Origin of the sequence: Pseudomonas sp. SD17-1, assembly GCF_029201585.1 — a bacterium.
GTDB classification, from domain to species: Bacteria; Pseudomonadota; Gammaproteobacteria; order Pseudomonadales; family Pseudomonadaceae; genus Aquipseudomonas; species Aquipseudomonas palmensis.
Window position 1 is genome coordinate 1,685,001 of sequence record NZ_CP104044.1, and the last position, 57,671, is coordinate 1,742,671.

Sequence of the window (57,671 nt, forward strand, 5' to 3'; positions counted from 1 at the left end):
GAGAAGCTTGCTGGAGGTATCAGAAGTGCGAATGCTGACATGAGTAACGACAATGGGAGTGAAAAACTCCCACGCCGAAAGACCAAGGTTTCCTGCGCAACGTTAATCGACGCAGGGTTAGTCGGTCCCTAAGGCGAGGCTGAAAAGCGTAGTCGATGGAAAACAGGTTAATATTCCTGTACTTCTGGTTATTGCGATGGAGGGACGGAGAAGGCTAGGCCAGCTTGGCGTTGGTTGTCCAAGTTTAAGGTGGTAGGCTGAGATCTTAGGTAAATCCGGGATCTTAAGGCCGAGAGCTGATGACGAGTTGCCATTAGGCGACGAAGTGGTTGATGCCATGCTTCCAAGAAAAGCTTCTAAGCTTCAGGTAACCAGGAACCGTACCCCAAACCGACACAGGTGGTTGGGTAGAGAATACCAAGGCGCTTGAGAGAACTCGGGTGAAGGAACTAGGCAAAATGGCACCGTAACTTCGGGAGAAGGTGCGCCGGTGAGGGTGAAGGACTTGCTCCGTAAGCTCATGCCGGTCGAAGATACCAGGCCGCTGCGACTGTTTATTAAAAACACAGCACTCTGCAAACACGAAAGTGGACGTATAGGGTGTGACGCCTGCCCGGTGCCGGAAGGTTAATTGATGGGGTTAGCTAACGCGAAGCTCTTGATCGAAGCCCCGGTAAACGGCGGCCGTAACTATAACGGTCCTAAGGTAGCGAAATTCCTTGTCGGGTAAGTTCCGACCTGCACGAATGGCGTAACGATGGCGGCGCTGTCTCCACCCGAGACTCAGTGAAATTGAAATCGCTGTGAAGATGCAGTGTATCCGCGGCTAGACGGAAAGACCCCGTGAACCTTTACTATAGCTTTGCACTGGACTTTGAATTTGCTTGTGTAGGATAGGTGGGAGGCTTTGAAGCGTGGACGCCAGTCTGCGTGGAGCCATCCTTGAAATACCACCCTGGCAACTTTGAGGTTCTAACTCAGGTCCGTTATCCGGATCGAGGACAGTGTATGGTGGGTAGTTTGACTGGGGCGGTCTCCTCCTAAAGAGTAACGGAGGAGTACGAAGGTGCGCTCAGACCGGTCGGAAATCGGTCGTAGAGTATAAAGGCAAAAGCGCGCTTGACTGCGAGACAGACACGTCGAGCAGGTACGAAAGTAGGTCTTAGTGATCCGGTGGTTCTGTATGGAAGGGCCATCGCTCAACGGATAAAAGGTACTCCGGGGATAACAGGCTGATACCGCCCAAGAGTTCATATCGACGGCGGTGTTTGGCACCTCGATGTCGGCTCATCACATCCTGGGGCTGAAGCCGGTCCCAAGGGTATGGCTGTTCGCCATTTAAAGTGGTACGCGAGCTGGGTTTAGAACGTCGTGAGACAGTTCGGTCCCTATCTGCCGTGGACGTTTGAGATTTGAGAGGGGCTGCTCCTAGTACGAGAGGACCGGAGTGGACGAACCTCTGGTGTTCCGGTTGTCACGCCAGTGGCATTGCCGGGTAGCTATGTTCGGAAGAGATAACCGCTGAAAGCATCTAAGCGGGAAACTTGCCTCAAGATGAGATCTCACTGGAGCCTTGAGCTCCCTGAAGGGCCGTCGAAGACTACGACGTTGATAGGTTGGGTGTGTAAGCGCTGTGAGGCGTTGAGCTAACCAATACTAATTGCCCGTGAGGCTTGACCATATAACACCCAAGCAATTTGCGTCGAACGACCAGATTGCGGTGTTGTGAAGACACAGTAAGCCGAAGATTTGTAACTCACAAACATCACATACCCGATTCGCTGGAGTGTCTGAACAAGACCTTCTGGCAACAGAATTTCTTGACGACCATAGAGCATTGGAACCACCTGATCCCATCCCGAACTCAGTAGTGAAACGATGCATCGCCGATGGTAGTGTGGGGTTTCCCCATGTGAGAGTAGGTCATCGTCAAGATTAAATTCCGAAACCCCTATCTGCATCTGCAGGTAGGGGTTTTGTCTTTGTGGGCTGAAAGTTTCCTGCAAGGCGGGCATAAAAAAACCACCTTGGGAGGTGGTTTTTTTACGTAATACGATTCAGGCCAGCGGGTCCGTCCTGTCCTTCTCGTCGGTGCCTTCTGCCGACAGTGTCTGTGAACCTGCCAGTGCATTGACCGCATCCATCTGTTGAGGCGGTTGCAGCTTGGCCATGGTTTTTATCTCCATTTCTTCCTTGATGCGTTGAGCGATCTGCTTGTCGATCAGTTCTTTCTTCTCAGGGGGTAACTCTTCGTATTCTTCAAGGCTCAGCCCAAGTTCGCGCAGCATCTTTTCGCGAATTTTCTGCTCGGGAGACAGTGCCATGTAGTCGCGAAACTCTTGCAAGGCAGTGCTCTCTGGTTCTTTCGTGTCGAAGATCTCTTCCAGGTTCTGCAGACTGACCTTGAACTTTGCGAACGCTTCTTGCTGGTTGTCGTGAAAGCGCTGCTCGGAGTGACTGGCACTCCCGCGCGTGTCGGACGTCGACTGAATGGCAACTGAAACAGGTACATACGGCACAGCATCGCTGTCTGTAGAAACACTGCTACGTTGCTGAGTGGTAGCGGCTACCTGCCAACCATAATCATTGATGATGCTCACCTGAAGGTCTCCCGATACTGTGCAGAGCAAGGGAAGAGCAAGGGCTGTGCCAGTTACCTCACGCTCTGAACCCTCTGTATTACAAGGGGGCAGCAATGCTCGGCCGTTTACTCTGGCACGCTGTTGCCCCAAAGAGGAGGATGATTGCCGCAGGCGGCAACAGCCAAGGCCTGCAGTTGGACGTGCGGTCGGTTCCGCCTGCCGCTTCCATTCTTTCGCGAGTATATTGTTCGAAATTTCGCGCAGGCTTTGGCGCATAACAATCGGCAGCACCATCATTGAGCTGGGGCGTAGTTGCTGGACAGGGGAGAGTGTCCATGAGTGAGAATACCGCTTGCGTGATGGCGCCATTGAGCGACCTGGGGCAAGAGCAACTGCAAACCCTTCTGGACCTGGTCAGTGATGGCATCTGGGACTGGAACGCCAACACAGGCCATGTCTATCGCAACCCGGGTTGGTATCGCATGCTGGGCTACCCCAGCCACTCGCTGGACAATACGGTGTTCACCTGGGAAAACGTCATTCACCCCGAGGACTACCCGCGGGTGATGGCCTGCTTCGAGGACTACCTGAGCCAGCGCGCGCCAAGCTACCAGGTGGAGTACCGTTGCCGTTGCAAGGATGGCAGCTACCTGTGGATCGAGGACAGCGGGCATGTGGTTGCGCGCAACCCTGATGGCTCGGTGGCCAGGATGTTCGGTGCACACCGTAACATCGACGACCGCAAGCGCCTGGTTGCCCATCTGGAGCAGCGCAACAGCTCGCTGGAGTCACTGATTGCCGAACGGACCCGGGAACTGTGCTGGGTGAACGAGCAACTGAAACGTCAGCTCGATGAGAACCGTGACCTGGCCGAGCGCGACTCGTTGACCCTGGCGGCCAATCGTTATCGCCTGGAAAAGGCCCTGCTTCAGGAATGCGAACGTGCCGGCCGCTTTCGTTTGCCCTTGAGCCTGATCCTGATGGATTTCGACGATTTCAAGCCGATCAATGATCGTTACGGCCACGCCCGTGGCGATACCGCTCTGGTAGAGGTGGTCGAACAGATCCGTAAGTGTGTCGGCGCCGAGCACCTGCTTGCCCGATGGGGGGGTGACGAGTTCATGGTGTTGATGCCAGGGAGTGACCTGCAGGCAGCAATGGCGGTAGCCGATGCCATCCGCCAGCAGGTGTTGAGGTTGCCCCCAATTGGCGAGCACCGCGTCACATTGAGTTTTGGCATCGCCCAGTGGCGTGGCGGCGAGCGCCCGGAGCAACTGGTCGCCCGTGCCGACCAGGCGCTCTATCGCGCCAAGGCCGGCGGCAAGAACCAGATCGCCTGATGCCTGGGCGTCGATGATCGACGCCCAGTGGGTTCTGGCTACAGGTGCAACGCGTGCCCCAAGGCACGCAATGCAGCCTCCTGCACAGCCTCCCCGAGGGTAGGGTGGGCATGGATGGTTCCGGCCACATCCTCGAGCCGGGCGCCCATCTCCAGTGATTGTGCAAACGCGGTAGACAGTTCCGAAACCCCCACGCCGACAGCCTGCCAGCCCAGGATCAGGTGATTGTCGCGACGCGCCACTACGCGTACGAAGCCGCTTTTGGATTCCAGCGTCATGGCCCTGCCATTGGCCGCGAACGGGAACTGCGCAACGATGCAATCCAGGCCTTGCTGTTGTGCGGCCTCCGGTGTCTTGCCTGCCACCACCACCTCGGGGTCGGTAAAGCACACTGCCGCGATGGCCACCGGATCGAAAACCCGCTGCTTGCCGGCGATGAGTTCGGCCACCATCTCGCCCTGGGCCATGGCGCGGTGGGCCAGCATCGGCTCGCCGCTCAGATCGCCGATTGCCCACACATTGCGCATGCTGGTCTGGCAACGCTCATCGATGGCAATGGCTGAGCCATTCATCTTGAGCTCCAGGGTTTCCAGGTTGAACCCTTGTGTGCGTGGCCGACGTCCTACGGCAACCAGCACCTGATCGGTTTCCAGCGTCAACTGTTCGCCATGCGGGTCCCTGATCTGCAGGCACTGGGTGGCGTTATCGAAGCCTTCGACGCTGTGCTTGAGGTACAGCGTCACGCCCAGTTTCTTCAGCGACTCGGCTACCGGCTGAGTGAGCTCGCTGTCATACGTAGGCAGGATACGCTCGCGCGCTTCCACCACGCTTACCTCGACCCCCAGCTTGCGGTAGGCAATACCCAGCTCCAGGCCGATATAGCCTGCACCCACCACCGTCAGGCGCCTTGGCAGGCGTTGCGGGGCCAGGGCTTCGGTGGACGAGATGATCGGGCCGCCCAGTGGGAGCATGGGCAGCTCCACACTGCTGGAGCCCGTGGCGAGCAGCAGGTGCTCGCACTGAATGCGCTGGCCTTCGACGTCGACGGTTTTGCCGTCGACGATCCTTGCCCAGCCATGAATCACCGTCACGCCGTGTTTCTTCAGCAAGGCGGCAACGCCGCTGGTCAGGCGGTCGACGATGCCGTCCTTCCAGGCCACGCTCTGGGTAATGTCCAGGCTGGGAGCCTGTACCTTGATGCCCAGGCTGGAGTGCTGGCTGTGCTGACAAGTCTGGTGGAACTGCTCCGCTACATGGATCAGTGCCTTGGATGGAATACAGCCGATGTTCAGGCAGGTGCCGCCCAGTGCCTGGCCTTCGACCAGTACAGTGGGGATGCCCAGTTGACCGGCACGAATCGCCGCGACATAACCGCCGGGGCCGCCCCCAATGATCAGCAGGGTGGTATTGAGAGTCTGCATGGTCACTCCACAAACAGGCTGGCAGGTTGTTCGAGCAGGCCGCGGATGGCCTGGATGAAGAGCGCGGCGTCCATGCCGTCGACCACACGATGGTCGAACGAACTGGACAGGTTCATCATCTTGCGCACCACGATCTGGCCGTTGACCACCATTGGCCGCTCGACGATGCGGTTGACCCCGACAATGGCCACCTCCGGCGTGTTCACCACCGGTGTGCTGACGATGCCGCCCAGTGCGCCGAGGCTGGTGAGCGTAATGGTCGAGCCGGACAGCTCTTCACGGCTGGCCTTGTTGTTGCGGGCGGCGTTGGCTACCCGGGCGATCTCGCTGGCATTGCTCCACAGGCTGCCGGCCTCGGCATGGCGCAGCACCGGTACCATCAGCCCGTTGTCGCCCTGGGTGGCGATACCCACATGCACTGCACCATGGCGGGTAATGAGCTGGGCTTCGTCGTCATAGGTGGCGTTGATCTGCGGGAATTCGCGCGCGGCGATCACCATTGCCCGTACCAGGAAGGGCAGCAGGGTCAGCTTGCCGCGGCTGTCACCATGCTTCTTGTTCAGGTGCACGCGCAGTTCTTCCAGCGCGGTCACGTCGATTTCCTCGACATAGCTGAAGTGCGCGACGCGGCGCTTGGCATCCTGCATGCGCTGCGCGATCTTGCGGCGCAGGCCGATCACAGGCACCTGCTCGCTGTCGTCACGCCTTGCATAGCCACCGGGGCCCGATGCACTGCTGGTAATCGGTTGAACGAGAAAAGCGTCCAGGTCTTCGTGCAGGATGCGCCCGGCAGGGCCACTACCATGCACATAGCGCAGCTCTATGCCCGCATCCAGCGCGCGCTTGCGCACCGCCGGGGAGGCCAGCGGACGCTCGTTAGCCTCACGTGGCACGATCGTCGGTGAACGCTGTGCGTTGCCTGAAGGTGCCGCTGCCGGGGTAGACACGACGGCGGGCTGGGGTTGGGCTTCGGGTACGCTGGCCTTCGGTGCGGCAGCTACCGCAGGCGGCGTGGCTGCTGCCGGCTTGCCGGCGCCTTCCTGATAGTTGCCGGCCCCTTCGACCTCGATGCGAATCAGCTCGCTGCCTACGGCCATGACCTCACCGGGCTGGCCGCCCAGGGCCAGCACCTTGCCGGTGACCGGCGAAGGAATTTCCACGGTGGCCTTGTCGGTCATGACGTCGGCGACCACCTGATCTTCGGTGACGGTATCGCCGACCTTTACGAACCATTCCACCAGCTCAACCTGTGCGATGCCTTCGCCGATGTCCGGCATCTTGATGACGTGCGTGCCCATTCAGACCTCCATGACCCGTTTCAATGCCGCACCCACTCGCGATGGGCCGGGGAAGTACGCCCATTCCTGCGCGTGCGGGTAGGGGGTGTCCCAACCGGTGACACGTTCGATCGGGGCTTCGAGGTGATGGAAGCAGTGCTCCTGTACCAGCGCCACCAGCTCGGCGCCAAAGCCGCAGGTGCGGGTGGCTTCGTGCACGACCACACAGCGGCCGGTCTTCTTCACCGACTCGACGATGGTCTCCAGGTCCAGCGGCCACAGGCTGCGCAGGTCGATGACCTCGGCGTCGATGCCGGTCTCTTCGGCAGCCACCTGGGATACATACACCGTGGTGCCGTAGGTCAGTACCGTCACCGCATTGCCTGGGCGGGTGATGGCAGCCTTGTCCAGTGGCACGGTGTAGTAGCCATCCGGTACCGCGCTGGCGGGGTGTTTGGACCAGGGCGTTACCGGCCGGTCGTGGTGCCCGTCGAAAGGGCCGTTGTACAGGCGCTTGGGCTCCAGGAAGATCACCGGGTCGTCGTTTTCGATCGAGGCGATCAACAGGCCCTTGGCGTCGTAGGGGTTCGAAGGCATCACGGTACGCAGGCCGCAGACCTGGGTGAACATCGCCTCCGGGCTCTGGCTGTGGGTCTGGCCGCCGTAGATGCCGCCACCGCACGGCATGCGCAGGGTCAGCGGGGCCACGAACTCGCCGGCAGAGCGGTAGCGCAGGCGGGCCATCTCCGAGACGATCTGGTCCGAGGCAGGGTAGAAGTAGTCGGCAAACTGGATTTCCACCACAGGGCGCAGGCCATAGGCACCCATGCCCACGGCGGTGCCGACGATACCGCTTTCGGAGATCGGTGCGTCGAACACCCGCGACTTGCCGTACTTGTTCTGCAGCCCTTCGGTGCAGCGGAACACGCCGCCGAAGTAACCGACGTCCTGGCCATAGACGACAACATTGTCATCGCGCTCAAGCATGATATCCATGGCCGAGCGCAGGGCCTGGATCATGGTCATGGTGGTAGTCGCCATGGCGGTTTCCAACTGGATAGTGGTGTTGTGATCGTTCATGTCAGATCCCCAGTTCCTGGCGCTGGCGCCGCAGGTGTTCCGGCATTTCCTTGTACACATCCTCGAAAATGCTCGCCGGGCTGGGCATCTGCCCGCCGGCCAGGGTGCCGTACTGCTCGGCTTCCTTCTGCGCACTGATGATTTCGGCTTCCAGCTCAGCAGTCACCGCCTGATGCTCTTGCTCCGACCAGTGCCCGATGGCCACCAGGTGCTGCTTGAGGCGGGCGATCGGGTCGCCGAGGGGGAAGTGGCTCCAGTCGTCGGCCGGACGGTACTTGGACGGGTCGTCCGACGTGGAGTGCGGCCCGGCGCGGTAAGTCACCCATTCGATCAGGGTCGGGCCCAGGCCGCGGCGGGCACGTTCGGCGGCCCAGCGCGAGGCCGCGTACACCGCGATGAAGTCGTTGCCGTCGACCCGCAGCGAAGCGATGCCACAGCCAACGCCGCGGCCGGCGAAGGTGGTGGATTCACCACCGGCGATGGCCTGGAAGGTGGAGATGGCCCACTGGTTGTTGACCACGTTGAGAATCACCGGGGCCTGGTACACGTGTGCGAAGGTCAGCGCGGTGTGGAAGTCCGACTCGGCCGTAGCACCATCGCCGATCCAGGCCGAAGCGATCTTGGTATCGCCCTTGATGGCCGAGGCCATGGCCCAGCCGACCGCCTGCACGAACTGGGTCGCCAGGTTACCGCTGATGGTGAAGAAGCCGGCTTCGCGCACCGAGTACATGATGGGCAACTGGCGACCCTTGAGCGGGTCGCGCTCGTTGGACAGCAGCTGGCAGATCATCTCCACCAGCGACACGTCGCGGGCCATCAGGATGCTCTGCTGGCGGTAGGTGGGGAAGCACATGTCGCTGCGGTTCAAGGCCAGTGCCTGGCCGCTGCCGATGGCTTCCTCGCCCAGGCTCTGCATGTAGAAGGACATCTTCTTCTGGCGCTGCGCCACGACCATGCGGCTGTCGAACAGCCGGGTCTTGAGCATCGCGCGCATGCCTTGGCGCAGCACTTCGGGGCCGATGTCCTCGGCCCAGGGGCCAAGCGCACGGCCCTGTTCGTCGAGCACGCGGATCAGCCCGTAGGCAAGGTCGGCGGTACCGGCGGGTTCGGCATCGATGGCGGGTTTGCGGACCTGACCGGCGTCATTCAGACGCAGGTAGGAGAAATCGGTCTGGCAGCCTGGCCGGCCTGTAGGCTCGGGCACATGCAGACGCAGGGGGGCGTACTCGTTCATGCTTTTTTACGCTCGCTCTGTCTTGTGTTTTTGTTGAGCTTTGAAGCGGTCGCTACTGAACCCGGCTTGTGACCGGAGAGTCAGTCTTGCCTACATCATATTCCGCTGGCGGAAGAATATTTTTCTCAAGTTCATTGCCTTTGGGCTGGCTTGCGGATAAACATTCTTCAAAAGAACAAGAAGCAGGTGAATTTGTCTCATGCGCAAACTGGATCGTACTGACATCGGCATTCTCAACAGCCTTCAGGACAATGCCCGCATCACCAACGCCGAGCTGGCCCGTTCGGTAAATCTGTCGCCCACCCCCTGTTTCAACCGGGTCAAGGCGCTGGAGGAGCTTGGCGTGATTCGCCAGCAGGTGACCTTGCTGTCGCCCGAAGTGCTGGGGCTGGACGTCAACGTGTTCATCCACGTCAGCCTGGAAAAACAGGTGGAGCAATCGCTGCACCGCTTCGAAGAGGAAATCGCCGAGCGCCCGGAAGTGATGGAGTGCTACCTGATGACCGGCGACCCGGATTACCTGCTGCGTGTACTGCTGCCGAGCATCCAGGCCCTGGAGCGGTTTCTGGACTACCTCACCCGCTTGCCCGGGGTGGCCAATATTCGCTCCAGCTTCGCCCTCAAGCAGGTGCGCTACAAGACTGCGCTGCCGCTGCCGGCCAACGGTATTACGCTGCCAGGCACAGTGTAGACAGCTTCTACGGGTTGGCTGGCGGCGTTCGTCCAGCGATCGGGACTATATGGTGCTTGATATTTTTAACACCCCCGGACTATGTTGTTCGGGTCGCCGTTCGCGGCTTGTTAAAAATAACAAGGATCAAGTCATGACGACCAATGGCCAACGTTCTCTCGCCGAGCGATTGACGGGCATTGATGAAATCGAATGCGTCACCCCCGACCTCAATGGCGTGCCTCGCGGCAAGGTGATGACCGCCGAGGGGTTCCTGGAAGGGCGGCGCCTGCAGATGGCACGCGGCGTGCTGCTGCAGTGCATCATGGGCGGATACCCTGCGGCACGCTTCTATGGCAGCGACGACGGCGACCTTGCCCTGGCGGCCGACCCCCTGCATATCTACCGCCTGCCCTGGAGCGACGAACCAAGGGCACTGGCGATCTGCGATGCCAATGAGCTCGATGGACAGAGTTCGGGCTTGTCCACCCGCGGCCAGCTCAAGGCGGTGATCGAGCGGTATCGCACGCACGGCCTGGCGCCAGTGGTGGCCACCGAGCTCGAGTTCTTCGTGTTCGCTCCCAATCCCGACCCGAGCCAGCCGTTCCTGCCGCCCACCGGGCTGGACGGTCGGCGCGAGGACGGCCATTCGGCGTTCAGCGTCAGTTCCAACAATGGCCTGCGCCCGTTCTTCAGCGAGGTCTACCGTTGCATGGAGGCCCTGGGCCTGCCGCGCGACACCTTCATGCACGAGATGGGCGTCAGCCAGTTCGAGATCAACCTGCTGCACGGTGACCCGCTGCTGCTTGCCGACCAGACCTTCCTGTTCAAGCACCTGCTCAAGGAGGTTGCGCTCAAGCATGGCCTGAATGTGGTGTGCATGGCCAAGCCGCTGGCCAGAACCCCAGGCAGTTCGATGCACATTCACCAGAGCGTGGTCGAGATCGACAACGGCCGTAACGTGTTCAGCGATGCGCAGGGGCAGCCAACTCCTGCCTTCTATCACTTCATCGGTGGCCAGCAGGCATGCATGGCCGACTTCACCGCGTTGTTCGCACCCAACGTCAACTCCTACCAGCGCCTGTGCCACCCTTATGCATCGCCCAACAATGCCTGCTGGTCGCAGGACAACCGCGCTGCGGGCCTGCGTATCCCTGCCAGCGCACCGGTAGCGCGCAGGGTCGAGAACCGCCTGCCCGGGGCCGATACCAACCCCTACCTGGCCATCGCCGCCAGCCTGGCGGCCGGCTTGTACGGCATCGAACAGCAACTGGAGCCGGCGCCAGCGATCCAGGGCGAATTCGAGGTGCCCGACAACCTGTCACTGCCCTGCACGCTGCACGCGGCACTGGAGCGTCTCAAGCGCAGCCAGTTGGCGAGGGAACTGTTCGGGACTGAGTTCATCGAAGGTTACATCGCGTCCAAGACCCTGGAACTGACCAGCTTCTTCGACGAGATCACCCCGTGGGAGCGGCGCGTGCTGGCGGCACAGGCGTAACTGCGGGGCGGCAATGCCGCCTGGCGCCAGGGTAAGCTGAGGCAGGTGGCAGCCATGATCGAGATCATGGTTTGTCACCTGTTTTTTTATGCTCGGCCCGCCGCGTCGGTGTTTTTTTCACTTATGCTTTCAAGCAGTTTTTTCACCTGCTCAAGGGGCCCTCAGGGACGTCGATGCGAAGTATCTGGAAGTCTTTTCGCGCGCTGTATTTCGCCGCATTGATGATGTTGATCGGTTCCGGCCTGTTGAGCACCTACCTGGCCCTGCGCCTGGCGGCCGATCAGGTCGACAGCCTGTGGGTCGGTGCGCTGATGGCGGCCAACTATTTCGGCCTGGCGCTGGGGGGCAAGATCGGGCACCGGCTGATCGCCAGAGTGGGGCATATCCGCGCCTACGCTACGTGTGCCGGCATCGTCGGCGCAGCGGTGCTTGGTCATGGTCTGGTCAGCTGGTTGCCGGCCTGGCTGCTGCTGCGGGTGATCGTCGGCCTGGGCATGATGTGCCAGTACATGGTGATCGAGAGCTGGCTCAACGAACAGGCCGACGCCAAGCAGCGTGGGGCGGTGTTCAGCGGTTACATGATCGCCTCCTATTTGGGCCTGGTACTGGGCCAGCTGATTCTGGTGGTTCACCCGCAGCTGGGCCTGGAGCTGCTGATGCTGGTGGCCATGTGCTTTGCGCTATGCCTGGTTCCGGTGGCCCTGACCCGGCGCATCCACCCCGCACCGCTGCGTCCGGCCCCCATGGAGCCGCGGTTCTTCATCAAGCGCGTCCCCCAGTCGCTGAGTACGGTACTCGGGGCGGGGCTGATCGTGGGGTCGTTCTATGGTCTGGCGCCTCTGTACGCCTCCAAGCAGGGGCTCAGTACAGAACAGGTCGGTGTGTTCATGGGCTGCTGCATCTTTGCCGGCCTGCTGGTGCAGTGGCCATTGGGCTGGTTGTCGGACCGTTACGACCGGGCCGTGCTGATTCGCAGTGTGGCGGTGGGGCTGGCCGTCACCTCCCTGCCATTGGCGCTGCTGCCGAGCGTGCCGCTCGAGGTGCTGTTCATCACCGGTTTTGCGGTCTCGCTGCTGCAGTTCTGCCTCTACCCGCTGGCGGTGGCGTTTTCCAACGACCACGTTGAAAGCGAGCGACGGGTCTCGCTCACCGCGATGCTGCTGGTGACCTATGGCGTGGGGGCGAGCATCGGGCCGCTGGTGGCCGGTGTGCTGATGAAGACCCTGGGCGACCAGATGCTTTACGCGTTCTTCTGTTTCTTCGCGCTGGTGCTGGTGTGGCGCATCCGTCCCAAAGCGGTTACCAACCTGCATCAGGTCGAGGATGCGCCATTGCTTCACGTAGCGATGCCGGCGGCAGGTTCACCGCTGTCTGCGGCGCTCGACCCGCGGGTTGATGAGCAGGTGGTGCAGGATCAGATGCAGGCACCGGTAGGTGCCGAAGATACCGAGGAGGAGGGCTCGCCCGGGGAGGCTGAGGGCGTCGAACCTGTCAAGCCTGCGCCAGAAGTGTGAGTGGCGTGGGGGCAGATAGTGGCGAAGGGCTGCGTCTGAGTTCCGCTGGCAGGCGGGGCGCCAGGCGCCCCTTTGCGGATGAATCCGTTGCCGCTGAATGGGTAGCTACCCTTGGAAATGTGAAGCGTGATGTCTATCAGTAATCGTCTTTGTCGAAGCGTCGCGCTTCACGTTGCAGCTGGTACACAAAACTTTCGATCTTGCGCGCCATCTGTCCTGTCACGTTATGAAAGCGAATGCCGGCGAAGGTGGCGTTCAGGCGCTCTTCATAGTGCAGGTGGCGCAGCTCGACCATTACCTGAGAAAGCCCCAGCGGCAGGCCGGTAGCAAACTTCTCGTAGACCTGGCCCAACTGCAACCGCTCCTCGATATCGCCCTCGAAGCGAAGCTTGCAGCCAGTAGCCGAAATATCCAGCAGCTTGCCCTTGAGCGGGTGCTCGCCACGCAGTTTCTCGCCGTCGAAAATCACGTCAACCAGTTGCGACAGCTTCAGTGCCGCGCGAAACGCATTGCGACGCTGGTGATAGGTAACTTCTGTGGGCAGGCTGCCGCGGTAGCAGCGTGAGCCGTCAGAGGTGCTGATGCTCAGCGGGGTAGTGCAGTCCCAGGCAATGCGCACGCCGTCATGGAAGCCTTCGATACGGAATGGTTCGCCATTTTCGAGGAAGCGTTCGCCATCGCGCGGGATCATTTCGTCCAGGGCCATGCTGTTGCTGTCCCGGTCTACCTCCACCACATAACTCTGGAAGCGCTGGCTGCGTTCGGGGAACGTGATGATCAGTGGGTCATGGCTCTCTAGCAACATCCGCAAATGAGCGGCAATTTCCAAAGGCGTAGTCAGCACCTTCGGAGGCTGAGGAGCTTCTTCGTCATTGAACACGGTTGATGAATCTCCAGGCAAAAACGACACAGGCAATTGCTGGCATTCTGCCAGCATGAATCGTGCCTTGATAGAGGGGGTCACGCCTGGCTGAGTGCACGAGGCTTTGAAAGCGGCGATGTAGTGCCACGGGCATCGTAGAGCGACGGTGATTCGCCACCCATGAGGATCTTGATCTGGTTTTCGGTGGTGTACTGCTGAAGCTGGATCGCCTGGCCGTTGCGTGCGTTGACCGCCTGGCAATCATTCATCAGCGCAGCCAGCACATCGAGCTGCTCGATGAGCAGGGAGCCCAGGTCCGATTGCTCGGCCATGGCCACTACACCTTCGCGGCTTTGCGGCAGGCCCAGGTTCGCAAGCAGCGCACTACGTCGTTGTCCGCCTTGATCGAGCAGCACCACCAGCGATTGCTTGCGGGCCAGAATATTTTCCAGCAAGGGCATGTCGCGGCCATGCAGGGCCACGGCTTCAGCCTGCAACAACTCGAGCAGTTGTTGCGCTGGAGCAATATCATCTTCGATCAGTTGCAGCAGAGTAGTGTCGTGCATTGGCTGGCTCTTGGTTCTAGCGTCCTGAAGTCAGCGCGCCAGAGGGCTAGCGCTGGGCTTCGAAATTAAGCAGTTTGCTGGCGACGCGCTGGGCGTCCACCTGGTAGCTGCCGTCGGCGATGGCCTGTTTCAACTCGGCCACGCGGGCGCTGTTGACAACCGGTTGATCGCGCAGCTTGTCGCTGACCTGTTGCAACTGCTGGGCCTCGTGGCTCAGGTGTACGGCTTCTCCGCTCTGGCCAGCCTCGGTAGCGCTGGTGGCGGTGCGAGCAGTGGCCGTGCTTTCCTGGCTGTTGCCAGTGCGCACGGCGCCCGTCACGGACGGGGAATTATTCAAACGACTGAAGTCGATGACCATGATCAGAAAACCTCTGGGTGTTTGGACGCTTGCCTTGTTTTCGGCCAACCCGAAAGAAACTTTAGACGCAAATGCAGTGCAGCTTGCGCGGCCAGCCCATCAACCCGGTTCGACACAGTTTAGGAAAAGCGGTTCCTGACCGCCAGCCTTGTTTGTTCTGGCGTCGTGACCCGCTTCACATCGCGACTTCCACCTGCCCTGGTCCAGTGACCCGTGCCTTCACCACCCGTTTGGAGTTCAGATTGCGTACCCGTATCTGTTCACTGATGCCGCCCTTGCTCAAGGCTTCTCCCGGCATGCGCACGCTCAGCGTGCCGCTGCGGGCGATGATGACCACATGATCGCCCTTGCGGACCACTTCGGCCTGCTCCAGATGCAGCGGCGTGAGCACCTGATCGATGACCGTCGGTCGGATGACCTTCAGGCCCACGGCCTGCTCCAGGCTGGTCAGGTAGCCCTGGTTGAGCATGCCCACGTCCCGCTCGCGCAGGCTCACGTCCTGTTCGCCGACCACGCTGTCGCGCTTGAGCGGACGCGCCACGGTCACCACATTGCGAAACAGCCGCACCTGGGCCGGCACGAACACCGTCCACGGGGAGCTGCCATCGCAGCGTACGCGCACGGTCACCCTGCCCAGCGGTTGCGCCGGGCTTTCCAGGGTGGCGCCCAGTTGCTGGTCGCACAGTGGCATGCGCAGGCGCGGGTCGAGGCTGTTGACCTGGATCTCGAAGCGCCCTTCGGTCTGGCTGGTCGCCAGGTAATCCTCGACCGTGAATTCAAGAAACCCCTGAGTGACACCGATAAGCTGTTCAGGCAAGGTGAAAGCGTCAGCCAGAGTTCGAACGCCGGGGGCCAGCAGGCACAGCGCAGCAAGGATGCCGGGCAAGGGGCGGGTCAGGCGTCGGAAAAATGTCGTTTTCGTGTTCATACAGTTAAAAAAGCAAGGCGCGTGCCGACTGCGGTACGACGCTCGAGCATTTGGTCGAGGAGTCTGGCATGGCTGGTGTAATGGATTCGGTTAACCAGCGCACACAACTGGTAGGGCAGAACCGTCTCGAACTGCTGTTGTTCCGCCTCAATGGCGAGCAGCTGTACGGGATCAACGTGTTCAAGGTGCGGGAGGTGCTGCAATGCCCGAACCTGACCGTGATGCCCAAGTCCAACCCGGTGGTGCGCGGTGTGGCGAATATTCGTGGGGCAACCATCCCGATCCTGGATCTGGCGATGGCGACCGGCATGCCCGGTCTGAGTGAAGATGTCAGCAAGAGCTTCGTGATCATCACCGAGTACAACACCAAGACCCAGGGGTTTCTGGTGCACTCGGTCGAACGCATCGTCAACATGAACTGGGAGGAGATCCATCCGCCACCCAAGGGCACCGGTCGTGACCATTACCTGACGGCCGTGACCCGGGTGGACGGCAAGATGGTCGAGATCATCGACGTGGAGAAGATCCTCGCCGAGGTCTCGCCGACCTCCGAGGCGATCTCCCTGGGTGTGGTCGACGAAGAAGTGCAGGTCAAGGCCGTGTCGCTGCGCGTGCTCACCGTGGATGACTCCTCGGTGGCACGCAAGCAGGTCAGCCGTTGCCTGCAGACGGTGGGGGTCGAGGTGGTGGCGCTCAACGACGGCCGGCAGGCGCTGGATTACCTGCGCAAGATGGTCGATGAGGGCAAGCATCCGGAAGAGGAATTCCTGATGATGATTTCCGACATCGAGATGCCGGAAATGGACGGCTATACCCTGACTGCAGAAATCCGCAACGACCCGCGCATGCAAAAGTTGCACATCATCCTGCATACTTCGCTTTCCGGCGTCTTCAACCAGGCCATGGTCAAGAAGGTGGGCGCGGATGATTTTCTCGCCAAGTTCCGGCCGGATGACCTGGCGCAACGCGTGGTCGACCGGATCAAGGCCACCCACTAACGGCCAGGGCTCGTCCCTGGCGTTACACATGATTTAAGAGGCGGCATCATTGTCTACGGGTAATTTGGATTTCGAACAATTCCGGGTCTTCCTGGAAAAAGCCTGTGGCATCCTGCTGGGCGAAAACAAGCAGTATCTGGTCTCCAGCCGTCTCAACAAGCTGATGGAACAGCAGGGCATCAAATCGTTGAGCGAGCTGGTGCAGCGGATCCAGACCCAGCCGCGCAGCGGCTTGCGCGAGCAGGTGGTCGATGCGATGACCACCAACGAAACCCTGTGGTTTCGCGACAACTATCCGTTCGAGGTGCTCAAGAACAAGGTCTTGCCCGAGCAGATCAAGGCCAACCCTGGCCAGCGCCTGCGCATCTGGTCGGCGGCCTGTTCGTCGGGGCAGGAGCCGTACTCGATCTCCATGGCCATCGATGAGTTCGAGCGCAGCAACATCGGGCAATTGAAGATGGGCGCGCAGATCGTCGCCACCGACCTGTCCGGCTCGATGCTGGCCAACTGCAAGACCGGTGAGTACGACAGCCTGGCCATTGCCCGTGGCTTGTCCCAGGAGCGCCTGCAACGCTATTTCGACCCCAAGGGGCCGGGGCGCTGGGCAGTCAAGGCCCCGATCCGCAGCCGCGTCGAGTTTCGTTCGTTCAACCTGCTCGACAGCTACGCGAGCCTGGGCAAGTTCGACATCGTGTTCTGCCGCAACGTGCTGATCTACTTCTCCGCCCAGGTGAAGAAGGACATCCTGCTGCGCATTCACGGCACGCTCAAGCCCGGCGGTTACCTGTTCCTGGGGGCGTCCGAGGCGCTCAACGGGCTGCCCGACCATTACCAGATGGTGCAGTGCAGCCCGGGGATCATCTACCAGGCCAAGTGAAACGAAAAAGGCCGGTGTCGCGAGACACCGGCCTTTTTCATGCAGCTGCTGTCATCGATCAGAAGTCGTAACGCACCTTGGCCGAGAACACATCGGCGTCAAAGCCCGATTTGCCGATGTAGTCGTAGTTCACGCCCAGGGTCACCGCGCCCAGCTTGTAGTCGGCGCCTACGCCGGCTTCGTAGCTGTTGCGCACGGCCTTGGCGCCGCTGGTGACGAACGGGGTGCTACCCAGCAGGAAGGTCGAGGTGCTCTTGGCTTCGTCCGCCGCGAAGTCATGGTATGCCATCAGGCGAGCCTGTGGCTGCAGGGTGCCGGCGCCCAGCGGATACTCGCCGGCAACGCGCAGGCCTGCGCCCAGCTCGATGGCCTCGTAGCGCTGGTCTTCGACCTTCAGTGCAGCCGACGAACCCTTCTCGCGGTAACCGTCGATGTTCACCAGGCTGTAGCGCGCGGCAATGCGCGGCTCGACCAGCATCTGCGGGTTGATGTGATAGGTGTAGCCACCCACCACGTTCAGGCCCAGCAGGTCGCTGTCGTAATCGGCCTTGGCCGAGGTGCCGGCAATCTTGCGTTTGCTGTCGTTGTCGTTCAAGCCATAGCTCAGGCTGGCATCGACGAAGTAGTTGCCCTGCTCGAAGCCGCCGTACAGCGTGAAGGCGTGGCTGTCCACCTTGGTCTGGTTGCCGCTTTTGCCGTTGACGTCGGTGTTGATGAAGCTGTACGCCAGGCCCAGGGTCAGGTTGTCGTTGAGCTTGCCGTCGGCACCCACCGCGATGCCGCGGCTGTAGGCGTTGTAGCCGGCCACGCCGTCGCGCAGGTCCTGGCTGGCATCGCTGTAGAGGGTCTGCACCCACACGCCGGTGTCCTTGAACGCTTCGCCCGAGGAGGCGCCACGCAGGCTGCTGGTACGGCTGCCGGTGACATTGCTCACCAGGTTCTGGCTGGTGGTGGCTGCCTGGGTGGCGCCGCCGTTGACTTCAGGTGTCAGTTGCTCGGCCAGCTTGGCTAGCTGGGCCTCCTCGGCATTGGCGAAAGCTTGCAGCAGCGGGTCGTTGGCGCTCAGTTTGCTCAGGATGCTGTCGCGGTTCAGGCTGCCCAGGGCCAGTTGGCTGTTGGCCGAGGCACCCTGGCCGACCAGGATCTGGTTGACTTCGTCAGCACCTTTGCCGGTGACGGTCGCGACCAGTTTGTTGCCCTGGACTTTGTAGCTGTCGACCTTGAGCAGGGCCGAGCTGCTGACCAGGTTGATGTTGCCGTCGATCTTGCCGGCTTCGATCAGGCGATAGGTATTGCCCTTGGCGTTGAAGTCACTGCCCTTGGCGGCCAGCTTGACTTGCGAGCCTTTCTCGAATTCGGCAGTGCCAGTTACCTTCAGCACCGCTGCATTCGGGTTGGTGGCCGTGCTCAGGTTCAGCCCCAGCGAGGAGTTGCCTGCTACGGTCATGCTGCCGTCCAGCACGGTATGGGGTTTTACCAGGTTCAGGTGAGCGCTTCCGGTTTCTCCGCCCACGCTCATCCAGCCACCCTGACGCAGGCGGATGTTGGCGCCGTCGTTGCCCTGGGTGCCGCTGAAGTCGACGTTGCCATAGACGTCGATGGACGTCAGATCGATCAGGTTGCCCGTCACCTTGCTGCCGTTTTGCAGGCTCAGGTAGACGGTCTTGTTGGTTTCGGATGCATCGACCGCTTCATCTTCGGAGATCAGCGTGCCGCTGTTGACGACCCACAAAGCGTCACGGTTGGCCACGTCGATGTCGAAGTTGCCGATCACGATGGCCGCATCGGTCGCCTTGATGGTGCCGGTGTTGACGATCTGGCGCTCGGCGGTGGTGAAGCTGGCGCCGTCCACACGGATGCCTTCGGCGTCATCGCCGGTGGCGATGATGGTGCCGTTGTTGACGATGCCGGCCAGGTCGACCATGTCCACATTCTGCCCGTTGAAGCTGGTAGTGGCGTCGATGGCGGTAGCGCCGTTGCCGGTAACCTGGATCAGGCCGTTGTTGATCAGCTTGCCGTCGATACGGCCGCCTTCCAGGTTGATGCCCTTGGCGCTGGTGCCCTTGGCGATGATGCGGCCAGTGGTGTCATTGAGCAGGTCGCCCTTGATCGTGCCGGTGAAGTCCAGTGCACGGGCCACGTCCATTTCGCTGCCGTCGAGCAGCGGTTCGCCGGTGGCGCTGAGCAGGCCCTGGTTGATGACGCTGCCATTGATGGTGGCCGGGTCGATCATCAGGGCATTGGAGCCGCCGCCCACGGCGCTGATGCTGCCCTTGTTGATCAGGTTGCCGTCGATCTGGTTGCTGGCCCAGCTGCTGCCGTCTTCCCATGCGTCCAGGTCGATGCCGCCGGCAAAGTTGCCGCTGCTGTTGATCGTGGTGTTGAGAATCAGGTCGCCCTTGACGTGGTTGCCGTTGAATTCGATCGCGTCCTCGGCGGCACTGCCGGTGTAGGCGCCAGTGAATTCGAGGTTGCCTTCGTAGGTCTTGTGCTCGCTGATGAAGCCGGCATCGGTCAACTTGATGGTCTGGGCGCCGACAGGCAGGGCGGTGGCAGTGATTGCCAGGGCGAGCAGGGTCTTGCGAAACATCACAGGAGTCACGGTTTATTCCTTAAACACAGCGTATTGAATTCGGCGCTTGCCTGCGTGGCATGACGGCTGTGCGGTGATAGCCAGATGCCACGTAGCGGAGCGGGACGGATCTTAGATGAGAGATAGCGAATTGACATTAAAATTTGACGCCAAAAGGGCGCAGGGTGGGGTTGCCGCTGCCAGGCAATTGCCGCTTTGCCGGTGTCTGGCGGAAATCCGTTGCCGCTTTTCTGGCATTGCCATGGCTGGCAAGCGCGGTAAAGCCCCGGCTTTGCTGGGTTTTGTGTTTTGGCACGGGACTTGCTCTATCACCGGCAACGAACCCTACGGTCAACCTTCAAAGGTTTCCCCGACATGAGCATCAGTTTCGACAAAGCGCTTGGCATTCACGAAAAGGCACTGGGCTTTCGCGCCCAGCGTGCCGAAGTGCTGGCCAACAACATCGCCAACGCCGACACCCCCAACTACAAGGCGCGCGACATGGACTTCTCGTCCGTGCTGGCGGCCGAGACCGACAAGGTCAAGAACGGCCATTTCTCCCTCGAGCGCACCAACACCCGGCACATCGAGGCCCAAGGCCTGGCGATGGGTGACGAAACCCTGCAGTACCGCACGCCCATGCAGCCCTCGATCGACCAGAACACCGTTGACGCGCAGCTCGAGCAATCCAGCTATGCCGAGAATGCCGTGGGTTTCCAGGCCAGCTTCACGCTGCTCAACAGTAAATTCAAAGGGCTGGTGTCAGCCCTGCGCGGAGAGTAAGTCATGTCCCTTGCCAGCGTTTTCAACATTGCCGGTAGCGGCATGAGCGCGCAGACCACGCGCCTGAACACCGTTGCCTCCAACATCGCCAACGCCGAGACCGTTTCCTCGAGCATCGACCAGACCTATCGTGCCCGCCACCCGGTGTTCGCCACCACGTTCCAGCAGGCCCAGAATGGCGTCAGCCAGTCGCTGTTCCAGGACCAGGGCGAAGCCGGGCAGGGCGTTCAGGTACTGGGTGTGGTCGAAGACCAGAGCAACCTCGAGGCGCGCTATCAGCCCAACCATCCGGCGGCGAACAAGGACGGCTACGTCTACTACCCGAACGTCAACGTGGTCGAGGAAATGGCTGACATGATCTCCGCCAGCCGCTCGTTCCAGACCAACGCCGAGCTGATGAACACGGCCAAAACCATGATGCAGAAGGTCCTGACCCTGGGTCAGTGATAAGGGGCGTTTTTTATGGCTGATGTAAACCTGAACGACGTCATTTCCAATTCCGGCGTCAAGAACTCCAGCAATACGAACGCGGCAAGCGGCCTGGGCGGCAAGACCGCCAACGGCCAGACCCTGGGCAAGGACGCGTTCCTTCAGCTGCTGGTTACCCAGATGCAGCACCAGAACCCGCTCGACCCGCAGGACAACAGCGAGTTCGTGGCCCAGCTGGCGCAGTTCTCCAGCCTCGAAGGCATCACCTCGCTGAACGATTCGGTCAACGCCATCACGGGGGCCATGGGTTCCTCGCAGGCGCTGCAGGCCTCCGGGCTGGTCGGTCGCTCGGTGATCACCCAGGCCGACAAGGCCGTGGTCGACACCACCAAGAGCTTCACTGGCCAGGTGGTGGTCCCGCAGTCGATCACTTCGGGCACCGTCACTGTCACCGACAAGGATGGCAAGACCATCAAGACCATCGACCTGGGCGAGCAGAAGGCCGGCAATGCCGACTTCATCTGGGACGGTACCAACGAGAAGGGCGAAAAGGTCGACCCGGGTACCTACACCTTCACGGCCAAGACCACCGTCGATGGCAAGTCGGCCGAGATGTACACCCTGCTGCCGGCCACCGTCAGCAGCGTCACCATCAGTCAGACCGGCGGCGAGCTGATGCTCAACCTCGCTGGCCTGGGCAGCGTTGCGCTGTCCAAAGTCCAAACTATCGGTATATAGAGCCGGCTAACGCGGCACAAGGAGTGGAAAGATGTCTTTCAATATCGGCCTTAGCGGTCTCTATGCAGCCAACAAGCAACTGGCTGTCACCGGCAACAACATCGCCAACGTTTCGACCACCGGCTTCAAGGCCTCGCGCGCCGAGTTCGCCGATGTGTACTCGGCCAGCAAACTGGGCGTGGGCAGCAAGACCGTCGGCAACGGGGTGCGTCTGGCTGCAGTCTCCCAGCAGTTCGGTCAGGGTGACATCAACAACACCGGCAACGTACTGGACATGGGTATCCAGGGCCAGGGCTACTTCGTCCTGAGCGACAACGGCTCGCTGAGCTACACCCGTTCCGGTGCGTTCCAGACCAACAAGGACAACTACGTGGTGACCTCGGACGGTATCCGTCTGCAAGGTTACGCGGCCGACGTCAACGGCAAGATCATCAAGGGCGTGCTGACCGACCTGAAGATCGACACCTCCGCGCTGGCGCCAAAGACCACCACGCTGATCGATCAGGGCATCAACCTGAACTCCTCGGCGCCGTCGATCCCGCTGCAGGTACTGGATGACAGCACGCCGCCGGTGCTGGTGGACAACAAGACGTTCGACCCTTCGGACGAGAGCACCTACACCAAATCGTTCCCGACCAAGATCTACGACAGTCAGGGCAACGAGCACACGATGGAGCAGTTCTATCGCAAGACCGGTGACAACCAGTGGACCACCTACACGCTGGTCGATGGTCGCAACCCGTTCGACCCTGCCAGCACCAAGCCACTGTCCGGCACCATCAGCTTCAATCCTGATGGCAGTGTCAAGGCCATGACTGCCGACAATACCGGTCACCCGGCGGGCTCCGAATTCACCGTGGTCAACAACAACTTCACCATGAAAGGCTGGGTGCCGGCGTCCTACGACAAGGCCACCGACAAGTGGGCATCCAACGGTTCGGCCGGCAATGCCGACGGCATCCGTATGAACATGACCAGCACCACGTCGTACAACACCGACACTGCCCGCATGTCCCAGGCGCAGGACGGCTATGCCACCGGCATCCTGTCCAGCCTGAGCATCGACTCCACCGGTGTGATGTTCGCCAGCTTCAGCAACCAGCAGTCCCGCGCCATCGGCCAGGTCGCGATTGCCAGCTTCGCCAACGAGCAGGGCCTGGAGCAGCTGGGTGGTACCCGCTGGAAAGAGACCTACGCCTCGGGCATCCCGGGCATCGACACGCCGAAGACCGGTACCCTGGGTTCGATCGAGTCCAACGCACTGGAAGCGTCCAACGTCAACCTGACCATGGAGCTGGTCGAGCTGATCAAGGCGCAGAGCAACTTCCAGGCGAACTCCAAGACCATCTCTACCGAAAGCACCATCATGCAGACCATCATCCAGATGACCTGATGATCGCCTGATGGAATGAGCATGGACGAACCCCTTTCTCGGAAGGGGTTCGTTGTTTCGGAGGCAGTAGAAATGAAGTGCGCACTCGCAATCGTGGGCTTCGCCTTGCTGGTGGTGGCTGTGCAGGTCGGCGCCGACATGGCCGCCTGGTATCGCTGGGAAAGCCAGGCCGATGGCCGGCTCGTCTGTTCGCAGGTTTCGCCGGGCGAGGGCTGGCGTCGGTTTGCCGGGCCTTTCAACAATGGCGCTTGCCGTGACAACTGAGGTTTGCCGCTAGCGGCAAGCTGGCGCCGTATTTTCGACGGTGCATCGCACGCGCAGGCGCTGGCCTGTGCTCCAGCCCCCGCATTGACGGGGCTTTACCCCTGTTTTGCAGAGTTGGTTTGAAACTTGCTTGAGTGACCGGCAAAGCAGCGGTGAACGGCAAGTGTTCGCCAGCGCAGCGGAGGATGATCTGTGGACAAGATGCTTTACGTGGCCATGACCGGTGCCAGCCAGAACGCACTGGCGCAACGGGCGCATGCCAACAACCTGGCGAACATTTCCACCAGCGGCTTTCAGCGCGACCTGGAGCAGGCGCGCTCGATGCCGGTGTTTGGTGACAGCTTTCCGGCGCGTGCCTATGCCATGACCGAACGTCCTGCCACCGATTTCAGCCCCGGTGCCATGCAGGAGACCGGCCGCGACCTGGACATCGCCATTGGTGGCGACGGCTTCATCGCCGTGCAGGCCCCGGATGGCAGCGAAGCCTACGTGCGTACCGCCAGCCTCAACATCGATGCCCTGGGCGTGCTGCGCGCGGGCAACGGCATGCCGGTGATGGGCAATGGTGGGCCGATTGCCGTGCCGCCCGAGCAGAAGGTCGAGATCGGCCAGGACGGCACCATCAGCATTCGCGCCATGGGTGAAGGCCCGCGGGTGATGGCCGAGGTCGATCGCATCAAGCTGGTCAACCCCGACGTCAAGACCCTCAACAAGGGCCTGGACGGCATGATCCACACCAAGAGCGGCCAGCCTGCCGATGCCGATGCCAACGTGCAGGTGGTGTCCGGTTTCCTGGAAGCCAGCAACGTCAACGCCGTCGAGGAAATGACCTCGGTGCTGGCGCTGTCCCGTCAATTCGAACTGCACGTCAAGATGATGACCACGGCCAAGGAAGGCGACGAAGCCATGGCTCGGGTTTTGCAAATCGGCTAATTACACAGACGTAGCGCCGTAAAACAGGCGCACGAGGAGAACAGCATGCTTCCGGCTCTTTGGGTCAGTAAAACCGGTTTGTCCGCCCAGGACACCAACCTGACCACCATTTCCAACAACCTGGCCAACGTCTCGACCACCGGCTTCAAGCGTGATCGTGCCGAGTTCCAGGACCTGCTCTACCAGATCAAGCGCCAGCCAGGTGCACAGTCGACCCAGGACAGCGAGCTGCCATCGGGTCTGCAGGTGGGTACTGGTGTGCGCATCGTCGGCACCCAGAAAAACTTCAGCACCGGCAGCCTGCAAACCACCGAGAACCCGCTGGACATGGCCATCAACGGTCGCGGCTTCTTCCAGGTACTGCAGCCAGACGGCACCGTTTCGTACAGCCGTGACGGTACCTTCCACCTGAACTCCGATGGCCAGGTGGTCACCGCCAACGGTTTCGCCCTCGAGCCTGCCGTGGTCGTGCCGCCAGACGCGCAGACCTTCACCGTGGGCCAGGACGGCACCGTATCGATCACCACCGCCGGCAACCCGGCCGCGCAGATCATCGGCAACATCCAGACCGCCGACTTCATCAACCCGGCCGGCCTGCAGGCCATGGGCAACAACCTGTTCCTGGAAACCGCCGCCAGCGGTGCGCCGCAGATCGGCACGCCGGGCCTGAACGGCTTCGGTACCACCCTGCAGCAGACCCTGGAAAACTCCAACGTCAGCACCGTGGAAGAGCTGGTCAACATGATCACCACCCAACGTGCCTACGAGATGAACTCCAAGGTGATTTCCACCGCCGACCAGATGCTCTCGTTCGTTACCCAGAACCTGTAAGTGAAGCCCCAGGGGCGCTGATGCGGCGCCTGTTACACCGTGAGGTCAGAGTCATGAGCCGTTTGTTGTCCGTATTCGCCCTGGGTGGGGTGGTGTTGCTGGCCGGTTGCGTCGCGCCGACGCCAAAGCCCAACGACCCGTACTACGCGCCTGTGTTGCCGCGTACACCCCTGCCTGCAGCGGCCAACAACGGCTCCATCTACCAGGCCGGTTTCGAGCAGAACCTGTACAGCGACCGCAAGGCGTTCCGGGTGGGCGACATCATCACCATCACGCTCAACGAGCGTACCCAGGCGAGCAAGAACGCCAACTCGCAGATCGCCAAGAACAGCAAGGCCGAGCTTGGCCTGACCTCGCTGTTCGGTGCCGGGGTCAACACCAACAATCCGTTTGGCGACGGTGACCTGAGCCTCAGCGCCGGCTACAGCGGCGACCGCGCCACCAAGGGCGACAGCAAGGCGGCCCAGGGCAATACCCTGACCGGTTCGATCACCGTCACCGTGGCCGACGTGCTGCCCAACGGCATCATCGCGGTACGCGGCGAGAAGTGGATGACCCTCAACACCGGCGACGAGCTGGTGCGTATTGCCGGCATGGTGCGCGCCGACGACATCGCCACCGACAACACCGTGCCGTCGACCCGGGTCGCCGATGCGCGCATCACCTATTCGGGCACCGGCTCGTTTGCCGATGCCAGCCAGCCCGGTTGGCTGGACCGCTTCTTCATCAGCCCGCTTTGGCCTTTCTAGGTTCGGATGATCATGTTCAACATCAAGCAGCTGATTGCCGCGACTGTCCTGTTGTCCACCGCGTTCGGCGTACATGCCGAGCGCCTCAAGGACATCGCCAGCATTTCCGGCGTGCGTACCAACCAGTTGATCGGCTACGGCCTGGTGGTGGGGCTCAACGGCACGGGTGACCAGACTACCCAGACCCCGTTCACCCTGCAGACCTTCAACAACATGCTCTCGCAGTTCGGTATCAAGGTGCCGCCGGGCTCGGGCAACGTGCAACTGAAAAACGTCGCGGCAGTGTCGGTGCACGCCGACCTGCCGGCGTTCGCCAAGCCGGGCCAGGTGGTGGACATCACCGTGTCGTCCATCGGCAACTCCAAGAGCCTGCGCGGCGGCAGCCTGCTGATGACCCCGCTCAAGGGTATCGACGGCAACGTGTACGCCATTGCCCAGGGCAACCTGGTGGTGGGCGGCTTCGATGCCGAGGGCCGTGATGGTTCCAAGATCACCGTCAACGTGCCATCGGCCGGGCGTATTCCGGGCGGTGCATCGGTAGAGCGCTCGGTGCCGAGCGGCTTCAACCAGGGCAACAGCCTCACCCTTAACCTCAATCGCCCCGACTTCACCACCGCCAAGCGTATCGTCGACAAGGTCAACGAACTGCTCGGCCCGGGTGTGGCCCAGGCGCTGGATGGTGGCTCGGTGCGCGTCACCGCGCCCCTGGACCCGAGCCAGCGCGTCGACTACCTGTCGATCCTGGAGAATCTCGAGATCGACCCCGGTCAGGCAGTGGCCAAGGTCATCATCAACTCGCGTACCGGTACCATCGTGATCGGCCAGAACGTCAAGGTATCGCCAGCGGCGGTCACCCACGGCAGCCTCACCGTGACCATCACCGAAGACCCGATCGTCAGCCAGCCCGGCCCGTTCTCCAATGGCGAGACGGCAGTGGTGCCGCGCTCGCGGGTCAACGCCGAGCAGGAAGCCAAGCCGATGTTCAAGTTCGGGCCGGGCACTACGCTCGACGAGATCGTGCGTGCGGTCAACCAGGTGGGCGCGGCCCCCGGTGACCTGATGGCGATTCTCGAAGCCCTCAAACAGGCCGGCGCGCTGCAAGCCGACCTGATCGTGATCTGAGGGGCTGGTCATGGATATGCCTAAAAGCGGCATCAGTGCCGCCGACAGTGGTGCCTACACCGACCTCAACCGCCTCAACTCGCTCAAGGTGGGTGATCGCGACAGCGACGCCAACCTGCGCAAGGTCGCCCAGGAATTCGAGTCGCTGTTCCTCAACGAGATGCTCAAGTCGATGCGCTCGGCCAGCGATGTGCTGGCCAAGGACAACCCGCTCAATACCGAAACCACCAAGCAGTACCAGCAGATGTACGACCAGCAGCTGGCGGTGAGCATGTCCCGCGAGGGCGGCGGCATCGGCCTGCAGGATGTGCTGATGCGCCAGCTGTCCAAGCAGAAGGCCACCAACGCTGCAGCGGCGGCCAGCAGCCCGTTCCCGCGGGTCGATCTGCAGCAGCGCAGCCTGTGGGCGACCAAGGTGGCCGAGCCACTGCGTGATGCCGCCAGCACCAGCCACCGCAACGACATGGCGGCGCTCAATTCGCGGCGCCTGGCATTGCCCGGCAAGCTCACCGATCGCCTGCTGGCCGGTATCGTGCCGTCGGCAGATGGAACGCCAGCCACCACCAATACCGCCGCGTTGCCGCAGCGCACCACGGCCATGACCGATGCGCTGGTCAAGGGCGACTGGGCCCCGGCCCAGACTTTTGCCGCGCCGGGCTCGATGCGTATCTACGGACGTGCCGTGGCGCAGCCGCCACTGGCCCCGGCCAAGCGCGCGTTCGATTCCAGCGACGAGTTCGTCACCACCATGCTGCCGATGGCCGAGCAGGCCGCCAAGCGTATCGGCATCGACCCGCGGTACCTGGTGGCACAGGCCGCCCTGGAAACCGGCTGGGGCAAATCGGTGATGCGCCAGGCCGATGGCAGCAGCAGCCACAACCTGTTCGGCATCAAGGCCACCGGCAACTGGAAAGGCGATCAGGCACGTGCGATCACCAGCGAGTTCCGTGACGGGCAGTTCGTCAAGGAAACCGCTGCGTTCCGTTCCTATGACTCCTACCAGGACAGCTTCCACGACCTGGTGAGCTTGTTGCAAAACAATGCTCGCTATAAAGATGCGGTAAATGCGGCCGATAAGCCTGAACAGTTTGTGCGAGAGCTGCAGAAGGCCGGGTATGCAACCGATCCGGACTACGCCAGCAAGATCTCGCAGATCGCAAAACAGATGAAGTCGTACGAGAGCTACGCAGCTGTCGCTACTACAACGAAACTATAAGGTTTGAATTATGGCGAGTTTGATCAATATCGGCTTATCCGGTGCCAGCGCTGCCCAATCGGGCATGCACACCACGGGTAACAACATCGCTAACGTCGATACCGCTGGTTACTCGCGCCAGCAGAACATTCAAAACTCCAAGAGTTCGATCCGCGAAGGCCAGGTGTTCATCGGCACCGGCACCACGCTGGCCGATGTGCGCCGCGTGTACAACAACTTCCTGGAAAACCAGCTGCGTACCACCAACTCGCTGAGCAGCGAGGCCAACGCCTTTCTCGACCAGGTCAGCCCCACCGACAAGCTGCTGTCGGACAAGGACACCGGTATCACTGGCGCCCTGCAGAGCTTCTTCACCGCCCTGCAGAGCGCTGGCGCCAAGCCGACCGAAGACGCCTCGCGCCAGTTGCTGCTGACCAGCGCCCAGGCACTGAGCAAGCGCTTCAACACCATCGCCGCGCAGCTCAACCAGCAGAACACCAACATCAACGGCAACCTGTCGTCGATGGCCACCCAGGTCAACAACCTGACGGCCACCATTGCCAACTACAACGACCAGATATCACGCGTGTCGTCATTGCAGGGCAGCCCCAACGACCTGCTCGACAAGCGCAACGAAGCGGTGCGCCAGCTCAGCAACCTGGTGGGCGTGGATGTGGTCGAGCGCGAGGGCAACCTCGACGTGTACCTCAAGAACGGCCAGTCGCTGGTGCTCGGCAAGACCACCAACACCCTCGAGACGGTGAACAGCCCGACCGACCCGACCCGTTCCAACCTGGTGCTCAACCGCGGCACCACCAAGATCGATATCACCAACAGCGTCAGCGGTGGCGAGATCGGCGGCCTGATCACCTACCGCAATGATGTGCTGGAACCGGCGCTCAACGAACTCGGCCGTGTGGCCCTGGTGGTGGCCGACCGGATCAACAGCCAGCTGGCGCAAGGTATCGACAAGAACGGTGACTTCGGCGCGACCCTGTTCAACGATATCAACAACGCCACCATGATGGCCCAGCGCAGCATCGCCAAGGCGGGCAACAACGCCGCCACCGGCAGCCTTAACGTAAACATCAAGGACACCGGCAAGCTGACCACCAGCGACTACCAGGTGACCTTTACCGACGACAACAACTACACCGTCACCCGGCTCCCGGGTGGCACTGCAGTGGGCTCCTACAAGCTGGACGAGACGCCACCGCCGGTGATCGACGGTTTCACCCTGGAAATGAACGGTGGCCTGCCCAGCAAGGGCGACTCGTTCAAGATCACCCCGACCCGCGGCGCCGCGGGCAGCCTCGACACCGTGCTCACCGACCCCAAGCGCATCGCGCTGGCGGCGCCGCTGACCGGCACCAGCGGTGCAGGCAACCAGGGCACCGGCATCATCGGTCAGCCCAACCTGACTTCGATGATCGACATCTACGACTCGGCCCAGCGCATCGAGCTGCAGAACGGCCTGAAGTACTCGACGCCGGTCAAGCTGGTGTTCGGTGATGAAAGCACCAACCCGCAGACCTACAAGATCCACAACGCCCAGGGCGATGAAATCGGCAGCGGTACTATCATTCCGGGCCAGGAAAACAAGCTGCAGATCAACGTGCCGATGGTCGATGCCAGCGGCAACCCGGTGGGTACGCCACAAAAGAACATCACCTTTGAAATGACCGTGGCCGGTTCGCCCAAGCAGGGCGACAACTACACGGTGGGCATGACCGGTGCCGGCTCGGCCGACAACCGCAACGGCCAGGCGGTGATCGATCTGCAGACCAAGGCCACCGTCGACGTCGGCCCCAACGGCAAGGGCATCAGCCTGACCGACGCCTACGGCAAGCTGGTGGAGAACGTCGGCGGCAAGGCGGCCCAGGCCAAGCTCGATACCGAGGCCACCGGCGCCCTGCAGAAGTCTGCGGTAGCCGCCAGCGCTTCGGTGTCCGGCGTCGACCTGGACGAAGAAACCGGCAACCTGATCAAGTTCCAGCAGTACTACACGGCCTCCTCGCAGATCATCAAGATCGCGCAGGAAATTTTCACCACGCTGATCAACAGCCTTTAAGGAGTCGTAGATCGTGCGCATTTCCACCGCCCAGTTCTACCAGACCAGCACCTCCAACTATCAGGCTAACTTCGCCAAGGCCGTGGAGTCCCAGCAGCAGGCCAGTGACCAGTTGCGCGTACGTACCGCCGCGGACGACCCGGTCGGTGCCGCGCGCCTGCTGCAACTGGAACAGCAGAACAACCTGATCACCCAGTACAGTGGCAACATCTCCAGTGCACGCTCCAGCCTGGGCACCTCCGAGGCCACCCTCAACAGCATCACCAATGTGCTGTCGCGGGTGAAGGAGCTGGCGATCGGCGCCGGCAGCGGCAACATGACCGACAACGATCGCAAGGCCAACGAGCAGGAGTTGTCGCAGCTCGAAGAGCAACTGTTCAGTCTGATGAACAGCCGCGACGAGAACGGCAAGTACATCTTCTCGGGTTCGCGTGGTGACACCCAGCCGTTCGAACGCAATGCCGATGGCACCTACTCGTACAAGGGCGACCAGAGCACCACCAACCTGCAGGTCGGTGACATGCTCAGCGTGGCCACCAACGAGACCGGCTACGACGTGTTCCAGAAGGCGCTGAACACCAGCCGCAGCCAGACCACCATGACCGCGCCTGCCAACCCGGCCGACGTGCGTGTCAACCTGTCCAATGGCCAGGTCTCCGGCAGCTCGACCTACAACGACCTGTTCCGCAGCGGCGAGCCGTACAAGATCGAATTCGTCAGCGCCACCGAATTCAAGATCACCGACGTCAACAACGTCGACCGTACCCTGGAGGCCACCAATGGCGGGGTCTTCAACCCGAAGGGCGGCAATACCACCATCAACTTCCGCGGCGTCGACATCCGCATGGAAGTCAGCCTGCAGGGCGACGAGCTGACCGACCCCACCGCCGCTGACGACGCGGTGCGCGGGCACGAGTTCACCCTCGCTTCCAAGCCCGACGAAATCACCGGCACCCGCAGCCCCGGCAACGTGTCGCCCGACGGCCAGCTCAGCGGCCTGTCGATCGCGGACAAGGCAAAATACGACGCTGCGTTCCCCGGTGGCGGTGCGATCGTCAAGTTCACCAGCGACACCACATTCGACGTGTATGCCCAGCCTATGACCGCCGACAGCCGTCCTGTGGGCAGCGGTGATACCACCGTCAGCCCGACCCGCGTGGCCGGCGTCGACTTCACCTTCAGTGGCACGCCCAAAGATGGCGACCAGTACTCGGTGCAGGTCAACAACCACCAGAACCAGAACGTGCTCGACACCATCCATCAGTTGCGCACCGCGCTGCTGACACCTGTCGACAACGATCCGGCAGCCCGCCGCAACTTCCTCGCGTCGATGGATTCGGCTATCTCCAACCTGGCCAGTGCAGCGGACAAGATCGCCGAATCCATCAGCTCCATCGGTGGGCGCGGTGCGGCACTGGATGTGCAGGCAGAAACCAACGAAGCCTTGCAGTCGGCCAACACGATCACGCAGAACTCGATCCGTAACGCCGACCCTGCCGAGACGATGATCCGTCTCACGCTTCAGCAGAACATGCTGCAAGCCTCGCAACTAGCCTTCAGCAAGCTGGCCGCGCTCGGGCTGTTCAACCGGCTCTGATTGACCCTTTCTCGCACTACCCACCCGGGGGCGCTCAGCCGCCCCCGGGGTTTTCTCCAGGTCCAGCCCAATGAACGAACTGCCGCTCGTCAGCATCGCCATCCCCGCGTTCAACCCCGAGTTCTTCAGTCGTGCCCTGCACAGTGCCATTACCCAGCGTTATGCCAACGTGGAAGTGGTCGTGTGCGACGACAGCCAGGGTGACGAGATCAAGGCGATTTTCGACCTGTGGGCAGGCCAGGCCACGTGCGCGTTGCGGTATGTGCGCAACCCGTCGACACTGGGCTTTTCGCGCAATGTGCTGATGTGCCTGGAACAGACGCGGGGCGAGTTCATCAAGTTTCTCTGCGATGACGACTGGCTGGTGGACAGCTGCATCAGCCAGTCGGCGCAGGTGCTGCGCGACTGCCCGGACGTGAATGTACTGATTCACCACCGGCTGATATGCGCGGCGGACGAAACGGTACTGCCCATGCGCCAGGCCAACTGCATCATTTCCCCCACCAGCGCGTTGATCAACGGCGGCGACCTGCTGGAGGCGCTCGAAAGCAACCTGCCGAACCTGTTTGGGGGTATCAGCCATGCGCTGTTGCGCCGTGCCCAGGTTCAGGACTTTTTGCCGCAGCTGGTGCAGGAGGGCGAAGGGTTTCGTGCGCGCCTGGTCGAAGCGCTGTTCATCTGCCTGCTGCGCCGTGGCCACCTGGCCTACCTGAACACCATGCTCAGCCTGGAGCGCGTTCACCCCGGGCGCTTGAGCCATCACCCCAGCATGACCCTGGCTTTCGCTACCGAAAGCGAGTGGTTGCGCCAGATGCTCGCCTCGCGCACCAGTGAACCGGCGCCGGCCAGCGGTTGGGTGCGGCACATACCACTGGAGCTCTACACCGCCGGCGCTGACAAGGCCTGGGAAGAGTTCGAGCTGACGCGCCTGTATGCGCGCCAGGTCGCCAGTTTTCAGCAACAGGTCGGCACCAGCAGCCTGAGCTTCACCGAGCTGTACGGCGAGTGGCTGGGGTGTCGGGTATTGTCGGCGGCGCAGCTTGACCTGCTGCCCAAGCGCATTGCGCAATGGCCGCGTCGCCCGCGCATCGACGTGCTGGTGCTCGCTGCCCAAGACGATGGCGTGGCACTCAAGGCCACGCTGGACAGCCTTGAGCAACAGTCCTATGCCGCTGCGGCCATTTGCGTGCTGGGCCCGGCAGCGCTGCAACCGTTGAACCCCAAGTTCGTGCAGGTGCACGCCCAGGGCCATGCCATCGAGCAGCTCAATGACTGCGTGACCCGCGATGGGGCGGGTGACTGGGTATTCCTGCTGCGTGCAGGCGACTGCCTGCACCCGCATGCGTTGGTCATCATGGCCGAGCGCATGGCACTGCAACCCGACTGCGCGTGCCTGTACACCGATGAAGGCACCCACGACAACCTGCAGCCCAGCCAGCCGATCTTCAAGCCGGACTTCAACCTGGACCTGATGCGCAGTGTTCCCTACGTAGGCAGGCTGCTGGCCTTCGATACCGCCCGGGTGCGTGAGCAGGGCGGTTTCGACCCGCAGTTCGAGTCGCTGGCTCCCCACGACATGCTCTGGAAACTGGTCGAGAGTCAAGGGTTGGGCGCGGTGGGGCATGTCGCCGAGCTGCTGGTGCAATGTCGCTACGGCTATGAGGCCTGGCAGCGGGAAGCGGCCTGTGCCGTACAGGCACCCAGGGTGCTGCGTGCGCATCTGGCACGCCTGGGCGTCGAGGCCGAGGTGGTCAGCGCCGAAGGCTCGATGTTTGCCCATGTGCAGTATCGACATGCCGATACGCCGGCGGTGTCGATCATCGTTGCCGCAGGCGATGACGTAAAGGCACTGACGCGCTGCGTCGAATCGATTTTCGAGCACACCGCCTACCGCAACTACGAGATCCTGATTGCTGTCAGTGGTCGTGAGTCGATGCCAGTACAAGGCTGGCTGGCTGCAATGCAGGGGCTTGGCAGCGAGCAGTTGCGCATTGTGCCGGTAGCCTCGGCGAATGGCCCGGCGCTTTACAACCAGGCCAGCCTGCAGGCACGTGGCAGCTACCTGCTGTTGCTCGATTCGGACTGCGTGTTTTTCGATGCGCAATGGCTTGATGAACTGGTAGGTCAGGCCCAGCGCCCAGAGGTCGGCATCGTCGGGCCAAAATTGTGCAACCAGACTGGCAACGTGACCGGAGCAGGCCTGGTGCTGGGGCTGCACGGCGTTGCCAGCAGTCCGTTTTTCGGCCAGCCCGCAGACGCCAATGGCTACATGAATCGGTTGGCCTGCGTGCAGAACTACAGCGCCGTGAGTGGCGTCTGCCTGATGGTACGTCGCGAGCTGTTCGACCAGCTTGGCGGTCTGGACGGCGAAAACTTCTCGACCGGCTTGAGTGATGCCGACCTTTGCCTGCGTATGCGCGACCATGGCTATCTGATCGTCTGGACTCCCTTTGCGGTGGTTGCCAAGGCCACCTCGCAGACGGTGGCCCTGGACGAGCAGCACAAGGACAGCTTCTACGAGCGCTGGCTGCCGCGCGTGGCCAATGACCCGGCGTACAACCACAACCTCAGCTTGCGCATGGCCAGTTTCAACCTGGAGCCGGGCCTGCGCGAGGGATGGGTGCCGTTCATCCAGCCGGTGCTGCCTTTTGTCATGGCCTTGCCAATCAACACCACTGCGGTCGGACACTATCGCGTCAGCCAGCCGTTCAAGGAGCTGGAACGGGCCGGCTGGATACAGGGACAGTTGAACTATGTGCTGCCGAGCATGGTGGAGCTTGAGCGTTGCAAGCCGGATGTGATCATCCTGCAGTGCCGCTATACCACCGGCTCGCTTGAGGAGATGGCGCGCATCCAGCGACTTTCTTCGGCTCGGCGCATCTACGAGATCGATGACTACATCATCGATGTGCCCGAGAAGAATGAACACCGGCGCAACATGCCCGGCAACATGCGCGAAATGGTCAGCCGCGGTATCGCCCTGTGTGATCGGGTGGTGGTCTCCACCGAGCCACTGGCCGACGCGCTGTCGAGCATGCACCGGGATATTCGCGTGGTCCCCAACATGCTCTCGCGCTCGTTGTGGGGCGGCCTGAAGGGGCGCCGCCAGACGTCGGCGCGTCCGCGTGTCGGCTGGGCGGGCGGCACCAGTCACCGCGGCGACCTCGAACTGCTGGCCGAGGTGGTCAAGACCTTGGCCAATGAGGTCGACTGGGTGTTCTTCGGCATGTGCCCGCAGCTGCTGCGTCCCTACATCAAGGAGTTTCATGCCGGCGTGCCGCTGCACCTGTACCCACAGAAGCTGGCGGGCCTGAACCTCGATCTGGCGCTGGCGCCGCTCGAGCAGAATCTGTTCAACGACTGCAAGAGCAACCTGCGCCTGCTGGAATACGGTGCTTGCGGTTTCCCGGTGATCTGCACCGAGACCAAGGCCTACGGTGGTTACCTGCCCTGTACGCGGGTCGCCAGTAACACCACCGAGCAGTGGCTGGACGCGATCCGCATGCACCTGGCAGATCCGCAGGCCAGTTATCGCCAGGGCGATGCGCTACGCGAAGCGGTACTGCGTGACTACGTACTCAATACACACAATCTGCAGCAATGGGCCAACGGCTGGTTGGCCGATTGACCTCCACCGGCCGGCAAGTCGCCTGGCCGGGCATCCAACAACAGAGGTAGGTGCTTTATGACTGACAACGCAACCGGGTTGGGCAAAGACGTTACGGTCGTGCTGCTGGGGCATGAAGAGCAGGGCTATCGCGAGCGCGCACTGCATTACTACAAGACGCAGGGTCTCGCCTGTGCAGTGGTCGAGCACGCCTCGTCGAACCTGACTGGCGATGCCTGCACCCAGGGGCTGCAGGCGCTGCTTTCGCAGCTTGCAACGCCGTTCGTGAGCCTGGCGCTGGATACCGACTTTGTCCGTGTTCAGGCCCTGGAGGCTGCGGCAGAGCATCTTCATGCGCACCCGCATTGCCAGTTGGCCCAGGGCTACGTGCTGGGCTACGCCCCCGGCAGCAAGCAGGTGGCCTACCACAAGATCGGCGATGCACTTGATGCCGCCGTTGGCGAAAACGCACGTGTTGCCATCGAGCAGTATGCCGCCAGCGGACAGTCGGCCTGGCGTGCGCTCGTGCGAGTGCCGACGCTGCAGGCTGTGCTGTCGAGCTTGCCCGCCGGGCTCGATTTCGATACCTGGCTGGTGGTGGTGTCGTACTCGATGCTTGGCCAGGGCGCGCTCAAGCGGCTGGACCAGACCGATGCGCTGGTGCAGTACGCCGACAGCCGGCTGAGCCAGGTCGAACGCGAAGAGCAGCGAGTGCGTGCGGTGCGCGTGCTGCGCCAGTGGGACGCCGACCACCTTCGGCTATGCGCCGACGATGAGGGCTTCACCGTCATCGACCGGTTCGTTGGCGCCACCCAGGGTGGTGTTGCTACCGATCTGCTGTTCACCTCCACCTGGAGCGGCATGAATGCAGCGCCCGAGCGCAGGTTCGAGCCGCGCCAGTTTGTCGAGCTGCCTTACTACAATGCGCCGTTGTTCGAGGTACTGACCGGTCTGGAATTCCTGTTGCACGCCTGGCCGGTCGGACAGGCCCATCGGCAGGCGGTCGAGGGTACCTGGGTGAGCCAGTTCGAGCTGTTGCGCGAGCACCCCAACGACACCGTCGATACCCTGAGGGCACGCTACTGGCAAGCGTTGGACCTGGGGGTGTTCACCCCCGAGGTTTGCCGCCGTCTGCTTGCGACCCTGGTGGATGAGGACGTCCAGGCCGATGCCCGCGAGCTGCAGGCATGGCTGGAACGCCTGGATGGTCTGCCGGGCATCGACCCGGCCGCGTGGCTCAGGGCCACCGCCTCGGGCCTGGTGCAGGAGTCGATTGCCGCTGCCACGCCGGACGCCGCCACCCAGCAGCGCATCGTCGCCCACCTGAGCAAGCAGCGTGCTGCGCAGATCGCCTTCGTGGTTGTCGACCTGGAAGACGACAACGGCGCACTGCAGAACACCTTCGACAGCCTGTTGGCCAGTGGCCTGCGCGACTTCAAGCTGGTCGTGCTCAAGGCCGGCAAGCCGCCGGTGGTGACCACGCCCCGCGATACCCTGCATTTCATCCAGGTGACGCCGGGCAATTTCGTCTCCCACCTGAACCAGGTGGCGCGTCAGGTACCAAGTGAATGGCTGTTGCTGCTGCAGGCCGGCGACCTGCTGACCGTGGGCGGCTTGCTGCGCCTGCAGGTGGAGCTGGCGTCAGCCCCGGGCTGCCTGGCCATCTGCGCCAACGAAGTGCAGCGCGACTCCGACGGGCGTCTGGTCAGCGTGGTGCGCCAGGGTGGCAACCTGGACCTGCTGCGCAGCCGTCCCGACCTGATGTCGCAGCACTGGCTGGTACGTCGCGAGGCAGTGGTCGAACTGGGCGGCTACAGCGAAACCTACCCGCAGGCGGTGGAGTTCGACCTGCTGCTGCGTCTGGTCGAGCACAACGGCCTGAACTGCCTGGCACACATGGACGAGTACCTGGTGATCGGCCGGGGCGGGCGTGAGGGCATGGCCCAGGACGCGCTTTCCACGCTCAACCGTCACCTGGTGGCGCTGGGCTACCGTGGCCAGGTCAATGACGCAGGCGAGGGGCAGTTGCAGATCGACTTCCGCCATCAGTCCACGCCACTGGTGAGCATCCTGATCGCGGCCGACGATGACCTTGAGCAACTCAAGGCCTGCGTGGTCAGTGTGCTGCAGCGTACCCGCTACCCGCGCTACGAAGTGCTGGTGGCCTGCCGCGACACCCTGGCAGACCTCACGGTCGCTGCGCTGCAAGGGTTTGGCGGGCGGGTCAAGCTGCTGGCCGGCGAACACGTGCAGTCAGCCTCGCAGCTCATCAACCTGGCTGCCGTCAACGCCAGTGGCGAGTACCTGGTGCTGCTCTCCAGCCGTTGCCAGGTGGTGACGCCGGCCTGGATCGAAGCCCTGCTCAACCAGGCCCAGCGCCCTGAAGTGGGCGTGGTGGGTGCGCGTCTGGTGGACCGCGAAGCCGCCATCAGCCATGCCGGTTACGAACTGCTTGCCGGCGCCCAGGTGCAGTCGCCCTGGCTGGGGGTGTCGACGCGCGACAGCAAGGCGTCGCTGTGGTCGGGCGTGGTCCGCAGTTGTGCGGCGGTGTCGGCTGACTGCCTGATGGTACGCAAGGCACTGTTCGAGCAGTGCGATGGCCTGTCTGCCGAGGGCGGTGCCGACATCGAGCTGTGCCTGAAGGCAGCCGATGCCGGCCTGCTGGTGATCTGGGCGCCACAGGCGCAGTTGCTCAGCGACCAGGTGCCGATGCCGGATGCCCAGGCCTGTCAGGCGCTGGAAGGCCGTTGGCCGGCTGCGTTCAGCAGCCGGGTGATCATCGACGGCCGGTTTGGTGTCGATGTGTCGCGCTCGGTCGCTGCCGGTGGTTCGCCGGTGCTGGAGTGGCTCGCCGACCTGGGCTGATGGCGCGGGTTTTGCAAAAGCCGGGTTTCGTGCCCGGCTTTTTTGTGCCCGACCCGCTCAGGCATGAGCGCCGCGTCAGGATCATGCCGGGGTACGGCAGTTTATTGACAGCCATCGCAGGGCGGGCGGGCTTTTCAAGCCGCAGGTGCGCCGTTGTGATCGCCTGAAAAACCTACACAGATCGTATCGGCCCCAGGGCCGTGCGATGGAGGCGTTACCGTGAGCAAACAGGTTATCCCTTTCAACAAGCCGTTCGTGGTTGGCAAAGAGCTGTTCTACATTGCCCAGGCGGTCATGAACGGCTCCATTGCGGGGGACGGCGAATTCACCACGCTGTGTCAGGGCTGGCTGGAAAACAACCTGGGCTGTGAAAAGGCGCTGCTGACCCATTCGTGCACCGCTGCGCTGGAAATGGCCGCGATCCTGGCCGACGTCGGGCCGGGCGACGAAGTCATCATGCCGTCCTTCACCTTTGTCTCCACGGCCAATGCCTTCGTGCTGCGCGGTGCGGTACCGGTGTTCGTGGACATTCGCGACGACACCCTGAACCTGGACGAGCGCCTGGTCGAGGCGGCCATCACCGACAAGACCAAGGCCGTGGTGGCAGTGCACTACGCCGGGCAGCCGTGCGACATGGATGTCTTGGCGCAGATCTGCGAAAAGCATGGCCTGTTCCTGATCGAGGATGCCGCCCAGGCGATCCTGGCCCGCGACCGCAAGCGCGCCTTGGGCACCATCGGGCACCTGGGCTGCCTGAGCTTTCACGAAACCAAGAACGTCATCAGCGGCGAGGGCGGTGCCCTGCTGATCAACGATCCGCGGCTGGTCGAGCGGGCCGAGATCATCTGGCAGAAGGGCACCAACCGCAAGGCCTTCAGCCGCGGCGAAGTGAGCAAGTACACCTGGGTGGATGTCGGCTCGTCGTTCCTGCCCAGCGAGCTGACGGCCGCATTTTTGTACGCGCAGCTCGAGCATGGCGAGCGCATCAACAAGCACCGTCGGACCCTGTACGAGAAGTATTTCAGCCTGCTGCGACCGCTGGCCGCCGATGGTCTGTTCCAGCTGCCGCGTACCCTGGACGACAAGCCGGCCAACGCGCACATCTTCTACCTGCTGATGCGCAGTGTCGAAGAGCGCACGGCGTTGATCGCGTTTCTGCGCGAGCATGGGGTGAATGCGGTGTTCCATTATGTGCCATTGCATGACTCGCCAGCAGGCCTGCGTTATGCGCGCAGCAGCGGCCAGTTGCCGATCACCACGGATGTCTCGCAGCGCCTGTTGCGCCTGCCGTTGTTTTCCGACATGCGTAGCCGCCAGGTGGCGCATGTGTGTGCGTGCATCGCGCGCTTTTTCCAGGACAAGCCTTCGAGCGCCTCGCGCTGACAGCAGCACGCCCCTAATCAGAGATTGGAGTTTCACCATGTCGCATGCCTCGCAGGTCGACGCGCAGGTCCTTGAGCAGGCGTTGTTTCGACACACCCTGATGTTCGCCAAGCCCGAACACCCTTACTACATCATGGCGCCCGACTACCGGGACACCTCCTCGGGCATCGTGTCGCTGCACTACCTGTGTCACGTGCTCAACCTGAACGGGCGCGAGGCGTACCTGTGCGGGCCCAAGGTGGTCAACCCCAACCTGAAGACGCCGCTGCTCGACGCCGCCACCGAGCAGCGGCATCAGCAACACGGCAAGGTGGCCATCGCCGTGTATCCGGAGGTGGTGGTCGGCAACCCGCTGGGGCGCAGGGTGGTCTCGCGCTTTTTGCTTAACTTCGAAGGGCTGATCAACGGCAAGTCGATGGAGGCCGCGCCCACCGACCTGCTGTTCTACTACGGCCCGGCGCTGGCTGAAAAACGCGGCCACGCCAACCCCGACCTGCTGGGCCTGCCGGTGCTCGACATCGACCTGTTCAAGGCGCCGCCGGCGGGCACGCCACGCAGGGGTTGCTACCTGTATCAGAACCGTCATCCCCTGGAGCAGATCGACTACTCGCTGTTGCCCGAGGGTATCCAGCTGCTGCGCATCGCCAATGCGCTGCCGCTTCATGAACTGGCCCAGGTGCTGCGCTCGGCCGAGGTGATGTACAGCTACGAATGGTCGATGACCTGCGTGATCGCCGTGCTGTGTGGCTGCCCGGTGATCTTCATGCCCGGTAGTGGTGTCGACCAGGCGTTTCTCGAAACCGGCTTCCTTGGCAGCGCCGGCTTTGCCCTGCTTGACCAGCCGGACGCGCTGGCCACCGCCAGGGCAGGGGTGGAGGGGGCATTGCAGCGCTACGTGCTGGCAACGCTGCCGTTCTGGCAGCAGCTGGATACGTTCATTGCCAAGACCCAGGCCGCGGCCGCGCTCGAAGCGGCGGACCTGAACCTGGGCGTGCTGCCCTGGTTGCGCGAGCGCCACCCTGATGCCCAGCAGCTGCGCCTGATCAACGAGCGCCTCGACAGCCAGCCGATGCCGGTCATCGGTGTGCTTGTGCTGGATGACGCTGATGATCGCCAGCGCCTGGCCGCCACCCTGGCCAGCCTGGGTACGCAGCGCTGCCTGTACCCGCACCTTGAGGTCAGCGTGCTTGGCAACCAGTCGTTGGCCGACCCGCAGGTACGGCATGTGCCCTGTGCCCGGGAGCGGCAAGCTGAAGCCATCAATACTGCGCTGCAGCACAGCCGGTGCGACTGGTTCCTGATCGTGGAGGCGGGCGTCGAATTCACGGCCTCGGGCCTGCTGATCGCGGCACTCGAGCTTGTCGGTGCCGAGGCCGGTTGCCTGGCGTACATGGCTGATGAAGCGATGCGCGCGACCAACGGCAGCACCGACATCGCACTGCGACCGGATTTCAACCTCGACCTGCTGCTGAGTTTCCCGGCGAGTCTGTCGCGGCACTGGTTGTACCAGCGCCAGGCCTTGTTGCAACGGGGCGGCTTCGCCCTCGACTGCGCTCGGGCCTTCGAGCTGGAGTACCAGCTGCGTCTGGTCGAACAGCAGGGCCTGGGCTGCGTGGGGCATGTCGCCGAGCCGTTGCTGATCGGCGAGGCCCTGCCGTTGCGTGATTGCGCCCACGAGCGCGCGGTGCTGGAACGCCACCTGCAGGCCCGCGGTTACACGCAGGGGCAGGTCGCGGTGCTGGCGTCGTCGCCGGGCCGTTATCGTCTCGATTACGGGCATGCCCAGGCCGCCTCGGTGAGTATCCTGATCGCCCTGGAAGGCAGCGTCGGCCACTTCCAGCGCTGCATCGAAACCTTGCTGGAGAACACGGCGCTGGCTGGCGGCTTCGAAGTGCTGTTGCTGGCGCCGTCTGCCCTGGACGAGGCTGCCCGTGAATGGCTGGCGATGGTCGAGCAGATCGGCGGTGAGCAGATTCAGGTCCTGCACTATGCTGCCGGCCAGTCGCGGGTTGCCATGTGCAATCACGCGGCGCAGCAGGCCCGTGGCGATTTCCTGCTGTGGCTGGATGCGCGTGCGGGGATCCTCGCGCGCGACTGGCTGCAGCAATTGCTCAATCACGCCCAGCGGCCCGAGGTGGGCGCGGTGGGGGCCAAGCTGATGGCGGCCGACGGCAAGGTCCGGCATGCCGGCCTGGTGCTGGGGCTCACCGGCCTGGTGGGCTCGGCATTCGACGGGGTCGATCATCAGCAGGCCGGTTACATGGGGCGGCTGCAGGTCGATCAGGACTGTTCGGCGCTCAGTGGCGAATGCCTGATGCTGCGCCGGGCGCTGTTCCTTGAGGCCGGCGGCTTTGCCGAAGATCCGCTGCTGGCCCGCTGGGTGGATGTCGACCTGTGCCTGAGGCTGCAGGAGGCCGGTTACCTGAACGTCTGGACGCCCCATGTGCAATTGCTGATGGACGCTTGCGAGCGCGACGCGGCGACCACGGAGCAGGAGGACGCTCTGCTGGCCCGTTGGCTGCCACGCCTGGCCCGCGATCCGGCATACAACGCCAACCTGTCGTTGCAGGTGCCGGGTGGCTTTGTCCGGGCGAGCAACTCGCTGGTGTGGAACCCGCTGAAAAGCTGGCACCCGCTGCCCATGTTGCTGGCTCACCCGGCCGACCTGCAGGGCGCCGGCCAGCAGCGCATCGTCGAGCCGTTCAAGGCGCTGCGCGAGGCGGGGTGGGTGGACGGGCTGGTCACGCCGCACCTGCTGTCTGCCGTGGAGCTGGAGCGCTACGCACCGGACACCGTGCTGCTGCAGCGCCCGCTCGATGACGCGCAACTGCTGGCCATGCGGCGCCTGCGGGCGTTCTCGCGGGCGTTCAAGGTGCTCGACGTGGACGGCTACCTGCCGCAGATGCGCTTGCAGGGCGCGCATGCCGGGTTTGGCGCCGACGAAATCAGCCAGCGCTTGCAGAGCGCGGTGATCCTCGCCGATCGCATCATCGTACCTGCGCCCGCGCTGGCCGAGGTGCTGGCAGGCCAGCACGACGATGTTCGTGTGCTGGAGGCCAGCTTGCCGGGCCGATGGTGGCGCAATCTCCAGGGCAAGCGTGGCATGGGCAGCAAGCCCCGTGTCGGCTGGGCCGGGGCGGTGGATGCCGACCTGCTGGTCGATGTGGTCAGGACGCTGGCCGCGGAGGTGGAGTGGGTGGCGCTGGGCGACTGCCCCGAGGCCCTGCGCCCCTACATGAAGGAGGTACACGCCGCCGTCGCCCCCGAACGGCAGGCCGCAGCGCTGGCCGCGCTCAACCTGGACCTGGCGCTGGCGCCCATGGCCCAGAGCCTGCTCAATGCCTGCTCGGGCAACCCGGGGTTGCTGGAGTACGCCGCCTGTGGCTACCCGATCATCTGCAGCAATGTGCCGGGCTTTGCCGGTGTCGATGTGCTGCCGCTGACCCGCGTGGCCAACACCACGGCCGACTGGCTGGCCGCGATCCGCCTGCACCTGGGCGACCCGCAGGCTTCCGCCAGCCTGGGCGAGGTGCTGCAGGCCAGCGTGCGGCGCGACTGGCTGCTCGAGGGCGAGCGCCTGGCGCTGTGGCGCGCGGCCTGGCTGGCGGGCTGAGCGGTTTTGCAGGGCGGTCGGGCCTTCCCGACCTGGCCGTCCTCACGTGACCGTGAAGTGCTGTGCACAAGCATCGCCCTGGTTCGCGTACAATGCCGTGACTTGGCAGTCGAAACGTGCATCTCTAAGCTAATGAATCAGCGGGCGGTGCAGGTGGCCTGGAGCGGCGCTGCGTGAGATCCCTTGCCTGCAGGGGAGTGAGGCCCGTGAAAATCCGCATATCTATCGGGAAGCCACAATGATTGGCATCAAAAGTATCGCGAGTTACGTACCTGTCGAGGGTCTGAACAATTACGCCCAGGGTGCGAAATTCGGCAAGGATCAGGACTTCATTCTGGGCAAGATCGGTTCGACCTTTCTGCCGCGCAAGGAGGCAGGTCAGGAGACCTCGGACTTGTGTGTAGAGGCCGCCAAGGTCCTGTTCGCTGCCAATCCTTCGTTGTCCCCGGAGTCGATCGATGTGCTCATCGTGGTCACCCAGAACGGCGACGCCGAAGGGTTGCCGCACACTGCCGCGATCGTCCAGCACAAGCTTGGCTTGCCCACCCATGTGGCAGCCTTCGACATTTCCCTGGGCTGTTCCGGTTACGTCTACGGCCTTTATGCCATCAAGGGCTTCATGGAGGCGGCGGGACTGAAGAACGGCCTGCTGATCACCGCCGATCCCTATTCCAAGATCGTCGATCCGGAAGATCGCAACACCACCATGCTGTTCGGTGATGCTGCCACGGTCACCTGGATGGGCGAGGACGCGGCCTGGCAACTGGGCAAATCGAGCTTTGGCACCGACGGCGGCGGCGCAGAGCACCTGAAGGTGAATGACGGGGTGTTCTTCATGAACGGTCGCCAGGTGTTCAACTTCGCGTTGCTCAAGGTACCTGCGCACCTGCGTCAGTTGCTCGAGGCGAGCAACCTGGGGGCCAACGACATCGACCTGTTCTGCATTCACCAGGGCAGTGCGGCAATCGTCGATGCCGTGGCGCGCCGCTTCGAGGAAGACAAGCCCGAAACCATCGAGAAATTCGTCAAGGACATGGTCGAGACCGGCAACACGGTGTCCTCGAGCATTCCGTTGCTGCTGGAAAAGCACGTACTGGGCACCCAGCACAGGCGTGTGGCCTTGAGCGGTTTTGGCGTGGGCCTGTCGTGGGGCTCGGCAATCATCGAGCGTCGGGACTGAACCGACCTCCCGTCTACAGAAGCGCTGCCTTGAAGGTGGCGCTTTTTTTTGCCTTGGCGGTATGCCACAACCAAGGCTGTGCCGCAGGGGCCATAAAGCTGGCGTCAAACCCTTGATTTCATTGGAGTGGCAGGGTGCCAGTAAAAATTTTCAAAAAACCCCTAAAGCAACCTGCACAGACGACGATAACTATTACGAAGGTTCTCTAGGCCACACCCGGCGCTTGCCAGGGCCGGAAGCCGCAATACCCACAAACGAGGAATTCGTCATGGCATTAACCGTAAACACCAACGTCACGTCGCTGAACGTTCAGAAAAACCTGAACCGCGCTTCCGACGCCCTGAGCACCTCGATGACTCGCCTGTCTTCCGGCCTGAAAATCAACAGCGCCAAAGACGACGCCGCTGGCCTGCAGATCGCTACCCGTATGACCTCGCAGATCCGCGGTCAGACCATGGCAATCAAAAACGCCAACGACGGTATCTCGATCGCCCAGACCGCTGAAGGCGCGATGCAAGAGCAGGTCAACATCCTGCAGCGTATGCGTGAACTGGCTCTGCAATCGCGAAACGACTCGAACGATTCGGACAACCGTGACTCGCTGAACTCCGAGTTCGCTCAGATGCGTGACGAGCTGACCCGTATCGCTCAGTCCACCCAGCTGAACGGCAAGAACCTGCTGGACGGTTCCGCCAGCACCATGACCTTCCAGGTCGGTTCGGAAACCGGTGGCATCAACCAGATCAGCATCGACCTGACCGGCAAGTACCTGGCCAGCGACCTGGGTATCACCAACGCCATCACCATCGCCGGTAGCGACAGCGCCACTGCCGAGACCAACTTCTCGGCTGCAATGGACGCGATCGATGCTGCGGTCAAGACCATCGGTGAAGGCCGTGCTGCACTGGGTGCCGTTCAGAACCGTCTGACCAGCACCATCAACAACCTGCAGAACATCAACGAAAACGCCGACGCTGCCCGTGGTCGTGTACAAGATACCGACTTCGCTGCCGAGACCGCTCAGCTGACCAAGCAGCAGACTCTGCAACAAGCTTCGACTTCGGTTCTGGCCCAGGCCAACCAGCTGCCATCCGCCGTACTGAAACTGCTTCAGTAATCGCCTGATGGTTATCGGCGGGGGAGTGCACCTGTGGCGCTCCCCCGCCTTTTGCATTGAGAGGTGGTTGGCATGGATATGAGCGTCAAGCTGAACCTGTCCTACCAGGCTGCAAAGCCTGTGGAGCAGCCCACCGAGCGCCCTGCGGTCAAGCCCGTGGAGGCTGTCGAATCCATCAAGCCAGCGAAGGAAAGCGCCGACAGCGGCCTGACCGAAGCTGAGAAGGTCAAGAACGCGCTCAAGGACATCGAGAAGTTTCTCGCCTCGTCGCGTCGCAATCTCGAATTTTCCACGGATGAAGAATCCGGCCGAATTGTAGTTAAAGTCATCGCCAGTGAAACCGGTGAGCTGATCCGCCAACTTCCTTCGGAAGAGGCGTTGAGAATTGCCCACAGTCTGAGCGATGTTAACAGCCTGCTGTTCAACGCCAAGGTCTGATGCTGGCGTCCGAGCAGCACGTTCGCTAGCCTTGATCGGCTAGGGGCGGCGCGCAACCAAGAGGGAATAGCAATGGCGAGTTCAATTTTACCGGGCACCGGTCTGGGTTCTGGGGTCGATATCAACAAGATCGTCAGCACGCTGGTGGCGTCTGAAACCGATCCGAAAGCCAACCAGATCAAACGCCAGACTGCCAACAACTCGGCCATGCTTTCTGGTGTCGCATCGCTCAAGAGCGCGCTGTCTGTCTATCAGGCGGCGATGAAGAAGCTCAATGATCCCCTCGCGCCGTCGTTCAATGCCTATGCGGCAACGTCCAGCAACGACGCCGCGATCAAGGCAACCTCTAACAATACCGCGGTGCCTGGTACCTACACGATCCGTGTCGACAACCTGGCCACCTCGTCCAAGGTGGCCAGCCAGAACTTCGACACCGGCGCCACCACGCCGATTCCCGAAGGCGACCTGCTGATTACCCAGGACGGTGTCACCCACACCGTCAAGGTCGGCCCTGGTGCAACCTTGCAGTCCGTGCGCGACACCATCAACTCGTCGCTGTCCGAGAAAGGCATCACTGCCAACCTGGTCAATGGTGCAGACGGTTCGCGCCTGGTGTTCAGTTCGACCAAGACCGGTGAGGGTACGGACATTTCCGTCGACGGCACCATCGACGCGCTCAAGATCGCGCCGGGCGAGAAGATGGATGGTGACGGTGCCGGCTACATCGGTGAGCCGGCCAAGGACGCAAAACTGTACGTCGACGGCCTGCCGGTCACGAGCAAGAGCAATACCGTCACCGGTGCCATCAGTGGCATCAGCCTGGACCTGCTTCAGGCAACCGGCCCCGACGCCAGCAAGGCTGTACAGGTTACGGTGGGTGAGAACACCGATGGCCTGAAAAAATCGGTGCAGGCCTATGTCGATGCCTATAACACCCTGATCAAGGCGGTCACCAACCTGACCTCCGTGAGCAAGGATGCCGATGGCAACACCGTGCTGGGCCCGTTGACCAACGACCCGACCACCCGTTCGCTGCTGAGCGACCTGCGCAGCCAATTGGCGACCGAGTCGGACGGTACCCGCCTGACCACCCTCAGCCAGCTGGGCATCAACACCCAGAAGGACGGTACCCTCGAGTTCAACTCCGTCAAGTACGACGCGGCGATGAAGGACAAGAAGCTCGGTGCCGACGTGCAGGAGCTCTTCACCGGTAAAAATGGCGTGTTCGCGCACATGAACAAGGCGATCGAACCGTACCTGCAGACCGGTGGCATTCTCGACTCGCGCAAGAACGGCCTGGACAGGCTGCAGAAAGACCTCGAGAACCAGCAGGAGGCCCTGGATCGGCGCATTGCGTCGCTGACCGAGTCGCTGACCAAACGCTACGTGGCCATGGATACCCTGGTCGGCAAGCTCGAGGCGCAGCGCAAGAACATTGCCTCGATGTTCGCCTCGATCGAAGCGCAGCAGAAGAACTCCTGATAGCAGGGGCCGCAAAAAAGCCCGGCAGCACCCCTTCGGGTGCTCCGGGCTTTTCGTTTTCGGGGTTAAAGTTTTTTGACCCGCAGGCGATACAGGCGGTATATGAACCTTTTCGTTTGTTACGAGGTAGAACATGAACCCTATGTTGGCCCTTCGGCAGTATCAGAAAGTCAACGGCGTGGCGCAGACCTCCGAGGCCAGCCCGCACCGTCTCGTGCAGATGCTCATGCAGGGCGGGCTGGATCGCATCGCGCAGGCCAAAGGTGCAATCGCGCGCAATGACCTGGCCCAGAAGGGCATCCTGATCGGCAAGGCCATCGGGATCATCGGCGGTCTGCGCGAAGGGCTCGACCTCGAAAACCAGGCCGAGGCACTGGCCGACATCGATGGGCTGTACGCCTACATGAGCAGGCGCCTGGTCGAGGCCAACGTGCAGAACGACCCGGAGATCCTCAATGAAGTCGCACGCCTGCTGATTACCGTCAAGGAAGGTTGGGACGCGATCGGCGATCAGGTCGCCGACGTCTAGGAGAACGCCATGAGTGCCGTGCTCGAACGTATCGAACAAACCCGCGAAGCCCTGCTCGGGGCATTGGCCAGCCGCGACTGGGAAACGATCACCGAACTGGACCTGAGCTGCCGTGTTTGCGTCGAGGACGTACTGGCCGAGGCATCGACCAACGAACAGGTTCTGCGCACCAGTCTTGAGGAATTGCTCGACGTCTACCGCCAACTAATTGATGTTGCAAGTGGTGAACGTCAAACAATAGTCGACGAGATGACGCAGATCCGCCAAGCGAAAAACGCCGCAAAGGTATACCATCTGTTCAGCTGACGCTGGACGGTTCGAAAATGCAGTGCGCCATAAATTTGACTGTGTACGATTTTTTGACTTAACTAGTGGCTGTTTTCTAATTTCAGACGTCCGATCACTGACCGCTCCAGTCGGAATGGATGTCGAGCATGCCCACATTGGGTGTCGAGTTGACTAGGGAAGTTTCGATTGCATGTGGCGTGAAACCAAAATTCTCCTGATCGATGACGATGACGCTCGCCGCCGCGACCTGGCGGTGGTGCTGAATTTTCTTGGCGAAGAAAATCTTTCCTGCTCCAGCCACGATTGGCAGCAGGTCGTTCAGTCGTTGTCATCCAGCCGTGAAGTACTCTGTGTCCTGGTCGGCACCGTGAACGCTCCGGCAAGCCTTTTGGGCTTGCTTAAGACCGTGGCTGCCTGGGATGAGTTCCTTCCGGTATTGCTGTTGGGTGAAATATCTTCTGCCGAGTTGCCCGAGGACCTGCGCCGCCGGGTGCTTTCCAACCTGGAGATGCCGCCCAGCTACAGCAAGCTGCTTGATTCGCTGCACCGTGCCCAGGTCTATCGCGAGATGTACGACCAGGCCCGCGAGCGCGGTCGTCAGCGTGAGCCCAACCTGTTCCGTAGCCTGGTCGGTACCAGCCGCGCCATCCAGCATGTGCGCCAGATGATGCAGCAGGTGGCCGACACCGACGCCAGCGTGCTGATCCTCGGCGAGTCGGGTACGGGCAAGGAAGTGGTCGCGCGCAACCTGCACTACCATTCCAAGCGCCGTGAAGCGCCGTTCGTGCCGGTCAACTGCGGCGCGATCCCGGCCGAGCTGCTCGAAAGCGAACTGTTCGGTCACGAGAAGGGGGCGTTCACCGGCGCCATCACCAGCCGTGCCGGGCGTTTCGAGCTGGCCAATGGCGGCACCCTGTTCCTCGACGAAATCGGCGACATGCCGCTGCCGATGCAGGTCAAGCTGCTGCGCGTGCTGCAGGAGCGCACCTTCGAGCGTGTGGGTAGCAACAAGACCCAGAGCATCGATGTGCGCATCATCGCCGCCACTCACAAGAACCTCGAGAGCATGATCGAGGTGGGTAGCTTTCGCGAAGACCTGTACTACCGCCTCAATGTGTTCCCGATCGAGATGGCCCCGCTGCGTGAGCGGGTCGAAGACATTCCGCTGCTGATGAACGAGTTGATCTCGCGCATGGAGCACGAGAAGCGGGGGTCGATCCGCTTCAATTCCGCCGCGATCATGTCGCTGTGCCGCCATGGCTGGCCGGGCAACGTGCGCGAGCTGGCGAACCTGGTGGAGCGCATGGCGATCATGCACCCGTATGGCGTGATCGGCGTGTCCGAGCTGCCGAAGAAGTTCCGCTACGTCGATGATGAGGACGAGCAACTGGTCGACAGCCTGCGCTCGGACCTGGAAGAGCGCGTGGCAATCAACGGCCATACGCCCAATTTCAGCAACCATGCGATGTTGCCGCCCGAAGGTCTCGACCTCAAGGACTACCTGGGCAGCCTCGAGCAGGGCCTGATCCAGCAGGCGCTGGACGATGCCAACGGTATCGTGGCGCGTGCCGCAGAGCGCCTGCGCATCCGCCGCACCACGCTGGTGGAAAAAATGCGCAAGTACGGCATGAGCCGTCGCGATGGAGACGAACAGGCGGAGGATTGACGCCTGCTTCCTGCTGGCAGGCCCCGACCGGGGCCTGCCGAACGCAATACCCCTATTTTCCACAGGGCTGTAAAGCCTGCCCTTGCTGGCTTTGGGCGGCGCGCCGCTGCTGCTGGCACCCCCCCGTCAAAGTATCCGGCACGTCTATTGCTATACCGCTGGCAACATACCGTTTTATGACGGTGAGCCATGCGAGAGAGCAACCCATGCCCCACGCCGCCCACATCCCCGCCGCCGAGCCCAGGCGTTCTGACGCCGCCGAACAGCAGAGTCGTCAGGGGCTCGAGCAGGCGTTTGCCCTGTTCGACCAGGTGTCGACCCAACTGAGCCAGTCCTACAACCTGCTCGAGGCCCGTGTCACCGAGCTCAAGGGGGAGTTGGCCGTGGTCAGTGCGCAGCGCATGGCGGAGCTGGCGGAGAAGGAGCGACTGGCCAACCGCCTGCAGAACCTGCTGTCGCTGTTGCCCGGCGGGGTGATCGTGATCGACGGCCAGGGCCGCGTGCGCGAGGCCAACCCGGCCGCCGTCGAACTGCTGGGTCAGCCGCTGGTGGGCGAGCTGTGGCGTCAGGTGATCGCCCGCAGCTTTGCGCCGCGCGAGGACGACGGCCACGAAGTGTCGCTGCGCGATGGTCGCCGCCTGTCGATCGCTACCCGCTCGCTGGATGCCGAGCCGGGCCAGCTGGTGCTGTTGACCGATCTCACCGAAACCCGCCACCTGCAAAGCCAGCTGGCGCGGCACGAGCGCCTGTCGACCCTGGGGCGGATGGTGGCCTCGCTGGCGCATCAGATCCGCACGCCACTGTCGGCCGCCTTGCTGTATGCCAGTCACCTGGCCGAGCAGGACCTGCCGCTGGACACCCGTCAGCGTTTTGCCGGCAGCCTCAAGGAGCGTCTGCACGAACTCGAGCACCAGGTACGCGACATGCTGGTGTTCGCCCGCGGCGAACTGCCGCTGACCGACCGCGTGACCCCCAAGGCGTTGTTCCAGGCGCTGCAGCAGGCCGCGCAGGTACATGTACAGGGGCATGCTGTGCGCTGGCAGTGCGACAGCCACCTGGGCGAATTGCTGTGCAACCGCGACACCCTGGTGGGGGCGCTGCTCAATCTCATTGAAAACGCCCTGCAGGCCGCGCCCGGCGCTGCTCGGCTCAAGGTACACCTGTATCGTCGCGGGCAAAGCCTGCGCCTGTGCATCAGCGATGCCGGGCCGGGCATCGACAGTGCATTGCTGGCGCGCCTGGGCGAGCCGTTCCTGACCACCAAGGCCACTGGCACCGGGCTTGGCCTGGCGGTGGTGATGGCGGTTGCCCGAGCACACCAGGGCACCGTGCAGCTGCGCTCGCGCCCCGGGCGCGGTACCTGTGCGCTGGTGACCCTGCCGCTGATCGGCGCACCGCTGGAGGCAACGGCATGAGGGCGATCAAGGTTCTGCTGGTCGAGGATGACCGCGTACTGCGCCAGGCCCTGGCCGATACCCTGGAGCTGGGCGGTTTTGCCTATCATGCAGTGGGCTCGGCCGAAGAAGCGCTGGAAGTGGCGGCCAGTCAGCCCTTCAGCCTGGTGGTCAGCGACGTCAACATGCCGGGAATGGACGGCCACCAGTTGCTGGCCGCGTTGCGGGCCCGCCAGCCGCAGTTGCCGGTGCTGCTGATGACCGCGCACGCTGCCGTTGAGCGTGCAGTGGATGCGATGCGCCAGGGCGCTGCGGACTATCTGGTCAAGCCCTTCGAGCCACGCGCATTGCTCGACCTGGTGGCCCGTCATGCCCTTGGCGTTGCCAGCGGCGCGGACGCCGACGGTCCGGTGGCGCGCGAGCCTGCCAGTGCGCAGTTGCTCGAACTGGCCGCGCGGGTGGCGCGCAGTGATTCCACCGTGCTGATTTCCGGCGAATCGGGCACCGGCAAGGAGGTGCTGGCGCGCTACATTCACCAGCAGTCCCTGCGTGCCGACCAGCCATTCGTGGCCATCAACTGCGCCGCCATCCCCGACAACATGCTCGAAGCCACGTTGTTCGGACATGAAAAGGGCTCGTTCACCGGGGCGATAGCCGCCCAGCCAGGCAAGTTCGAGCAGGCCGACGGTGGCACGCTGCTGCTCGACGAGATTTCCGAAATGCCGCTGGGGCTGCAGGCCAAGCTGCTGCGAGTGCTGCAGGAGCGCGAGGTCGAGCGGGTAGGCGGGCGCAAGCCGATCGCGCTGGACATCCGCGTGGTCGCTACCACCAACCGCGACCTTGCCGGCGAAGTGGCGGCGGGGCGGTTTCGCGAAGACCTGTTCTATCGCCTGTCGGTGTTCCCGCTGGCCTGGCGACCGCTGCGCGAGCGCAGCGCCGACATTCTGCCGCTGGCCGAGCGTCTGCTGGCGCGACACGTCAATAAAATGAAGTATGCCCCCGTGCGCCTGTCGGCCCAGGCCCAGGCCTGCCTGCAAGGCTATCCGTGGCCGGGCAACGTGCGCGAGCTGGACAACGCCATCCAGCGGGCGCTGATCCTGCAGCAGGGCGGGGTGATCGAGGCGGCGGACTTCTGCCTGGCCGGGGTGCTGCCGCTGCTGGCGACATCGCCCGTAGAGCCGGTGCCGGTGCTGGCCGAGCCGTCCGAACCAGCCGGGCTGGGGGATGACCTGCGCCGCCACGAGTTCCAGGTGATCATCGATACCCTGCGCGCCGAGCGCGGGCGCCGCAAGGAGGCTGCCGAGCGTCTGGGCATCAGCCCGCGCACCTTGCGCTACAAGCTGGCACAGATGCGTGATGCCGGCCTGGATGTGGAGGCGAGTCTCTACGCCAGCGGCGTGTGACGCCGTAACCGGTCGTTTTTGTTGGTCCTGTGGGTAGAGCTGGCACTCTTGTTGCTAAGTTCTGCCTGTCCGCTGCGTAGTGTCAAAAAAATGCGGGTCGTCGGAGAGAAGAGTCAATGAGCCAAGGTGTTGAATTTAATCGATTGATGTTGGACATGCGGGCCATGCAGGCGGACGCCATGTCGATGTCGAAGGCTGCCCCTGCGCCAGAGCTTGGCTCGAGCGGTTTTGCCGACATGCTTGGCCAGGCCATCAACAAGGTCAGCGATACCCAGCAGGCGTCCACCCAGTTGGCCAACGCCTTCGAGATCGGCAAGAGCGGCGTCGACCTTACCGACGTGATGATCGCCTCGCAGAAGGCCAGCGTGTCGTTCCAGGCCTTGACCCAGGTGCGCAACAAGCTGGTGCAGGCGTATCAAGACATCATGCAGATGCCGGTATAAGGGCGAGATTGAGTCATGGCCGAAGCAGTCGTTGATAACGTGCCCGCCAAAGGCAGCCCGGCGCCCAAGCCGCCGCTGTTCGGCATGTCCTTTCTGGAAAACATCGCAGAGATGCCCATGCTGCGTCAGGTCGGCCTGCTGGTCGGGTTGGCGGCGAGCGTGGCGATCGGCTTTGCCGTGGTGCTGTGGTCGCAGCAGCCCGACTACCGCCCGCTGTACCCAAGCCTTGCCGGCATGGACACCAAGCAGGTCATGGACACCCTGTCCGCCGCCGACATCGCCTACAACGTCGAGCCCAGCTCCGGGGCGCTGCTGGTCAAGTCCGAAGACCTCTCCCGTGCGCGCCTGAAACTTGCCGCGGCCGGCGTGGCGCCAGGCGACGGCAACGTCGGCTTCGAACTGCTCGACAAGGAGCAGGGGCTGGGCACCAGCCAGTTCATGGAGGCCACCCGTTATCGTCGCGGCCTGGAAGGTGAACTGGCGCGTACCATCTCCAGCCTGAACAACGTCAAGGGTGCCCGCGTGCACCTGGCCATCCCGAAAAGCTCGGTGTTCGTGCGCGACGAGCGCAAGCCCAGTGCCTCGGTACTGGTCGAGCTGTATTCGGGGCGTGGCCTCGAGCCCGGCCAGGTGGCGGCCATCGTCAACCTGGTGGCGTCCAGCGTTCCGGAACTGAACAAGTCCCAGGTGACCGTGGTCGACCAGAAGGGCAACCTGCTGTCCGACCAGGGCGAGAACTCCGAGCTGACCATGGCCGGCAAGCAGTTCGACTACAGCCGCCGCATGGAAGGCATGCTCACCCAGCGCGTGCACAACATTCTGTTGCCGGTGCTGGGCAACGACCGCTACAAGGCCGAAGTCTCCGCCGACGTCGACTTCAGTGCGGTCGAGTCCACCTCCGAACAGTTCAACCCCGACCAGCCTGCCTTGCGCAGCGAGCAGTCGGTGAACGAACAACGCTCCAGCAGCATGGGCCCGCAGGGCGTGCCTGGTGCCCTGAGCAACCAGCCACCCGGCCCGGCCACTGCGCCACAGCAGACCGGTCAGGCACAGGCTGCCGCGGGCATGGTGCAACCAGGCCAGCCGCTGCTGGACGCCAACGGCCAGCAGATCATGGACCCGGCCACCGGCCAGCCGATGCTCGCACCGTACCCGGCCGACAAGCGTCAGCAGTCGACCAAGAACTTCGAACTGGACCGTTCCATCAGCCACACCCGCCAGCAGCAGGGGCGCCTGAGCCGCCTGTCGGTCGCGGTGGTGGTCGACGACCAGGTCAAGCTCGACCCGGCCACTGGCGAGTCGACCCGCGCGCCATGGGGGGCCGAAGACCTGGCGCGCTTCACGCGCCTGGTGCAGGACGCCGTCGGCTTCGATGCCAGCCGCGGTGACAGCGTCAGCGTGATCAACGTGCCATTCGCCGCCGACCGTGGCGAAGTGTTCACCGAGATTCCGTTCTACCAGCAACCGTGGTTCTGGGACATCATCAAGCAGGTCATGGGCGTGCTGTTCATCCTGGTGCTGGTGTTCGGCGTGCTGCGCCCGGTGCTCAACAACATCACCGGCAACGGCAAGCAGGGCGCCGGTGCCGATGGCGACATGGAACTGGGCGGCATGCTCGGTCTGGATGGCGATCTGGCCAACGACCGCGTCAGCCTGGGTGGTCCGCAAAGCATTCTGTTGCCTAGCCCGAGCGAGGGTTACGACGCTCAGCTGAACGCAATCAAGAGCCTGGTGGCCGAAGACCCGGGTCGTGTGGCCCAGGTCGTGAAAGAGTGGATCAACGCCGATGAGTGATAATCGAGCCCTTACCGCCAAACTGACCCGTGTCGACAAGGCGGCCATCCTGCTGCTGTCGCTGGGTGAAACCGATGCGGCGCAGGTGTTGCGCCACATGGGCCCCAAGGAAGTGCAGCGGGTCGGCGTGGCCATGGCGCAGATGGGCAACGTCCATCGCGAACAGGTCGAGCAGGTGATGAGCGAGTTCGTCGAGATCGTCGGCGACCAGACCAGCCTGGGTGTCGGCTCCGACGGCTACATCCGCAAGATGCTCACCCAGGCCCTGGGCGAGGACAAGGCCAACGGCCTGATCGACCGCATCCTGCTGGGTGGCAACACCAGCGGCCTGGACAGCCTGAAGTGGATGGAGCCGCGTGCCGTGGCTGACGTGATCCGCTACGAGCACCCGCAGATCCAGGCCATCGTGGTGGCCTACCTGGACCCCGACCAGGCCGGTGAGGTGCTGGGCAACTTCGATCACAAGGTGCGCCTGGACATCATCCTGCGCGTCTCCTCGCTCAACACCGTGCAGCCGGCGGCGCTCAAGGAGCTCAACCAGATTCTGGAGAAGCAGTTCTCGGGCAACTCCAACGCGGCGCGTACCACACTGGGCGGTATCAAGCGCGCGGCCGACATCATGAACTTCCTCGACAGTTCGGTCGAAGGCCAGCTGATGGACGCGATTCGCGACGTCGACGGCGAGCTGTCCGAGCAGATCGAAGACCTCATGTTCGTCTTCAACAACCTGGCCGATGTCGACGACCGCGGTATCCAGGCGCTGTTGCGCGAGGTGTCCTCGGACGTGCTGGTGGTGTCGCTCAAGGGCGCCGACGAGAAGGTCAAGGACAAGATCTTCAAGAACATGTCCAAGCGGGCTTCCGAGCTGCTGCGTGACGACCTCGAGGCCAAGGGCCCGGTGCGGGTCAGCGACGTGGAAACGGCGCAGAAAGAGATCCTCACCATTGCCCGGCGCATGGCCGAAGCCGGCGAGATCGTGCTTGGCGGCAAGGGCGCCGAAGAAATGATCTAAAGCCGTTCGCCGGTTCCGGCTCCTCCACAGGAGCCGGCCTTGCCGGCGGATGCCTCAACGCGGTACACGCCGGTGCCTGGCGGCCGCATCGCCGACCACCCCGGCGCCTACCCAATTGAACGCGTGGAATCATGTCGACCAACGAGCACCTGAGTGAACTGATCCCCGCCCGCGACGTCGAGGGCTTCGACCGCTGGGCGCTGCCCAGCTTCGACCCGGAGCCGGAACCCGAGCCCGAACCCGAGCCGGAAATCGTCGAGGAAGTCGAAGAGGTGCCGCTGGAAGAAGTCCAGCCGCTGACCCTCGAAGAGCTCGAAAGCATTCGCCAGGAAGCCTACAACGAAGGCTTTGCCACCGGCGAGCGCGAAGGGTTTCACAGCACCCAGCTCAAGGTCCGCCAGGAGGCCGAAGTGGCCCTGAGCGCCAAGCTGGCGAGCCTGGAGCAGCTGATGGGCCACCTGCTCGACCCGATCGCCGAGCAGGACAACCAGATCGAGAAGGCCCTGGTGCACATGGTCAGCCGCATCACCCGCGAGGTGATCGGGCGTGAGCTGGCCACCGACTCCAGCCAGATCACTCACGTGCTGCGCGAGGCCCTCAAGCTGCTGCCGATGGGCGCCGAAAACATCCGCATTCATGTCAATCCGCAGGACTTCGAGCTGGCCAAGGCCCTGCGCGAGCGTCATGAGGAAAACTGGCGCCTGCTCGAAGACGACGCCCTGTTGCCCGGTGGTTGCCGCATCGAGACGTTGCACAGCCGTATCGACGCCACCGTCGAGACCCGCATCGAAAAGGCCATGACCCAGTTGTTCGACCAGTTGCATGACCAGGGCCTGCACCCTGCCGCACCAGACTTGCACGTCGACCTTGCTGGCGACCCGGGCACCCGCGAGGCCACGCCCGATGCGCCTTGACCGCACCAGCTTCGGCAAGCGCCTGGGCACCTATGCCGAGGCCGTGAGCCTGCCGGCGCAGCCGGTGGTGGAAGGGCGGTTGTTGCGCATGGTCGGCCTGACCCTGGAGGCCGAGGGCCTGCGCGCTGCCGTCGGCAGCCGCTGCCTGGTGATCAACGATGACAGCTACCATCCGGTGCAGGTCGAGGCCGAGGTCATGGGCTTTGCCGGTGACCGGGTGTTTCTCATGCCGGTGGGCAGCGTTGCCGGCATCGCGCCCGGTGCGCGGGTGGTGCCGCTGGCCGAAAGCGGCCGCCTGCCGATGGGCATGAGCATGCTCGGTCGCGTGCTGGACGGTGCCGGCCGGGCGCTGGATGGCAAGGGTGGGATGAAGGCCGAGGACTGGGTGCCGATGGATGGCCCCACCATCAACCCACTCAACCGCGACCCCATCAGCCAGCCGCTGGACGTGGGCATTCGCAGCATCAATGGCCTGCTGACGGTGGGCCGTGGCCAGCGCCTGGGCCTGTTCGCCGGTACCGGCGTGGGCAAGAGTGTGCTGCTGGGCATGATGACCCGTTTCACCGAGGCCGACATCATCGTGGTGGGGCTGATCGGTGAGCGGGGGCGTGAGGTCAAGGAGTTCATCGAGCACATCCTGGGCGAGGAGGGCATCAAGCGT

48 protein-coding genes and 2 rRNA genes (2 of these 50 cut by a window edge) are annotated in these 57,671 nt (G+C 62.7%); 38 read left to right on the top strand and 12 right to left on the bottom strand.

What is annotated here, in order from left to right; translation table 11 throughout:
- A 23S ribosomal RNA gene (locus N0B28_RS07695) occupies positions 1-1,681 on the top strand (it extends 1,209 nt beyond the left edge of the window).
- A gap of 138 nt (positions 1,682-1,819) precedes the next feature.
- Positions 1,820-1,935 (top strand): 5S ribosomal RNA (gene rrf / locus N0B28_RS07700).
- Between the two features lie 122 nt (positions 1,936-2,057).
- Here rrf and N0B28_RS07705 read toward each other — a convergent pair.
- Positions 2,058-2,600, bottom strand: coding sequence for a hypothetical protein (locus tag N0B28_RS07705; protein WP_058542066.1), 543 nt, complete (start codon positions 2,598-2,600; stop codon positions 2,058-2,060).
- A gap of 317 nt (positions 2,601-2,917) precedes the next feature.
- On the opposite strand from N0B28_RS07705, the gene N0B28_RS07710 reads away from it, so the two are divergent.
- Positions 2,918-3,922: a sensor domain-containing diguanylate cyclase gene (locus N0B28_RS07710; RefSeq protein ID WP_275731306.1), complete on the top strand. Its 1,005-nt coding sequence runs from the start codon at positions 2,918-2,920 to the stop codon at positions 3,920-3,922.
- 38 nt (positions 3,923-3,960) lie between these two features.
- On the opposite strand, the gene lpdA is transcribed toward N0B28_RS07710, so the two are convergent.
- The 4 genes from lpdA to N0B28_RS07730 are packed head-to-tail and all read right to left on the bottom strand — an operon-like array spanning position 3,961 to position 8,934.
- Positions 3,961-5,343, bottom strand: a complete 1,383-nt coding sequence (lpdA, locus tag N0B28_RS07715) for a dihydrolipoyl dehydrogenase (protein WP_100634315.1) — start codon at positions 5,341-5,343, stop codon at positions 3,961-3,963.
- A 2-nt stretch (positions 5,344-5,345) separates the two neighbouring features.
- A complete protein-coding gene (locus N0B28_RS07720; protein WP_236176446.1) occupies positions 5,346-6,641 on the bottom strand; it encodes a dihydrolipoamide acetyltransferase family protein in 1,296 nt (431 codons plus the stop codon).
- A complete protein-coding gene (locus tag N0B28_RS07725; protein WP_043861770.1) occupies positions 6,642-7,700 on the bottom strand; it encodes an alpha-ketoacid dehydrogenase subunit beta in 1,059 nt (352 codons plus the stop codon). It lies immediately after the preceding gene.
- 1 nt (position 7,701) lies between these two features.
- Entirely contained in the window at positions 7,702-8,934 is a 1,233-nt protein-coding gene (locus N0B28_RS07730; protein ID WP_043861771.1) for a 3-methyl-2-oxobutanoate dehydrogenase (2-methylpropanoyl-transferring) subunit alpha, read from the bottom strand.
- Positions 8,935-9,133: 199 nt separating this feature from the next.
- On the opposite strand from N0B28_RS07730, the gene bkdR reads away from it, so the two are divergent.
- The 3 genes from bkdR (at position 9,134) to N0B28_RS07745 (ending at position 12,616) form a co-directional block, all read left to right on the top strand.
- A complete protein-coding gene (bkdR, locus tag N0B28_RS07735) occupies positions 9,134-9,625 on the top strand; it encodes a Bkd operon transcriptional regulator BkdR (protein WP_043861772.1) in 492 nt (163 codons plus the stop codon).
- A gap of 235 nt (positions 9,626-9,860) precedes the next feature.
- Positions 9,861-11,102: a glutamine synthetase family protein gene (locus tag N0B28_RS07740; RefSeq protein WP_173925107.1), complete on the top strand. Its 1,242-nt coding sequence runs from the start codon at positions 9,861-9,863 to the stop codon at positions 11,100-11,102.
- Positions 11,103-11,275: 173 nt separating this feature from the next.
- Positions 11,276-12,616: an MFS transporter gene (locus N0B28_RS07745; protein WP_123753571.1), complete on the top strand. Its 1,341-nt coding sequence runs from the start codon at positions 11,276-11,278 to the stop codon at positions 12,614-12,616.
- A gap of 136 nt (positions 12,617-12,752) precedes the next feature.
- Here N0B28_RS07745 and N0B28_RS07750 read toward each other — a convergent pair whose 3' ends face one another.
- The 4 genes from N0B28_RS07750 to flgA form a co-directional block, all read right to left on the bottom strand.
- A complete protein-coding gene (locus tag N0B28_RS07750) occupies positions 12,753-13,496 on the bottom strand; it encodes a flagellar brake protein (protein WP_043861775.1) in 744 nt (247 codons plus the stop codon).
- A gap of 80 nt (positions 13,497-13,576) precedes the next feature.
- On the bottom strand, positions 13,577-14,044 hold the full coding sequence (locus tag N0B28_RS07755; RefSeq protein ID WP_043861776.1) for a flagellar protein FlgN: 468 nt from the start codon (positions 14,042-14,044) through the stop codon (positions 13,577-13,579).
- 46 nt (positions 14,045-14,090) lie between these two features.
- Complete coding sequence (gene flgM / locus N0B28_RS07760) at positions 14,091-14,402, bottom strand: flagellar biosynthesis anti-sigma factor FlgM (RefSeq protein ID WP_043861777.1); 312 nt, start codon at positions 14,400-14,402, stop codon at positions 14,091-14,093.
- Positions 14,403-14,577: 175 nt separating this feature from the next.
- Positions 14,578-15,330, bottom strand: coding sequence for a flagellar basal body P-ring formation chaperone FlgA (gene flgA / locus N0B28_RS07765; protein ID WP_043861778.1), 753 nt, complete (start codon positions 15,328-15,330; stop codon positions 14,578-14,580).
- Positions 15,331-15,398: 68 nt separating this feature from the next.
- On the opposite strand from flgA, the gene N0B28_RS07770 reads away from it, so the two are divergent.
- Both N0B28_RS07770 and cheR read left to right on the top strand, forming a co-directional pair.
- The gene (locus N0B28_RS07770; protein ID WP_043861779.1) at positions 15,399-16,328 is read left to right on the top strand and encodes a chemotaxis protein CheV; all 930 of its coding nucleotides are present in this window, start codon (positions 15,399-15,401) and stop codon (positions 16,326-16,328) included.
- 49 nt (positions 16,329-16,377) lie between these two features.
- Positions 16,378-17,205 carry a protein-glutamate O-methyltransferase CheR gene (gene cheR, locus N0B28_RS07775; RefSeq protein ID WP_043861780.1) on the top strand — a complete coding sequence of 276 codons (828 nt, stop codon included), beginning with the start codon at positions 16,378-16,380 and terminating at the stop codon, positions 17,203-17,205.
- 58 nt (positions 17,206-17,263) lie between these two features.
- Here the strand turns inward: cheR and N0B28_RS07780 are convergent, their stop codons facing one another.
- Together N0B28_RS07780 and N0B28_RS07785 are read right to left on the bottom strand one after the other, a co-directional pair.
- Positions 17,264-19,795 (bottom strand): autotransporter outer membrane beta-barrel domain-containing protein, encoded by a 2,532-nt coding sequence (locus tag N0B28_RS07780; RefSeq protein ID WP_275732040.1) that lies wholly within the window; start codon positions 19,793-19,795, stop codon positions 17,264-17,266.
- Positions 19,796-19,934: 139 nt separating this feature from the next.
- Positions 19,935-20,093: a hypothetical protein gene (locus tag N0B28_RS07785; RefSeq protein WP_210014316.1), complete on the bottom strand. Its 159-nt coding sequence runs from the start codon at positions 20,091-20,093 to the stop codon at positions 19,935-19,937.
- A gap of 59 nt (positions 20,094-20,152) precedes the next feature.
- Here N0B28_RS07785 and flgB point away from each other — a divergent pair, with 59 nt between their 5' ends.
- The 22 genes from flgB (at position 20,153) to N0B28_RS07895 (ending at position 48,402) form a co-directional block, all read left to right on the top strand.
- The gene (gene flgB / locus N0B28_RS07790) at positions 20,153-20,560 is read left to right on the top strand and encodes a flagellar basal body rod protein FlgB (RefSeq protein ID WP_054915646.1); all 408 of its coding nucleotides are present in this window, start codon (positions 20,153-20,155) and stop codon (positions 20,558-20,560) included.
- Positions 20,561-20,563: 3 nt separating this feature from the next.
- Positions 20,564-21,007 carry a flagellar basal body rod protein FlgC gene (flgC, locus tag N0B28_RS07795; protein ID WP_043861782.1) on the top strand — a complete coding sequence of 148 codons (444 nt, stop codon included), beginning with the start codon at positions 20,564-20,566 and terminating at the stop codon, positions 21,005-21,007.
- 15 nt (positions 21,008-21,022) lie between these two features.
- On the top strand, positions 21,023-21,727 hold the full coding sequence (gene flgD, locus N0B28_RS07800; RefSeq protein ID WP_104572203.1) for a flagellar hook assembly protein FlgD: 705 nt from the start codon (positions 21,023-21,025) through the stop codon (positions 21,725-21,727).
- Between the two features lie 31 nt (positions 21,728-21,758).
- Positions 21,759-23,120, top strand: a complete 1,362-nt coding sequence (flgE, locus tag N0B28_RS07805; protein WP_043861784.1) for a flagellar hook protein FlgE — start codon at positions 21,759-21,761, stop codon at positions 23,118-23,120.
- A 21-nt stretch (positions 23,121-23,141) separates the two neighbouring features.
- Positions 23,142-23,384 (top strand): hypothetical protein, encoded by a 243-nt coding sequence (locus tag N0B28_RS07810; protein ID WP_229590460.1) that lies wholly within the window; start codon positions 23,142-23,144, stop codon positions 23,382-23,384.
- A gap of 192 nt (positions 23,385-23,576) precedes the next feature.
- On the top strand, positions 23,577-24,317 hold the full coding sequence (locus N0B28_RS07815; RefSeq protein WP_043861786.1) for a flagellar basal body rod protein FlgF: 741 nt from the start codon (positions 23,577-23,579) through the stop codon (positions 24,315-24,317).
- 45 nt (positions 24,318-24,362) lie between these two features.
- Positions 24,363-25,148 carry a flagellar basal-body rod protein FlgG gene (gene flgG, locus N0B28_RS07820; RefSeq protein WP_043861787.1) on the top strand — a complete coding sequence of 262 codons (786 nt, stop codon included), beginning with the start codon at positions 24,363-24,365 and terminating at the stop codon, positions 25,146-25,148.
- A 53-nt stretch (positions 25,149-25,201) separates the two neighbouring features.
- On the top strand, positions 25,202-25,897 hold the full coding sequence (flgH, locus tag N0B28_RS07825) for a flagellar basal body L-ring protein FlgH (protein WP_043861788.1): 696 nt from the start codon (positions 25,202-25,204) through the stop codon (positions 25,895-25,897).
- 12 nt (positions 25,898-25,909) lie between these two features.
- On the top strand, positions 25,910-27,019 hold the full coding sequence (locus N0B28_RS07830) for a flagellar basal body P-ring protein FlgI (protein WP_054915656.1): 1,110 nt from the start codon (positions 25,910-25,912) through the stop codon (positions 27,017-27,019).
- Positions 27,020-27,029: 10 nt separating this feature from the next.
- A complete protein-coding gene (gene flgJ, locus N0B28_RS07835) occupies positions 27,030-28,235 on the top strand; it encodes a flagellar assembly peptidoglycan hydrolase FlgJ (protein WP_043861789.1) in 1,206 nt (401 codons plus the stop codon).
- A gap of 10 nt (positions 28,236-28,245) precedes the next feature.
- Positions 28,246-30,285: a flagellar hook-associated protein FlgK gene (gene flgK / locus N0B28_RS07840; protein WP_210014314.1), complete on the top strand. Its 2,040-nt coding sequence runs from the start codon at positions 28,246-28,248 to the stop codon at positions 30,283-30,285.
- Positions 30,286-30,298: 13 nt separating this feature from the next.
- The gene (locus N0B28_RS07845) at positions 30,299-31,882 is read left to right on the top strand and encodes a flagellar hook-associated protein 3 (protein ID WP_210014313.1); all 1,584 of its coding nucleotides are present in this window, start codon (positions 30,299-30,301) and stop codon (positions 31,880-31,882) included.
- Positions 31,883-31,952: 70 nt separating this feature from the next.
- Complete coding sequence (locus N0B28_RS07850) at positions 31,953-35,510, top strand: glycosyltransferase (protein ID WP_275731325.1); 3,558 nt, start codon at positions 31,953-31,955, stop codon at positions 35,508-35,510.
- A 57-nt stretch (positions 35,511-35,567) separates the two neighbouring features.
- Positions 35,568-38,354: a glycosyltransferase gene (locus N0B28_RS07855; RefSeq protein WP_275731327.1), complete on the top strand. Its 2,787-nt coding sequence runs from the start codon at positions 35,568-35,570 to the stop codon at positions 38,352-38,354.
- Positions 38,355-38,573: 219 nt separating this feature from the next.
- A complete protein-coding gene (rffA, locus tag N0B28_RS07860; RefSeq protein WP_058542058.1) occupies positions 38,574-39,737 on the top strand; it encodes a dTDP-4-amino-4,6-dideoxygalactose transaminase in 1,164 nt (387 codons plus the stop codon).
- A 37-nt stretch (positions 39,738-39,774) separates the two neighbouring features.
- Entirely contained in the window at positions 39,775-43,350 is a 3,576-nt protein-coding gene (locus tag N0B28_RS07865; protein WP_274097183.1) for a glycosyltransferase, read from the top strand.
- Positions 43,351-43,588: 238 nt separating this feature from the next.
- Positions 43,589-44,530, top strand: a complete 942-nt coding sequence (locus N0B28_RS07870) for a ketoacyl-ACP synthase III (RefSeq protein ID WP_054915639.1) — start codon at positions 43,589-43,591, stop codon at positions 44,528-44,530.
- Between the two features lie 268 nt (positions 44,531-44,798).
- Positions 44,799-45,647 (top strand): flagellin domain-containing protein, encoded by an 849-nt coding sequence (locus N0B28_RS07875; protein WP_054915638.1) that lies wholly within the window; start codon positions 44,799-44,801, stop codon positions 45,645-45,647.
- A gap of 72 nt (positions 45,648-45,719) precedes the next feature.
- Entirely contained in the window at positions 45,720-46,085 is a 366-nt protein-coding gene (locus N0B28_RS07880; protein WP_043861796.1) for a flagellar protein FlaG, read from the top strand.
- Positions 46,086-46,157: 72 nt separating this feature from the next.
- Positions 46,158-47,567, top strand: coding sequence for a flagellar filament capping protein FliD (fliD, locus tag N0B28_RS07885; protein WP_078480281.1), 1,410 nt, complete (start codon positions 46,158-46,160; stop codon positions 47,565-47,567).
- Positions 47,568-47,700: 133 nt separating this feature from the next.
- The gene (fliS, locus tag N0B28_RS07890; protein ID WP_043861798.1) at positions 47,701-48,096 is read left to right on the top strand and encodes a flagellar export chaperone FliS; all 396 of its coding nucleotides are present in this window, start codon (positions 47,701-47,703) and stop codon (positions 48,094-48,096) included.
- Positions 48,097-48,105: 9 nt separating this feature from the next.
- Complete coding sequence (locus N0B28_RS07895; protein WP_043861799.1) at positions 48,106-48,402, top strand: flagellar assembly protein FliT; 297 nt, start codon at positions 48,106-48,108, stop codon at positions 48,400-48,402.
- Between the two features lie 94 nt (positions 48,403-48,496).
- On the opposite strand, the gene N0B28_RS07900 is transcribed toward N0B28_RS07895, so the two are convergent.
- Positions 48,497-48,685 (bottom strand): hypothetical protein, encoded by a 189-nt coding sequence (locus tag N0B28_RS07900; protein WP_229590459.1) that lies wholly within the window; start codon positions 48,683-48,685, stop codon positions 48,497-48,499.
- On the opposite strand from N0B28_RS07900, the gene fleQ reads away from it, so the two are divergent.
- The 8 genes from fleQ to fliI all read left to right on the top strand — a co-directional run.
- Positions 48,632-50,050, top strand: a complete 1,419-nt coding sequence (gene fleQ / locus N0B28_RS07905) for a transcriptional regulator FleQ (protein ID WP_235384250.1) — start codon at positions 48,632-48,634, stop codon at positions 50,048-50,050. The genes N0B28_RS07900 and fleQ overlap by 54 nt on opposite strands.
- A gap of 206 nt (positions 50,051-50,256) precedes the next feature.
- Positions 50,257-51,465, top strand: a complete 1,209-nt coding sequence (locus N0B28_RS07910; protein ID WP_054915635.1) for an ATP-binding protein — start codon at positions 50,257-50,259, stop codon at positions 51,463-51,465.
- Positions 51,462-52,847, top strand: a complete 1,386-nt coding sequence (locus N0B28_RS07915) for a sigma-54 dependent transcriptional regulator (RefSeq protein WP_275731332.1) — start codon at positions 51,462-51,464, stop codon at positions 52,845-52,847. Before N0B28_RS07910 ends, N0B28_RS07915 begins: the two co-directional genes overlap by 4 nt.
- A gap of 116 nt (positions 52,848-52,963) precedes the next feature.
- Positions 52,964-53,290 carry a flagellar hook-basal body complex protein FliE gene (gene fliE, locus N0B28_RS07920; protein WP_043861803.1) on the top strand — a complete coding sequence of 109 codons (327 nt, stop codon included), beginning with the start codon at positions 52,964-52,966 and terminating at the stop codon, positions 53,288-53,290.
- A 15-nt stretch (positions 53,291-53,305) separates the two neighbouring features.
- Positions 53,306-55,084, top strand: a complete 1,779-nt coding sequence (gene fliF, locus N0B28_RS07925; protein ID WP_043861804.1) for a flagellar basal-body MS-ring/collar protein FliF — start codon at positions 53,306-53,308, stop codon at positions 55,082-55,084.
- On the top strand, positions 55,077-56,096 hold the full coding sequence (gene fliG / locus N0B28_RS07930; protein WP_043861805.1) for a flagellar motor switch protein FliG: 1,020 nt from the start codon (positions 55,077-55,079) through the stop codon (positions 56,094-56,096). Before fliF ends, fliG begins: the two co-directional genes overlap by 8 nt.
- A 131-nt stretch (positions 56,097-56,227) precedes the next feature.
- Positions 56,228-57,010, top strand: coding sequence for a flagellar assembly protein FliH (gene fliH, locus N0B28_RS07935; protein ID WP_058542054.1), 783 nt, complete (start codon positions 56,228-56,230; stop codon positions 57,008-57,010).
- A protein-coding gene (gene fliI / locus N0B28_RS07940; RefSeq protein WP_043861807.1) for a flagellar protein export ATPase FliI crosses the window boundary here: on the top strand, positions 57,000-57,671 show its 5' end (the start). 687 nt of this gene lie beyond the right edge of the window; 672 of the gene's 1,359 nt are visible here — the first part of the coding sequence; its start codon is at positions 57,000-57,002; its stop codon lies beyond the right edge, outside the window. Before fliH ends, fliI begins: the two co-directional genes overlap by 11 nt.

Excerpts from the sequence above, each read along its gene's own strand:
- N0B28_RS07710 (WP_275731306.1), top strand. The coding sequence starts at position 2,918 with ATGAGTGAGAATACCGCTTGCGTGATGGCGCCATTGAGCGACCTGGGG.
- lpdA (WP_100634315.1), bottom strand. The coding sequence starts at position 5,343 with ATGCAGACTCTCAATACCACCCTGCTGATCATTGGGGGCGGCCCCGGC.
- N0B28_RS07720 (WP_236176446.1), bottom strand. The coding sequence starts at position 6,641 with ATGGGCACGCACGTCATCAAGATGCCGGACATCGGCGAAGGCATCGCA.
- N0B28_RS07725 (WP_043861770.1), bottom strand. The coding sequence starts at position 7,700 with ATGAACGATCACAACACCACTATCCAGTTGGAAACCGCCATGGCGACT.
- N0B28_RS07730 (WP_043861771.1), bottom strand. The coding sequence starts at position 8,934 with ATGAACGAGTACGCCCCCCTGCGTCTGCATGTGCCCGAGCCTACAGGC.
- bkdR (WP_043861772.1), top strand. The coding sequence starts at position 9,134 with ATGCGCAAACTGGATCGTACTGACATCGGCATTCTCAACAGCCTTCAG.
- N0B28_RS07740 (WP_173925107.1), top strand. The coding sequence starts at position 9,861 with ATGACCGCCGAGGGGTTCCTGGAAGGGCGGCGCCTGCAGATGGCACGC.
- N0B28_RS07745 (WP_123753571.1), top strand. The coding sequence starts at position 11,276 with ATGCGAAGTATCTGGAAGTCTTTTCGCGCGCTGTATTTCGCCGCATTG.
- N0B28_RS07755 (WP_043861776.1), bottom strand. The coding sequence starts at position 14,044 with ATGCACGACACTACTCTGCTGCAACTGATCGAAGATGATATTGCTCCA.
- flgM (WP_043861777.1), bottom strand. The coding sequence starts at position 14,402 with ATGGTCATCGACTTCAGTCGTTTGAATAATTCCCCGTCCGTGACGGGC.
- flgA (WP_043861778.1), bottom strand. The coding sequence starts at position 15,330 with ATGAACACGAAAACGACATTTTTCCGACGCCTGACCCGCCCCTTGCCC.
- N0B28_RS07770 (WP_043861779.1), top strand. The coding sequence starts at position 15,399 with ATGGCTGGTGTAATGGATTCGGTTAACCAGCGCACACAACTGGTAGGG.
- N0B28_RS07780 (WP_275732040.1), bottom strand. The coding sequence starts at position 19,795 with ATGTTTCGCAAGACCCTGCTCGCCCTGGCAATCACTGCCACCGCCCTG.
- flgB (WP_054915646.1), top strand. The coding sequence starts at position 20,153 with ATGAGCATCAGTTTCGACAAAGCGCTTGGCATTCACGAAAAGGCACTG.
- flgC (WP_043861782.1), top strand. The coding sequence starts at position 20,564 with ATGTCCCTTGCCAGCGTTTTCAACATTGCCGGTAGCGGCATGAGCGCG.
- flgD (WP_104572203.1), top strand. The coding sequence starts at position 21,023 with ATGGCTGATGTAAACCTGAACGACGTCATTTCCAATTCCGGCGTCAAG.
- flgE (WP_043861784.1), top strand. The coding sequence starts at position 21,759 with ATGTCTTTCAATATCGGCCTTAGCGGTCTCTATGCAGCCAACAAGCAA.
- N0B28_RS07810 (WP_229590460.1), top strand. The coding sequence starts at position 23,142 with ATGGACGAACCCCTTTCTCGGAAGGGGTTCGTTGTTTCGGAGGCAGTA.
- flgG (WP_043861787.1), top strand. The coding sequence starts at position 24,363 with ATGCTTCCGGCTCTTTGGGTCAGTAAAACCGGTTTGTCCGCCCAGGAC.
- flgH (WP_043861788.1), top strand. The coding sequence starts at position 25,202 with ATGAGCCGTTTGTTGTCCGTATTCGCCCTGGGTGGGGTGGTGTTGCTG.
- N0B28_RS07830 (WP_054915656.1), top strand. The coding sequence starts at position 25,910 with ATGTTCAACATCAAGCAGCTGATTGCCGCGACTGTCCTGTTGTCCACC.
- flgJ (WP_043861789.1), top strand. The coding sequence starts at position 27,030 with ATGGATATGCCTAAAAGCGGCATCAGTGCCGCCGACAGTGGTGCCTAC.
- flgK (WP_210014314.1), top strand. The coding sequence starts at position 28,246 with ATGGCGAGTTTGATCAATATCGGCTTATCCGGTGCCAGCGCTGCCCAA.
- N0B28_RS07850 (WP_275731325.1), top strand. The coding sequence starts at position 31,953 with ATGAACGAACTGCCGCTCGTCAGCATCGCCATCCCCGCGTTCAACCCC.
- N0B28_RS07855 (WP_275731327.1), top strand. The coding sequence starts at position 35,568 with ATGACTGACAACGCAACCGGGTTGGGCAAAGACGTTACGGTCGTGCTG.
- N0B28_RS07865 (WP_274097183.1), top strand. The coding sequence starts at position 39,775 with ATGTCGCATGCCTCGCAGGTCGACGCGCAGGTCCTTGAGCAGGCGTTG.
- N0B28_RS07870 (WP_054915639.1), top strand. The coding sequence starts at position 43,589 with ATGATTGGCATCAAAAGTATCGCGAGTTACGTACCTGTCGAGGGTCTG.
- N0B28_RS07875 (WP_054915638.1), top strand. The coding sequence starts at position 44,799 with ATGGCATTAACCGTAAACACCAACGTCACGTCGCTGAACGTTCAGAAA.
- N0B28_RS07880 (WP_043861796.1), top strand. The coding sequence starts at position 45,720 with ATGGATATGAGCGTCAAGCTGAACCTGTCCTACCAGGCTGCAAAGCCT.
- fliD (WP_078480281.1), top strand. The coding sequence starts at position 46,158 with ATGGCGAGTTCAATTTTACCGGGCACCGGTCTGGGTTCTGGGGTCGAT.
- fliS (WP_043861798.1), top strand. The coding sequence starts at position 47,701 with ATGAACCCTATGTTGGCCCTTCGGCAGTATCAGAAAGTCAACGGCGTG.
- N0B28_RS07895 (WP_043861799.1), top strand. The coding sequence starts at position 48,106 with ATGAGTGCCGTGCTCGAACGTATCGAACAAACCCGCGAAGCCCTGCTC.
- N0B28_RS07910 (WP_054915635.1), top strand. The coding sequence starts at position 50,257 with ATGCCCCACGCCGCCCACATCCCCGCCGCCGAGCCCAGGCGTTCTGAC.
- N0B28_RS07915 (WP_275731332.1), top strand. The coding sequence starts at position 51,462 with ATGAGGGCGATCAAGGTTCTGCTGGTCGAGGATGACCGCGTACTGCGC.
- fliE (WP_043861803.1), top strand. The coding sequence starts at position 52,964 with ATGAGCCAAGGTGTTGAATTTAATCGATTGATGTTGGACATGCGGGCC.
- fliF (WP_043861804.1), top strand. The coding sequence starts at position 53,306 with ATGGCCGAAGCAGTCGTTGATAACGTGCCCGCCAAAGGCAGCCCGGCG.
- fliG (WP_043861805.1), top strand. The coding sequence starts at position 55,077 with ATGAGTGATAATCGAGCCCTTACCGCCAAACTGACCCGTGTCGACAAG.
- fliH (WP_058542054.1), top strand. The coding sequence starts at position 56,228 with ATGTCGACCAACGAGCACCTGAGTGAACTGATCCCCGCCCGCGACGTC.